The sequence below is a fragment of the Paenibacillus ferrarius genome (assembly GCF_002027705.1).
Classification (GTDB): Bacteria; Bacillota; Bacilli; order Paenibacillales; family NBRC-103111; genus Paenibacillus_E; species Paenibacillus_E ferrarius.
Window position 1 is genome coordinate 288,356 of the sequence record NZ_MBTG01000023.1, and the last position, 57,671, is coordinate 346,026.

Annotated in this window: 48 protein-coding genes, 1 pseudogene and 1 riboswitch (2 of these 50 running past the window's edge); of the genes and pseudogenes, 16 read left to right on the forward strand and 33 right to left on the reverse strand. The window is 43.6% G+C overall.

Annotation, left to right across the window (positions count from 1 at the left end; genetic code table 11):
- The 4 genes from BC351_RS23905 to BC351_RS23920 form a co-directional block, all read left to right on the forward strand.
- Positions 1-88: the 3' end of an MFS transporter gene (locus BC351_RS23905; RefSeq protein WP_079415675.1), read on the forward strand. Its footprint begins 1,106 nt before the window's first position; 88 of the gene's 1,194 nt are visible here — the last part of the coding sequence; the start codon falls outside the window, past its left edge; its stop codon occupies positions 86-88.
- A 281-nt stretch (positions 89-369) separates the two neighbouring features.
- Positions 370-3,489: a hybrid sensor histidine kinase/response regulator gene (locus BC351_RS23910; protein WP_244209164.1), complete on the forward strand. Its 3,120-nt coding sequence runs from the start codon at positions 370-372 to the stop codon at positions 3,487-3,489.
- Between the two features lie 177 nt (positions 3,490-3,666).
- A complete protein-coding gene (locus BC351_RS23915) occupies positions 3,667-4,650 on the forward strand; it encodes an iron-hydroxamate ABC transporter substrate-binding protein (protein ID WP_079415679.1) in 984 nt (327 codons plus the stop codon).
- Between the two features lie 175 nt (positions 4,651-4,825).
- Positions 4,826-5,713, forward strand: a complete 888-nt coding sequence (locus BC351_RS23920; protein ID WP_079415682.1) for a hypothetical protein — start codon at positions 4,826-4,828, stop codon at positions 5,711-5,713.
- A 137-nt stretch (positions 5,714-5,850) separates the two neighbouring features.
- Here the strand turns inward: BC351_RS23920 and BC351_RS23925 are convergent, their stop codons facing one another.
- The 5 genes from BC351_RS23925 to BC351_RS23945 all read right to left on the reverse strand — a co-directional run bounded on the left by BC351_RS23925 (position 5,851) and on the right by BC351_RS23945 (position 11,525).
- On the reverse strand, positions 5,851-6,282 hold the full coding sequence (locus tag BC351_RS23925) for a hypothetical protein (RefSeq protein WP_079415686.1): 432 nt from the start codon (positions 6,280-6,282) through the stop codon (positions 5,851-5,853).
- Between the two features lie 210 nt (positions 6,283-6,492).
- Entirely contained in the window at positions 6,493-9,063 is a 2,571-nt protein-coding gene (locus BC351_RS23930; protein ID WP_079415688.1) for an ABC transporter permease, read from the reverse strand.
- Positions 9,060-9,743, reverse strand: a complete 684-nt coding sequence (locus tag BC351_RS23935; protein WP_079415692.1) for an ABC transporter ATP-binding protein — start codon at positions 9,741-9,743, stop codon at positions 9,060-9,062. Before BC351_RS23935 ends, BC351_RS23930 begins: the two co-directional genes overlap by 4 nt.
- 95 nt (positions 9,744-9,838) lie before the next feature.
- On the reverse strand, positions 9,839-10,840 hold the full coding sequence (locus BC351_RS23940) for a sensor histidine kinase (protein ID WP_079415695.1): 1,002 nt from the start codon (positions 10,838-10,840) through the stop codon (positions 9,839-9,841).
- A gap of 1 nt (position 10,841) precedes the next feature.
- Positions 10,842-11,525 carry a response regulator transcription factor gene (locus BC351_RS23945; protein ID WP_079415699.1) on the reverse strand — a complete coding sequence of 228 codons (684 nt, stop codon included), beginning with the start codon at positions 11,523-11,525 and terminating at the stop codon, positions 10,842-10,844.
- Between the two features lie 209 nt (positions 11,526-11,734).
- Here BC351_RS23945 and BC351_RS23950 point away from each other — a divergent pair, with 209 nt between their 5' ends.
- Together BC351_RS23950 and BC351_RS23955 are read left to right on the forward strand one after the other, a co-directional pair.
- Positions 11,735-12,559, forward strand: coding sequence for a MerR family transcriptional regulator (locus tag BC351_RS23950; protein ID WP_079415703.1), 825 nt, complete (start codon positions 11,735-11,737; stop codon positions 12,557-12,559).
- Between the two features lie 70 nt (positions 12,560-12,629).
- Complete coding sequence (locus BC351_RS23955) at positions 12,630-13,652, forward strand: serine hydrolase domain-containing protein (protein WP_079415705.1); 1,023 nt, start codon at positions 12,630-12,632, stop codon at positions 13,650-13,652.
- 100 nt (positions 13,653-13,752) lie between these two features.
- Here the strand turns inward: BC351_RS23955 and BC351_RS23960 are convergent, their stop codons facing one another.
- The 7 genes from BC351_RS23960 to adh all read right to left on the reverse strand — a co-directional run bounded on the left by BC351_RS23960 (position 13,753) and on the right by adh (position 21,171).
- Positions 13,753-14,904, reverse strand: coding sequence for a hypothetical protein (locus BC351_RS23960; protein WP_079415707.1), 1,152 nt, complete (start codon positions 14,902-14,904; stop codon positions 13,753-13,755).
- A gap of 15 nt (positions 14,905-14,919) precedes the next feature.
- A complete protein-coding gene (locus BC351_RS23965; protein ID WP_079415709.1) occupies positions 14,920-15,546 on the reverse strand; it encodes a hypothetical protein in 627 nt (208 codons plus the stop codon).
- A gap of 10 nt (positions 15,547-15,556) precedes the next feature.
- Positions 15,557-16,369 carry a hypothetical protein gene (locus tag BC351_RS23970; RefSeq protein WP_079415711.1) on the reverse strand — a complete coding sequence of 271 codons (813 nt, stop codon included), beginning with the start codon at positions 16,367-16,369 and terminating at the stop codon, positions 15,557-15,559.
- Between the two features lie 13 nt (positions 16,370-16,382).
- Positions 16,383-17,540: an SPFH domain-containing protein gene (locus tag BC351_RS23975; RefSeq protein ID WP_079415713.1), complete on the reverse strand. Its 1,158-nt coding sequence runs from the start codon at positions 17,538-17,540 to the stop codon at positions 16,383-16,385.
- 294 nt (positions 17,541-17,834) lie between these two features.
- Positions 17,835-19,127 carry an RNA polymerase factor sigma-54 gene (gene rpoN, locus BC351_RS23980; RefSeq protein WP_158082209.1) on the reverse strand — a complete coding sequence of 431 codons (1,293 nt, stop codon included), beginning with the start codon at positions 19,125-19,127 and terminating at the stop codon, positions 17,835-17,837.
- Between the two features lie 142 nt (positions 19,128-19,269).
- Positions 19,270-19,635 (reverse strand): DUF779 domain-containing protein, encoded by a 366-nt coding sequence (locus BC351_RS23985; RefSeq protein ID WP_079415717.1) that lies wholly within the window; start codon positions 19,633-19,635, stop codon positions 19,270-19,272.
- Positions 19,636-19,650: 15 nt separating this feature from the next.
- Complete coding sequence (gene adh, locus BC351_RS23990) at positions 19,651-21,171, reverse strand: aldehyde dehydrogenase (RefSeq protein ID WP_079415719.1); 1,521 nt, start codon at positions 21,169-21,171, stop codon at positions 19,651-19,653.
- Between the two features lie 227 nt (positions 21,172-21,398).
- On the opposite strand from adh, the gene BC351_RS23995 reads away from it, so the two are divergent.
- Positions 21,399-23,159 carry a sigma-54-dependent Fis family transcriptional regulator gene (locus BC351_RS23995; protein ID WP_244209158.1) on the forward strand — a complete coding sequence of 587 codons (1,761 nt, stop codon included), beginning with the start codon at positions 21,399-21,401 and terminating at the stop codon, positions 23,157-23,159.
- A 98-nt stretch (positions 23,160-23,257) separates the two neighbouring features.
- On the opposite strand, the gene BC351_RS24000 is transcribed toward BC351_RS23995, so the two are convergent.
- From BC351_RS24000 to BC351_RS24025, 6 genes are all read right to left on the reverse strand, one after another.
- Positions 23,258-23,719 carry a phage tail protein gene (locus tag BC351_RS24000; RefSeq protein ID WP_079415721.1) on the reverse strand — a complete coding sequence of 154 codons (462 nt, stop codon included), beginning with the start codon at positions 23,717-23,719 and terminating at the stop codon, positions 23,258-23,260.
- Positions 23,720-23,783: 64 nt separating this feature from the next.
- Positions 23,784-25,208, reverse strand: a complete 1,425-nt coding sequence (locus tag BC351_RS24005) for a glycosyltransferase family 2 protein (RefSeq protein ID WP_079415723.1) — start codon at positions 25,206-25,208, stop codon at positions 23,784-23,786.
- A gap of 34 nt (positions 25,209-25,242) precedes the next feature.
- On the reverse strand, positions 25,243-26,292 hold the full coding sequence (locus tag BC351_RS24010; protein WP_079415725.1) for a HEAT repeat domain-containing protein: 1,050 nt from the start codon (positions 26,290-26,292) through the stop codon (positions 25,243-25,245).
- Positions 26,293-26,328: 36 nt separating this feature from the next.
- On the reverse strand, positions 26,329-29,379 hold the full coding sequence (locus BC351_RS24015) for a hypothetical protein (RefSeq protein ID WP_079415727.1): 3,051 nt from the start codon (positions 29,377-29,379) through the stop codon (positions 26,329-26,331).
- Between the two features lie 10 nt (positions 29,380-29,389).
- On the reverse strand, positions 29,390-31,579 hold the full coding sequence (locus BC351_RS24020; RefSeq protein ID WP_244209159.1) for a family 2 glycosyl transferase: 2,190 nt from the start codon (positions 31,577-31,579) through the stop codon (positions 29,390-29,392).
- Between the two features lie 128 nt (positions 31,580-31,707).
- Entirely contained in the window at positions 31,708-32,604 is an 897-nt protein-coding gene (locus BC351_RS24025) for a hypothetical protein (RefSeq protein WP_079415731.1), read from the reverse strand.
- Between the two features lie 146 nt (positions 32,605-32,750).
- Positions 32,751-32,836, reverse strand: a riboswitch (cyclic di-GMP riboswitch).
- Positions 32,837-33,234: 398 nt separating this feature from the next.
- Here BC351_RS24025 and BC351_RS24030 point away from each other — a divergent pair.
- Entirely contained in the window at positions 33,235-35,244 is a 2,010-nt protein-coding gene (locus tag BC351_RS24030) for a serine hydrolase domain-containing protein (protein WP_079415733.1), read from the forward strand.
- Between the two features lie 173 nt (positions 35,245-35,417).
- Here BC351_RS24030 and BC351_RS24035 read toward each other — a convergent pair whose 3' ends face one another.
- Positions 35,418-37,208, reverse strand: a complete 1,791-nt coding sequence (locus tag BC351_RS24035) for a helix-turn-helix transcriptional regulator (protein ID WP_079415911.1) — start codon at positions 37,206-37,208, stop codon at positions 35,418-35,420.
- A 575-nt stretch (positions 37,209-37,783) separates the two neighbouring features.
- Here BC351_RS24035 and BC351_RS24040 point away from each other — a divergent pair.
- Positions 37,784-38,674, forward strand: a complete 891-nt coding sequence (locus BC351_RS24040; RefSeq protein ID WP_079415735.1) for a hypothetical protein — start codon at positions 37,784-37,786, stop codon at positions 38,672-38,674.
- 449 nt (positions 38,675-39,123) lie between these two features.
- On the opposite strand, the gene BC351_RS24045 is transcribed toward BC351_RS24040, so the two are convergent.
- The 8 genes from BC351_RS24045 to BC351_RS41740 form a co-directional block, all read right to left on the reverse strand.
- On the reverse strand, positions 39,124-39,708 hold the full coding sequence (locus BC351_RS24045) for a TetR/AcrR family transcriptional regulator (RefSeq protein WP_079415737.1): 585 nt from the start codon (positions 39,706-39,708) through the stop codon (positions 39,124-39,126).
- 64 nt (positions 39,709-39,772) lie between these two features.
- Entirely contained in the window at positions 39,773-40,201 is a 429-nt protein-coding gene (locus tag BC351_RS24050; protein ID WP_079415739.1) for a VOC family protein, read from the reverse strand.
- Positions 40,202-40,393: 192 nt separating this feature from the next.
- A complete protein-coding gene (locus tag BC351_RS24055) occupies positions 40,394-40,759 on the reverse strand; it encodes a cupin domain-containing protein (protein WP_079415913.1) in 366 nt (121 codons plus the stop codon).
- Positions 40,760-40,822: 63 nt separating this feature from the next.
- The gene (locus tag BC351_RS24060; RefSeq protein ID WP_079415741.1) at positions 40,823-41,806 is read right to left on the reverse strand and encodes an ABC transporter substrate-binding protein; all 984 of its coding nucleotides are present in this window, start codon (positions 41,804-41,806) and stop codon (positions 40,823-40,825) included.
- 85 nt (positions 41,807-41,891) lie between these two features.
- Positions 41,892-42,722, reverse strand: coding sequence for a helix-turn-helix transcriptional regulator (locus BC351_RS24065; RefSeq protein WP_079415743.1), 831 nt, complete (start codon positions 42,720-42,722; stop codon positions 41,892-41,894).
- Positions 42,723-43,277: 555 nt separating this feature from the next.
- Positions 43,278-44,951, reverse strand: a complete 1,674-nt coding sequence (locus tag BC351_RS24075; RefSeq protein ID WP_079415747.1) for a DUF6138 family protein — start codon at positions 44,949-44,951, stop codon at positions 43,278-43,280.
- Between the two features lie 239 nt (positions 44,952-45,190).
- Positions 45,191-46,930, reverse strand: a complete 1,740-nt coding sequence (locus tag BC351_RS24080; RefSeq protein ID WP_079415749.1) for an ABC-F family ATP-binding cassette domain-containing protein — start codon at positions 46,928-46,930, stop codon at positions 45,191-45,193.
- A gap of 391 nt (positions 46,931-47,321) precedes the next feature.
- The gene (locus BC351_RS41740) at positions 47,322-47,681 is read right to left on the reverse strand and encodes a TetR-like C-terminal domain-containing protein (protein ID WP_144028507.1); all 360 of its coding nucleotides are present in this window, start codon (positions 47,679-47,681) and stop codon (positions 47,322-47,324) included.
- 421 nt (positions 47,682-48,102) lie between these two features.
- On the opposite strand from BC351_RS41740, the gene BC351_RS24090 reads away from it, so the two are divergent.
- Positions 48,103-48,948: an SDR family oxidoreductase gene (locus tag BC351_RS24090; RefSeq protein ID WP_079415753.1), complete on the forward strand. Its 846-nt coding sequence runs from the start codon at positions 48,103-48,105 to the stop codon at positions 48,946-48,948.
- Between the two features lie 329 nt (positions 48,949-49,277).
- On the opposite strand, the gene BC351_RS24095 is transcribed toward BC351_RS24090, so the two are convergent.
- From BC351_RS24095 to BC351_RS24105, 3 genes and pseudogenes are all read right to left on the reverse strand, one after another.
- Positions 49,278-50,024 (reverse strand): SDR family NAD(P)-dependent oxidoreductase, encoded by a 747-nt coding sequence (locus BC351_RS24095; RefSeq protein WP_079415755.1) that lies wholly within the window; start codon positions 50,022-50,024, stop codon positions 49,278-49,280.
- 68 nt (positions 50,025-50,092) lie between these two features.
- Positions 50,093-50,749, reverse strand: coding sequence for a TetR/AcrR family transcriptional regulator (locus tag BC351_RS24100; protein ID WP_079415756.1), 657 nt, complete (start codon positions 50,747-50,749; stop codon positions 50,093-50,095).
- Positions 50,750-50,910: 161 nt separating this feature from the next.
- Positions 50,911-51,225, reverse strand: a pseudogene (locus BC351_RS24105) (LysR family transcriptional regulator); the annotation flags it as partial.
- Between the two features lie 221 nt (positions 51,226-51,446).
- On the opposite strand from BC351_RS24105, the gene BC351_RS24110 reads away from it, so the two are divergent.
- The 3 genes from BC351_RS24110 (at position 51,447) to BC351_RS42405 (ending at position 52,613) form a co-directional block, all read left to right on the forward strand.
- Entirely contained in the window at positions 51,447-51,686 is a 240-nt protein-coding gene (locus BC351_RS24110; protein ID WP_079415760.1) for a hypothetical protein, read from the forward strand.
- 177 nt (positions 51,687-51,863) lie between these two features.
- Complete coding sequence (locus BC351_RS24115) at positions 51,864-52,454, forward strand: hypothetical protein (protein WP_079415762.1); 591 nt, start codon at positions 51,864-51,866, stop codon at positions 52,452-52,454.
- Positions 52,455-52,613: a hypothetical protein gene (locus BC351_RS42405; RefSeq protein WP_158082210.1), complete on the forward strand. Its 159-nt coding sequence runs from the start codon at positions 52,455-52,457 to the stop codon at positions 52,611-52,613.
- 396 nt (positions 52,614-53,009) lie between these two features.
- Here the strand turns inward: BC351_RS42405 and BC351_RS24125 are convergent, their stop codons facing one another.
- Positions 53,010-53,558, reverse strand: coding sequence for a pyridoxamine 5'-phosphate oxidase family protein (locus tag BC351_RS24125; RefSeq protein WP_079415766.1), 549 nt, complete (start codon positions 53,556-53,558; stop codon positions 53,010-53,012).
- A 221-nt stretch (positions 53,559-53,779) separates the two neighbouring features.
- Here BC351_RS24125 and pdxR point away from each other — a divergent pair, with 221 nt between their 5' ends.
- The gene (gene pdxR / locus BC351_RS24130) at positions 53,780-55,216 is read left to right on the forward strand and encodes a MocR-like pyridoxine biosynthesis transcription factor PdxR (protein WP_079415768.1); all 1,437 of its coding nucleotides are present in this window, start codon (positions 53,780-53,782) and stop codon (positions 55,214-55,216) included.
- A 174-nt stretch (positions 55,217-55,390) separates the two neighbouring features.
- On the opposite strand, the gene BC351_RS24135 is transcribed toward pdxR, so the two are convergent.
- Together BC351_RS24135 and BC351_RS24140 are read right to left on the reverse strand one after the other, a co-directional pair.
- Complete coding sequence (locus BC351_RS24135) at positions 55,391-55,636, reverse strand: alkylphosphonate utilization protein (RefSeq protein WP_079415770.1); 246 nt, start codon at positions 55,634-55,636, stop codon at positions 55,391-55,393.
- A 37-nt stretch (positions 55,637-55,673) separates the two neighbouring features.
- On the reverse strand, positions 55,674-56,312 hold the full coding sequence (locus tag BC351_RS24140) for a hypothetical protein (RefSeq protein ID WP_079415772.1): 639 nt from the start codon (positions 56,310-56,312) through the stop codon (positions 55,674-55,676).
- Positions 56,313-56,494: 182 nt separating this feature from the next.
- Between BC351_RS24140 and BC351_RS24145 the strand changes: the two genes are divergently transcribed.
- Both BC351_RS24145 and BC351_RS24150 read left to right on the forward strand, forming a co-directional pair.
- Positions 56,495-56,830, forward strand: a complete 336-nt coding sequence (locus tag BC351_RS24145; protein WP_079415774.1) for an ArsR/SmtB family transcription factor — start codon at positions 56,495-56,497, stop codon at positions 56,828-56,830.
- A gap of 171 nt (positions 56,831-57,001) precedes the next feature.
- On the forward strand, positions 57,002-57,671 hold the beginning of the coding sequence (locus BC351_RS24150; protein ID WP_079415776.1) for a SulP family inorganic anion transporter. 1,064 nt of this gene lie beyond the right edge of the window; 670 of the gene's 1,734 nt are visible here — the first part of the coding sequence; its start codon is at positions 57,002-57,004; its stop codon lies off the right edge, out of view.

Below are 57,671 nucleotides of genomic sequence, written 5' to 3' on the forward strand. Positions count from 1 at the left end.
GGCGCTCTCGCTAGGAATGTTCCTCTTCGGAGGCGTCTTGGGGAAAGAAACAACACGTAAACCCGAACAATCCGTATCCTCTTCCTAAGCGCAGAAGGCAAAAAAAGCAGTCCGCAACGGCCATACGCCAACAGTGGACTGCTTTTATTCTTCTTCCTTTGCCTTACTTTACTTTCCTTTTGCTTGCTTGTTGGCGTGCTTGTTGTCCTACTCTTTTCCCTTCTATTCGCCCTCCTTTGCCCGCTCCTCCGCCTGCGCATCTACCTTCTCTCCACCTGTCTCATTGCCTTTTTTTCGCGAAAACAGTGTTACGCTCTGCAAATCCCTGAATAAAGGAATAACACTACTTATGTCGAATTTTCGTGTATGATGATGCGAATAAAAAATAAAACCACCCTAACCCATATAGCCACAATTCTAGTATTTCTAAGTGTTCTCCTTGGCCTGCGAATGGCATGGTCGGAACTGTTTACGACAGCGGACCAGCCAGTTGTTGTCAATGGCGTGCTCGACATGCGCGGCATAGACTTGGACCATTCCCCTCCGATCGCGTTGAATGGCGATTGGCAATTCTACCCTGCGAAATTTCTATCTCATGAAGACGTACAATCAGTTGTTGACACCCCCCAGCGCGTTAAAGTTCCGGGAGACTGGAGACAGGCCCTAACGAACAGCTCGGGTTCCTCGTATGGATACGGAACGTATAGGCTGCGTATTCTAATCGATCCCCCGAAGCAGCCCGTTGGCTTCTGGTTCCAAAGTATAGAGGCTTCATCTGAAGTCGAAATTAACGGAACTTTCTTAGGCGGTCTCGGTAAGCTTGCCACGAATGCGGAGGAATACATCCCTTATAATGCTTCCTACACAGCCTCCTACTCGGTGGAAGGAACAACCGAGATCGAATTGCTGATCCGTGCAGCCAACTTTGACGAACCTTTTAAAGGCGGGATTACGCGCTCCATTCGTTTCAGCTCTCAAGCCGCGATTGACTATGTACGCTGGTATTCCATCGGCTTTCAAATGGTCACGTTTGTTGTTTTGCTGCTTCACAGTTTATATGCTTGCATTCTCTATGTATTCAATCCTAAAGAACGGGTTTTACTCATTACCGGTCTGTTAACCCTGTCTGTCGGAATTGCCGTGATGGCGGGTCATGATAACATACTCATGCTATGGCTGCCAATCAACTATACATGGGCGATGAAGATCAAACTCTTTTTTCTCCTGTGGCAAAATTTATTTATCCTTCTTCTTTTCAGAAGATTTTCTTTGGCCCCATCCGGGAATAAATGGCTGAAAGCATACACCGCGGCTCTTATCTGCCTGTCGGGAATCCTGCTGGCCGCACCCGCTTCATGGGTGAATGGAATGGTCGATCTAAACATATTTATTGTCTTTTATATATTTCCATTCGCTTGGTTTATTTATATCGTAGGAACGATGATCTTCAAAAAACAGACCGATCAAGATATTTTCTTCTTACTTCTAACCGCCGTTGGCATAATATCCAACTTAATCTGGAGTATCGCAGAGTCGATTACAGACATAACTACCGTTTATTATCCTATTGATATTATTGCCGCTATCACCGGATTTTCCGCGTATTGGTTCAAGAAATACTTCCGGCATTCCAGGGAAAACACCCAGTTGAACGAACAATTAAAAAAAGCCGATAAGCTGAAGGACCAATTTCTCGCCAATACGTCGCATGAACTGAGAACGCCGCTGCATGGCATTATGAATATCGCACAGACTGTTGTGACCAAAGAGAAAGAGAAGTTGAATGAGAGCAGCCTTAAAGATATGGAACTGCTTATAACAATAAGCCGCCGTATGTCGCATATGCTTGGGGATCTTCTTGACGCCGCACGGCTTCAGGAACACCGCATTGTGCTGCAGCAGGAGCCCTTGCAGATTCAGTCGATCGTTCCTGGCTTAATCAGCATGTTGAAATTTATGGTAGAAGGCAAGCCCATCCAACTGAATACGGATATCATGGAATCGATGCCGCAGGTCATGGCCGATGAGAAAAGACTCGTACAAATTCTATACAACCTCTTGCATAACGCCCTCAAATTCACGGAAACAGGAACAATCACCGTTTCCGCTGAGGTTCAGGAGGGACGTGCCCTCATCCAGATTTCGGATACTGGGGTTGGCATGAGTAAGAAAACACAAGCTCGAGTGTTTCTCCCTTATGAGCAAGGTGCAAGCGATGGACAAGGCATCGGGCTTGGCTTAAGCATATGCAAGCAGTTGGTAGAACTGCATGGTGGTGCGCTCACCGTTCGCTCCGAGCTGAATAAAGGCTCCGTATTCAGCTTTGATCTGCCGTTAGCTGCAGTGTCGAATCTTTCATTGTCGCAGCACCCTCTTCCTAGCAGCCACACCTTGGATGGAACAGCTGATGCGCTTGCTGGATTGATTTCTCAGGGCACCGCTATGGGCGAATTGGCAGCCTCCGTGCTGATCCCACCGCTTTTGAATGACAAGCAGATGAATATTCTTGCCGTTGATGACGACCCCGTCAATCTGAATGTGCTCGTTGGCATCCTTTCTTCGGAACCATATACCATCACGACTGCTCATTCAGCTCGCGAAGTGTTGGAATTGCTCGGTACACAGCAATGGGACCTACTAATTGCCGATGTCATGATGCCACACATGTCTGGCTACGAATTGACACAGCGAGTAAGGGAGCATTACTCCGTATCGGAGCTTCCGGTTTTGCTGCTTACCGCGCGTAGCCAGCCTGCTGACGTCTACACCGGATTCGCAGCGGGAGCCAACGATTATGTGACCAAGCCTGTAGACGCCCTTGAACTGAAATACCGAATTCGGGCGTTGACCACGCTGAAGCAATCTATCAATGAACGCTTACGTATGGAAGCCGCCTATCTTCAAGCACAAATTCATCCGCATTTTCTGTTTAATACGCTGAATTCAATTATGGCACTCAGTGATATAAACACGGAGAAAATGCGAGATCTAGGCGTTGCTTTTGCAGCTTATTTACGAATTAGCTTTGATTTCCTGAATACAGGAGAACTCGTTGAACTATCCCATGAGCTGGAGCTTGCCAAAGCCTATTTGTATATCGAAAAAGAGCGGTTTGAGGACAGATTGTCTATCGTATGGGAGGTTGAAACGAACGTCAACTTGCTTCTCCCCCCGCTTTCCATCCAACCGCTGATTGAAAATGCTGTCAAACACGGCCTCCTTAGTCAAAATAAAGGCGGTACCGTTCATATTCGGATTACCCGTCAGGACAACTTCACGCTGATTGAAGTGAAGGATAATGGCAAGGGTATGGAGCAGGACAAGGTCATTCAGCTATTGAGCCCAACCATGAAGGGCAAGAGTGGGATTGGTCTCTCCAATACGAACCGGCGATTGATACAATTGTATGGACAAGGCTTATTTATTTTCAGCAAGCCCAATGAAGGAACAACCGTTTCGTTCGTCATCCCTGATAAGAGAATGAAGTAGACTATTACTGATATGAGATGGTTCCTAAATTCATTAGGAGCCGTCTTTTTCGTGGTGTTATAGGTTGACAGCTATTCACCCCCCCCTTTATAATGAGCAATGGTATGATTATGATAATCATTATCAATATAGGCTTATCAATAATTATTAGCACTAGATCATAAAGGGGAGTCATCTATGAAAAAACTATTCATTCCGTTAACCTTAGCTTCTGTCCTTCTACTTAGCGCATGCGGTGCCAACTCTGCGAACACTACTAACAATACAAGCAGCTCATCTTCGGCCGCGCCTTCAAATTCGGCGTCTCCATCGGCCTCCACCACACCAGCTTCGAAATCCAGCACCTTGATTTACCAGTCTGAGGAAGGACCCGTTGAGGTTCCGAGCAATCCCCATCGTGTCGTTGTCATTACTAGATTTCTAACAGGCAATGTGATGGCGCTTGGCGTGCCGGTAGTCGGCGTGGATGAAATGTCCAAGACCAATCCGAAATTTGAAGAAAAGCTGAAAAACGTTCAGGCCATTACAGACGAAAGTGTTGAGAAGATTATCGAGCTGCAGCCGGATCTCATTATCGGTCTCTCCGACATTAAGAACATTGACAAATTCAAGAAGATCGCCCCTACAGTCACATATACTTATGGAAAAGTGGATTACTTAACACAGCAGCTGGAGATCGGCAAATTGCTGAATAAAGAGAAAGAAGCGAAAGCTTGGGTTGACGATTTTAAAACGCGGGTTAAAACGGCTGGAGAAAAGATCAAGGCGAAGATCGGGGAAAATGCCACCGTTTCAGTCATTGAAACATTCAATAAGCAGCTCTATGTTTATGGCGACAACTTCGGCCGCGGCACCGAAATCCTCTATCAAGGAGGCTTCGGGCTTGCTAAACCGGAGAAGGTCCAAACAGCGACGCAGAAAGAAGGCTACTTTGCCGTATCGTCAGAAGTTCTGAAGGATTACTTTGGCGACTACGTCATTTTCAGCAAAAATGCAGATGAAGACAATTCGTTCCAGAATACTGAAACGTACAAAAACATTCCAGCAGTCAAAAATCAACGTGTCTATGAAGCCAACGCAAAGGCTTTCTACTTCAACGATCCGCTTAGCATGGAGTATCAGTTGGAATTCTTCATTCAGAGCTTTCTTGGCAAACAATAGGTAATCGATTCAAATTTCGAAAACAGAGCATGGCATTCATTTGGCCTTGCTCTGTTTTTTATTTAAGGGTACCTATAAACCTAAAAATATTGTCATATTTTGAAAGGTATTGTAAGATGTAACTTACAATCATGCCAAAACAATGATCCCAAGCGGACAAAGGAGAGAGTAATACATGAGAAAAAGCATACAACGAACATCCGTTATCTTAGCACTAGTTCTGCTCGTTGCCGTATTCGCATCCTTTACAGCTTTCGCAGCAAATGAAAAACGTTTCGATTTGAAAAATGGTAATTATGTAACGATTTCAAACGTTGTTGAAACGAAAAAAACAAAAGACGTAGGTTATGGCGATACTTTGTACGTCGTGACTGCACCCGTAACCATTACCTTCCATGGCGAGATTACGGAAGAGGCATCCATTGCTAAATGGGTTGACGATGAAAGCCTGGACTATGTGAACATCAAGGATAACAAAGCTGAGCTCACCGAAGCTGTTAGATATGGCGTTTTCCCTGTGTTCAAGAATGAGGCCCGCGAAGATAATGCCGCTATTCTTCTTCAAGTTGTGGCTGGCACTGCGGAAACTACAAAACCGGTTACCAACCCTCCTATTGAAACAACGGCCCAATCTTTGCTTGTAGCTCCAACAGCAGCCAAAGTTTTGGTCAATGGCAAAAGCGTATCCTTTGAAGCCTACAACATTAACGACAACAACTATTTCAAATTGCGGGACCTGGCTTTTGCTGTCAATGGTACCGAAAAGAACTTTGAAGTGAGCTGGGACGCTGCCAAGAACGCAATCGCTCTCCTTTCCCAAAAAGCCTATACGCCAGAAGGTACTGAATTGGCTGTTTCTGGACAGCAAACCAGCAAAACCGTAACGGAAACAAAAGCCAACGTTACACTCGACGGCAAAGATATCAAATTTATTGCCTACAACATCGATGGCAACAACTACTTTAAGCTGAGAGATGTGGCTCAATTGATGAATATCGGCGTTACATGGGATGCGAAAGCTGGTTCAATCGGCATCGACACCAAAGCCGCTTATACAGAATAAGCCTTCCTAGAGGCAATTCATAAACAAAAGCAGATCTGTCCGCGTATCCGGCAGATCTGCTTTTTTGCAGAGATTTTATCCATGACGAGTAGACGTATGTCGATATCCTTGTTCGATAATTCACGATTTAAGGATATTCACTTTACTTCATGTTTTAAACCTTGCTTTGAAAAATACTCTGAAAGTTCTTGTGAAGTTTTAAAAATAACTTTTAATTCCTCAGAAAAATCCTTACCTTTTGATGGATCTAATTCTGCTATTGTATTCATAAAGTATATGTCCATCAAACTCAATCGCATCAATTTCAGACTATCAGCCATTACTTGCTCTTCCAAGGATGCATCAACATTTCCTTCATATGAACTAATAAATTTGATCATTTCCTTTTCTTTTTCAGTTGGCATATAGACTTCTTTTACCTTAGCGCCCTTAAGTATCTTGGTTGCTACGTCATCCATCAAAACATAATATTCGAAGCCTTTTTTAACATTAGCAGGAGCATTATTACCACAAGCAGTTGTACCGAGCAAAATAACAAAACTAAGAATGATTACCAATGCATTTTTCAAAATAGTTAGCACCTCTCTATTTCTTATCAAAATCTATAGAAGACTACTCTATTATACCTATGTTGTTTCCAATTTTATGTCGAAATTTAGGGTATTATGTTCTTGTTTTATAAAGAAAACATTATATTATGTCGAAAGCTATATTTAAAAAAAGCAAATACGACCCAAATTTGACTTAGGGCCGTATGGCAATATCATGCTGAAGAGAACCTATAGATTCTCCTGTTTCAAAGCATCAATAATATTTGCTTTCTTTACTTTGGCGCTCGCGTATAACATGGATAAGCTTACGATAACAAATACAGCAGCAATCACATACAGAATGCTAGTCCAAGACACTATGAAGCCGTACGAGAAACTATGCATGAAGGATTGGTAGATCAACACCATGATCACTCCGCTGATTGGAAGCCCGTAGGCTAGGGCCTTGATTCCATAAAAAATGCTTTCATAGTTCATCATTTTGTTAAAGCTTTTGGGCGTCATCCCTACCGATCTGAGCATCGCGAACTCTCGTTTGCGAAGGGCAATACTCGTCGTAATCGTATTGAGAATATTCGCCATCGAAACCGCCGTAATCAATGCGACAAAACCATAAACAAATACGGATAATAATAGAATCTTTTGCTCAGAGCGCCGTCTATCTTGAAATAAGTTCATTACAGACAGATTATTCTTCATTTCTTCGATATCCTGCTGTGTTTTCAAAGGATCTTTACTATTCAAATAGAGTCCTGAATACGCTTTGGCATCCTTGCTCCTTTTCATTAACTGATCCAAGACCGGTTCGGAAACAACTAAATTAACTTGAAAGGTGCTTTGAATAATCCCCATTGGGAATTGATCTGTTACCGCGGCTACCTCCAGCTTGTTGATCGTTTCCTTCTCATTGAGATCTGTGGAGACAAGATCCAGCATTTCCCCTGCTCGGCCATTGATCCCTTTCGTTTCGATAAACTTGCCCTTTTCATCTTTATAGGTCATGACATCAATCAATATGGCGGCTGGACGATCGAGATTCGTTAGCTTCGTATAATCGATACCAACTTTTTTGGCGTAGTCTTTCAGCTTCTCTTCACTTAAGGCATTTACGCCTATATAGTATTTATACAGACCATTATTATGAGGCAAATAGGTTTGCACACTTTTAGGAATGGCACCCTCTTTAACCCAGGTGAAAATACCAAACGATTGTTTGATCAGGTTGTACTCCGTAATGCCCTCCAACGAAACAATAGAGGTCAACAATCGCTCGTCAATCGTTGACTCTTCGCCCCCCTTGTGAACCCCGACATCATAATTGTAGCCCTTTTGTGAAAGATCAAGGGATCTCTGTAGGTTGGAAGTGAAAAAAGACACGGATAGAAACAGCACAATACTAATAACAAGTGAAAAGACAGTGGCATAATATCTGCGCTTGTTTCTCTTTAAATTTTTCAAGCCAAACTCGGCTTCAATGCCGAATACAAGTTGGATCAGCTTCGATGTTTTTACCGTTTTACCCGTAAGCTTAATATCCATGGTTTGCCGAATCGCGTCGATGGCAGAAATTTTAGATGCTTTTTGGGCTGGCAGATAGGTTGAGACAAAAATAGTCACAATCGAGACCACACAGGTCGTGAGCAGCGACAACGGTGTAACAACCAACGTTAACTTTTGGGTGACGTCTAGCGCATCTTCGAGTATCGAGTTAATGAAGCGGAAGGTAATGCCGATTCCAATCATCCCGCAAATGAGGCCTAAGGGAATGCTAATGACGCCAATCACCGCTCCCTCGAAAAATACCGAATTCCTCTTCTGTCTCCTCGTTGCCCCTACACTTGATAGCATCCCTAGATAACGGGATCGTTCCGAAACAGAAATCGCAAAAGCATTGTAGATTAAAGAGATGGAGCCAATGACAATAACCAGTACAACAATGAGGAATAGTGAGCTATAGGTTTTGCTTAAGCCACCGCCCATTACACCATAATAACGCAATAAAGAATCATTCGTTTTAAACGAGCTGATGTTATTTTTATTGGACAAGTCGTTGGCATGGTCAAATACTGTGCTATCGACTTTCTTCACAACTACGCTCGCATCAATCGTTTTGTTTGTACCCAACATATTGTCGTCTACATACGTAAAGGCCGTATAACCTGGCGCCCATGTCTGCTCCCACGCAGGACGTTTAATATAACCTACAACCGTATACGTTTCAGTTGTTGTATGAATTAAAGTTTCCGTGCTAGCGCCGTTATTGTTTCTTAATGGATCATTTTGATAAAGCTCTGTATCGCTAGGATCAGCAGAATTAGAGCGCTGACCGACATCGAGGGTTAACCGATCGCCAATCTGGTAGGCGACTTTGGCATTCGTAGCAACAGCTTCCGAAAGAACGATTTCATTCGCTTGTTGCGGCAAGCGCCCTTGGCTCAATGCAATAGGAAAGTTTGTAAAGCCTTGGGCATTAAACGCTTTGATGTACAAATAAGGCTTGTTGGCATTCTGACTTCCTGGCAGCAGAGCAAAGCCACGTTCTTTGGATGTAATGAATTGTTTGGTTGCCGCATCCTGCTTGATCGCTTCGAGCTGATCTTTGTTGACGTCTTTGTAAATGACGTGCCATTCTCCCGTGTATTCAATCGTTTGCTTTTGCATCAATACCAAATACGAGGAGCCAAGCGTTATCACAGCCGTCACCATAGCTACGGAAATAATGACCCCGATCACGGTCACGAGCGTTTGTTTCTTGTTTTTCATCAAATGTCTGAGCGTTAGCTTATGGATGATGTTCATGGTCGAATGACCTCATCTTTGGCAATCTTGCCATCTTCAATGGCGATAATTCGGTCAGCTTGCAACGCAATGCGTTCATCATGCGTAATCATAATCAGCGTCTGATGAAAGCCTTTGTTGAACATCTTCAATAAATCAATGATTTCGCCGCCATTTTTACTGTCCAAATTACCTGTGGGTTCGTCTGCCAATAGGATAGCGGGTTGATTCATCAGTGCTCTTCCAATCGAAACCCGCTGCTGTTGGCCGCCGGAAAGTTGGTTGGGCAAATGATTCAACCGGTCTTGCAAACTTAGCATCCTCACAATATGCTCAAATTGCTTTGGATCCACCTTATGCTCATCGAGCAAGAGCGGCAGCTGTATATTTTCTTCAACCGTGAGAATCGGCAGAAGATTGTAGAACTGATAAATCAAACCGATTTGTCTCCGTCTAAAAATGGCCAGCTGCGTCTCATTCAAGCTGTACATGTCCGTCCTATCCACAAACACTTTGCCGCTTGTTGGTCGATCTACACCGCCCAGCATATGCAAAAGCGTTGATTTCCCCGAACCCGACGGGCCGATGATGGCGACGAACTCCCCCTTTTCCACTGAAAAGGATATATCGTCAAGCGCTTTTACCGCCGTGTCACCTTTGCCATACACTTTAGACAGATGTTCAATTCTTAGAATTTCCATGTTGAAACCTCCATAAGTTTGTCGATGGATGTAGTATATCTGCCTGAAGTGACTTTACAGTGACTTGAAAGTGACAGTCTAGTCACTTGACGCTGTTAGACGATTCGCTTATAGAATCGAATCCGAAATTGTGATCCCTTATCGACCTCACTCTGAACGTCTATATCGCCATTTTGCTTGGTAATAATGCTGTGAGCCAATGAGAGACCAATACCGCTGCTGCCCTCGCCAGCCCCCTTGCCTTTATAAAAACGTTTAAAAATCGAAGGTATCTCTTCCTTGGAGATGCCTTTACCATTATCTTGGATACTAATCTCTGTAAATAGCGGGTTTTCTGAAAAGGAAATCGCGATGGTTCCGCCCACTTGCGTATGTTCCACACCGTTTTTCAGAACATTGATGATAGCTTCCGTTGTCCAATTGAGATCACCTAGAAAAGAGACGTTGTCTTCACCTGTTATTGAAATCGTTTGCTCCTTGATGTCTATCGGAATTAGAACGGGTTGCAACGCTTTCTCAATAAGCTTGGCCACCCTGACTTGATCTTTCTTGAATTGTACGGTGCCTGCATCGATCTTCGAAAGCTTTAAAAGGGAAGAAACAAGCCAATCCAGCCGTTCGAGTTGGATGCGAATGTTGCGCGTGAACTCCGCTCTCTTAGTTCCTGGCAATTGGGGGTCGTCTAACAGGTCCGCCATGACCATCATGGAGGTTAGCGGCGCTTTGAGCTGATGAGAGATGTCCGAAATGGCATCTGTGAGATGAACTTTGTCTTTATGCAAAAGGGCGCTTTGCTCCGACAGCATGACGGTTACTTTATATATCGTATTTTTCAAAATACTGATTTCGCCTTCACGATTATCGCGGACATCCAGGGAATAGTCGCCTCCGCTAATTCGCCTTAAATAGCCAGACAGTTTCTCAATCTCGTGATATCTCACTCTCGTAAATAGGAGGCTGCATCCAATGAGAGAAATGGAAGTGATTAGAACGAGGACCACGGCAGCTAGGGATACAAAAGCCGCGGCTATCAGCATAATCAGACTTATCGTAGACATCGACAAGAGTACGAGGCGGATCTCGTGATTACGCAGCATGCTACTCACCCACCTTATAGCCTAAACCGCGTACGGTTTTAATGAACGTTGGATCTTTGGGATCATCTTCTAGCTTTTCCCTCAACCTTTTGATGTAAACCGTTAACGTATTGTCATTGACGAAATCCCCGGCAACATCCCAAATTTGTTCTAAAAGCTGATTTCTGGAAAGAATCTGCCCGATGTGGTTAACGAAAATCAGCAGCAAGCGGTACTCCAATGCCGTCACTGGGATTTCATCCCCATGTTTATATACCTTGCCTTCTAATGTATTAATGCGAATATGATCTAATTCAATGATTGCTTTGGCTTGCGGCTGCTTCTGATATCTTCGCAAAACAGTCTTAATTCGTGAGAGCAGCTCGCGAATGCGAAAAGGCTTGGTAATATAGTCGTCGGCTCCCATATCAAGCCCCATCACGACATTGACTTCATCATCCACGGCCGTCAGGAAAATAACAGGAATGTCGCTTTGCCCTTTCACCATTTTACACAACTCATACCCGCTTCCATCCGGCAGTGATAAATCGAACAGGCATAAGGCAAACTGATCCAACTGCTCGGCTATCACCTTTTTCGCAGATGCAACGTCATGGCACAGAACCGTGGAAAACTGGTCTTGCTGCAACGAATACTCGAGTCCAGACGCGATGGTCTTATCATCTTCCACCAATAAAATGTTCATTGGGTCCTCATCCTAATTTAATATTTTTGAAAAATGACTTGTGACTTATGATTGTATCATATTAAAAAGGTTGCGGATTAGCAAAGAAGCAGGCTTTCGGCAATTGTTTTTGGCAGTAGACTTTACCCTTAGGGCAAGGTGTACAGTAAAGTTGAACAACGTATTGATGCTTAAGGGATTTAGACAAATATGATAATGGAGGCGGCCTTTTGCTATCGATTGGAGAATTCTCGAAGATATGCGAGGTATCTACAAAAACACTGCGATATTATGATGAAATCGGATTAATCCATCCAGATGAGATTAACCCTGAGAACGGTTATAGGTATTATTCCATCAAGCAACTAAAAAGAATGCTTCTTATCAACCGTTTGAAATCTTATCATTTTCCTCTCGATGAAATCAAAACGATTCTCGAATTGGAAGATAATCCATCCGAAGAGAAGCTTTATTCCGCCCTTAATCGCAAGAGAAAGGAGATACAAGATCGACGTAACGCTTTTGAATATACCCTGCAACAAATGAGTGCTGATATTTTAAATTTAGAAAAGGGCATCTCCATGATGTCATACCTTGACAGCATTGAAGTACAACTTGTTGAAACCCAGCCCATGACTATCCTTTATACGCGCCAGATGATGAGCAGCGAGGACTATGTGGAAGGATATGGCAAGTATTTTGGCAGGCTATATGCAAAGATTGCTACTGACAAGCTCACCTTGCTTGGTACGCCAATGACCATTTATCACAGCCCTGAGTACAATCCTAACGGCAATGATACAGAGTTCGCCATCCCGATAGAAGAAGCTGTAAAAGGAACGAGAGATATGTCTGGAGAGCTCTGCGCGATGTCTGTTATAAAGGGGGCCTATCCCGAATTGACATCGGTATATGCGAAGCTGAGGGAATGGGTAGAGAATGAAGGATATGCATTGGTGAAATCACCCTATGAAGTATATCTAACTGATCCCAATCAAGCCACCGTTCCTGAGGATATTGTGACCGAGGTGTATTTTCCTGTAAAGAAAAAATAACAGCAAGACCCGACATTTTACTTAGCGCTCGCTAAAAAAAAACAAAACCGGCTTTTAGGAGGTATCCTTCATGCAAAGAAACTACTGGCCAACTAGAGAGTGGCAAGCCGCAGACCCGGCAACCTTGAGAATGGACCCTGACATGCTTTCGAAGCTTGATCCTATAATTCAATCCGAGTACAGCAATATCAACGGTATCGTTGTTGTGCGAAATGGCTATGTGGCTTACGAAAAATATTATAATAGGTATGGCCCGGATGATACGCACCATGTAACATCTGTAACGAAAAGTATACTATCCGCCCTCATTGGTATAGCCATAGATGCAAGATATATTGAATGTGTAGACCAGAAGGTGCTGGATTTTTTCCCCGAATATGTTCCGGGTGCCGTTGAAAAGCAGAAACGAGAAATCACCATACGCCATCTTCTCACGATGACAGCTCCCTATTCATTTGCGGACTGGCACGAACCGCTGGACAAGATGTGTATGCAGCCTGACTGGGTCAAATATACGCTGGATATGCTGGGTCAAAAAGGGATTATCGGAACGTTTAAATACTCCACTGCGGGGGCGCACCTGCTTTCAGCCATTCTCACTCGCAGCACAGGAACAAGTGCCCGTGAGTTCGCCAACGAACACTTATTTAAACCCCTCGGCATGAAAGAAATCCCGGATTATGAAATGAAGTCATTTGGGTTTGAAGATTTATTCGGAAACCATGTGAAAGGATGGGTTAAAGACCCCAACAACAACTCCACAGGGGGATGGGGACTTACGCTAACCCCCCGTGATATGGCCCGTTTTGGTTTTCTATATTTAAACCGTGGCATTTGGGACAATCATCCGATTATTTCCAGCACGTGGATCGATCAATCTACAGCTATGACTCCCAATAAATACGGTTATCTATGGTGGTTACGCGAAGAGGACGGCATGCATGCATACTCTGCCTTTGGCGATGGCGGCAATGTCATTTGTTGCTTTCCAGACAAAGACCTAGTCGTGGCAATTGCATCAGAATTCATGATGAATGCTCGGGATAGGTGGACTTTGATGAAGGAACATATGATTTCGGCTGTGATAGACTAAAGTTATTGCTGTCAAGAATCCGCATTATACAAAAACGCCTTTCCTCAAAAGCAAGAAGGGCGTTTTTGTTATATATTCTATGCACTTGCGGATACACTCATCACATGCTGCTTTCTCGAATCTTTCGATTTACAGCTCTTTCTATAATCAGCTTCACTTTTTTGAAATTTTCTACGTCTTTTTCGGTTTCCGTCATTTCTTTTTTAAACTCGTAGTTGATACTGCTTAGATTTTTAATCATTTTCACGGCATCTTCAAACTGATCATAAGATAAAGGAGTATTTATATATTGACTGGTCTTACGGCGTGCCTCTATAAGTTGATTATGCTGCATGCTGCTCTTATTTATTGTGTTCCAAGTAATCGATTGAATAAAATAGTTGACTTGTGGTCTAAGATTGCTAGATGGAACATGCATGACATCACTTTCACTTCCATCATTATTGCTCGTTGTAATCGTATAAAAGTTTAGACAATTATAGTTGTTATGTCTTTCTTCCGAACTTTTAATCTTCGAATAAAGAATTCTTGATGTTGAGTAGTTGCTGATTTCATCACTCAGCAGATCCAAGTTCCCATTCATTTCATACAGTTCATTATCTGTCATGTAAATATACTGAACCTGAAAAGAAGCATATACCTCATGATCACCAAATTTCTTCGAGGTGTTCTTTGCATTGGGTGATGAAATGAAATGCAGCGCAACAAGCTCCGACTCGTCAACCCCTAGCTGTGTCCTGCAAAATTTCACGCCATGGTAGTGCATGGCCTGCTCCACTGTGTTGGAAGCCTGCTCATACGAAAGTTCTAACGCGTTGTATTCACCCAATTCCGCTTCGTGCATCGCAAGATCGGACTGATAGGCAGTCAGCTTCTGTTCATGCTCTTGTATGAATTTCTTCGTCAGCTTCCCATTTAAACGGGTAAAAAAAGCATCCACTTTTTTCTTCCATACAAAATAGGCAACCAGCATCAGAAAGACGACGCTCCAAAGAATGATAGAAACCACATCGGAAATACTGCTAGTGATCTTGAATCCCCAGATGACGACACTCATCGCAAAAGCCAGACTCATCCAACATCTCACCGGCTTCTTCGCTAAATTATCAAAGAAGCGGTTCCTCTTAACCGCAGGTTCCTTCTGGTTGAAGACAGGAACATTCGTTGTCAAACTATTCTTAAGATAGGAAAGCTTGTCCGTTATAGACAGATCGTCGAATGAAACATCGGCTAAATGTTTTAATGTACTCATAGAATCTCCTTTCGTCTAAATGGCTAACACAGAATCAAAGTAACTTCTATCGCTTTCATCTAACTTCACAATTTTTAAAATCTGATGTATCTCTTCCACGTCAAGTTGAAAATTGTTCGCTTTCTCAAGAAGCAGCTTGCTGCTGCCACCCTGATGCATATTGAAAAGGTAGTACTCATAATAGTCTCGCTTAATTACGGCTTGCATAATGTAATACAAACCTGTTCCACTGGATAAGACTTGAGCACTGTTTAAATAAGATTCTACCTTACGGACTTTATCGATATGGAGTACACGCGGTTTTTTTCCTTCCAACATAGCAAGAGCCATGTAATAGAAGACATTGGGATCTGTACAGTCATTTTCGGCCAGCTTTTTAAGAATATCGAATGAAAACTCATAATTCTGCGCATCGATATGACACATGGCCAGGGAGATCGCAATAGGAATATTGCCTTTGTTATCCTCTAATTTCTCCTTATAGGAGGTGATGTAATTGTGCTTTGTTTGACTATCCATCTTCGCCAAAGCAGCCAAATTCTTGGGGATATAGGCGGTGCCACAAAATTCACAAACCTGATTAATGTCTATCGGCAGGTTTGCCCCACAATTGGGACAAGTATTTACAATAATCTTCGCCATAGGGTACCTCCTACTGAATTCTAACTCTATCCATTGTTAAAATTTCGTCTAAGATGCGAGAAGTTTTTTGGTAGATTTCATTAACGTGCTCTTGTTCCATGTGCTTTTGACTTTGTAACGCTTTGAGGCGGTCTCTCAACTCGTTGCAGGAAAGAATAACATCCCATTCTACCTCTGGCTTATCGCTTCGTCCAAATACACCCAGCGCCCTTGATTTTATAGTTAATTTATCATACAAAACCTTAGTTTTGCTGAAATCAAGGCTCTGATACTCTCCAGCCAATTGGTTATAAGATAAAATGATATGGGATAACGTTGCCGCAACATCTCGGGTATTAGCCTTTTGCAACTCTTCATTTTCCAATTCGTTTGTTGAATGATCGGCTGCGTAAAGTATCGATGCGTAAGTTATAACATACAAGGCGACACCCAACAACGCTAATACACTATACGAGCCGCTTATTTTTAATTGGGTCGTTTCTATAGCTGCGGGTAACTTGCGCACAAAATGATCCAGAGCATCACTCAAAGCGAATCTTGCATATATCCCTATTAACGTCAATTCAATAGCAGCAAACAACTGCGTTGTTGTTACAAGCGCTAGCTTATAAGGGAACCGTATGGATGAGGTGCTTCTCGCTATAAAAGCTTGATAGAAACCAAATACTTCGGCTGCACCTATGAAAATAACAATGAGCATTATGAGGTAGGTAGCAAACGAATTTAACGCCAATCCTACGACAACAATAAGGAAAAACACGAGTAATAATACGCAGGCTGCAACAACACTTGCCAGTATCTTAAAATACCTATCCTTACTCAATTCCAACCACTCCTTATACTAAAGATGTGCCGCATTCAGGGCAAAACCTCGAGCCGGCCGTCAGTTCGTGATTACAACTTGGGCAGGAAATGATCCCGATTGCAGTTCCACATTCTGAACAAAATTTAGCATTTTCCTTGTTCTCCGCGTTACATTTATAGCATGGCTTGGTCGATTGCATTTTTTGTCCGCAATCCGCGCAAAATTTGGCATCGGGTGAGTTAGCCGAATTGCAATGTTTGCAAGGAACACTTGTCTCTGCTGGTGATGGTGGCACAGGCTGTCTTATCGTATTATTCGATATATTCGAAATTGCGCCTCCGAGCTGGCCCATCATGCCAAAACCTAAGCCCATTCCGATACCCGCATTAGCCATTCCCGAGGTACCCTCATTTTTAGAGAAATTACCCATAATCTCAAATTGTTTTTGCGTGGCATATCTAGCATCACCAAGAATATCAAACTCGGCTTTACGCTGGAGAATGCCATTAATAACTTCCATATCTTCATCTGGGAAATTAATAGAGTTGACAAAAAAGTTAACTAATTCTATCCCGAACGTTAAGAAACCATCCTTCATATCATCCATACATAGCTGTGCGATTTCTCTTTGTTTGGCACGGATATCCAAAACCGATACTTTTTTATCAATGATGTATTGCGCTAGAATCGTATCTACGCTATTAAGGACGATACCTTTGAAATTCGGCAGCAAATTTTGCACCGTGATGGTCGTCCCACCCTTTTGCGTGCCTATAATTTGGGTTAGAAATATACTATAGTCATTCACTCTCATGGTGTACTGTCCATTAGCTCTTGCATTAATTCTTACATGGTAAACCGGATCTACGATCTGAATCGGCGACTCCGTTCCCCACTTTAAATTCATATTCAACGTTGTGTTAATATAATAAATTTCCGCGGTAAAAGGAGTTGCATTACCAAATGGCAAATTGACCAGTTGGTTTAGCAGCGGGATGTTTCCCGTTGACAAGGTATGGGTACCAGGCCCAAATAAATCCAGCGCTCTTCCCTCTTTGACGAATATAGCAAGCTGGCCTTCACCGACGACAAGCTGCGCTCCCATGGTTAAATCTTCACTAGGATATTTGTAAACCAACCAATTCCCGTCCGCAGCTCCATCATACTTAATTCTATCAATTAGTGCCAAGCTAACCACCCCAATAATCAGCAAAATTTAACAAAAAGCAACAAATTTATACTATCATAATAACTACTAAAGTACCAGATTATAACATTAGATAGTCCGAATAAAATGAGACTCAGGACGCTTTAGAACATAGCCCTGTTGTGTATCGATCGGGTTTAGAACTTCAACCTAAAGAAGATGTGATGCAGGGTTAAACACCTACGTCACATCTTCTTCGATATTGTGTATACATTTTGAGTAGTGGCAGCCCGACGCCTAATTAAGGCACCCTATTGACGCTCATCAAACTCGCGACTAATGATTTCTTCTCCTCCTAGAGGGCTGCAAATTCATTTGCTCTCTATACTTGGTCACCGTTCTACGCGAGATCAGTAACCCGTCGCTTGTCAGAAGGGATGCGATTTGTTGATCGGATAACGGCGAAGCCGGCTTCTCTGATGAGATGCATTCCCGAATTCGCTCCTTGATGTAGATCGCCGAAACCGTTGTTCCGTCAGCCTGTTTAATAGAGGACGAGAAGAAATGCTTCAGCTCAAAAAGCCCCCACGGCGTTCGAATATACTTATGGTTAACCGTGCGGCTAATTGTTGATTCATGCACGCCAAGCGTTTCGGCAACCTGCTTCATGGACATCGGCCGAATAGAAGAGGAGCCTTTCTCGCAAAACCCCGCCTGCAGCTGAAAAATAGCGCCAGCCACCTTCAGCAGCGTCACCTTTCTTCGCTCAATACTATCGATCAGCCCTTTCGCCGCTAGCCAGTTTCTCTTCAAATAACGGTGGACATCCCTGGAGGCTATCTGCTCCATCATACCAAAGTAGGAACCACTCAATGTAATGGCTGGCAGATAACCACTCTCAATGAACACTTCGTACTTCCCTTCAACCTGCTTAAGCTGAAGATCAGGCATGATATAAGACGTCTTCCCCCTACTATATAAAGCCCCTGGCTTGGGATTCAGCGAGCTTATTTTCTGTATGGCTGCTTTAATTTCCGCAAGGTCTGTTTCGTACTTCTCTGCTAGCTGTCGGAACCTTCCTTCTGCAATGCTAAGCAAATCATGTTGGACTAGGCTGCAAACTAAGGGATCTCCCTCCAGCTCCTGCCGCAATTGAAGAATGAGGCACTCCGCTAATGTCGAGGCCCCCACACCATACGGCTCTAAGCTTTGTACGACACCGACGGCCTCACGCACCTGACTTAAAGAAGCACCCATAAACGCAGAGATTTCTTCTATGGAATGGAGGAGATATCCCTTATCGTCCAGATTGCCGATGATCCATTTGCACAGGGCTAGGACAGCACGGTCAAGCTTCATATAGGTGAGCTGCTCGAGCAATACCGATTCTAAAGTTGCCTCGCTTGAAAGATCAACATTAAGCCACCAGTCTTGTTCAGAGCTGCTTGCACGACGCATTGCGGGGATATCCTTAGCGGGTTGAAGTTCGATAAAAGGATTATCCATCGCTTGCTGCTTAATAAATTCATTCAAATCCAAGGAGGACATATGCAGGATTTCCATAGACTGCCGCATCTGGGGCGTAAGCAGCAGCTTTTGTTCCTGCTCAGCGGATAATAAGATTTCCATAGGCATTCTCCTCCTTGGTTTTTGATTGCAAACGCTTAACACTATTATATTCACTAGTTTCTGACAGAAGCTATAAGAAAATAAACCCTGCTCCCTTCGCCATGGAAGGAAGCAGGGAAACTTGATCTTGCAAATACAAAGCTTATAGACCCAGCACACGCCGCTCCTCATCCGTGAACATCCTCGAGCGAGTCAGAAAACGCTGGCCTTCCGGCCCTTCAAGCGAGAACATCCCGCCTCTGCCGGGTACGACATCGATGATGAGCTGCGTATTCCGCCAATATTCGTATTGGGCCTTGCTCATGTAGAAGGGTGCATCGCCTATGTCCCCTAGCCATACGTCGCTGTCGCCGATCAGAAACTCCCCTTGCGCGTAACACATCGGAGAGCTGCCATCGCAGCAGCCCCCAGATTGATGGAACATGACGGGGCCATGCTTCGTCTTTACCTTTTCGATTAGCGCTAGCGCGGTATCGGTAGCAATAACCTTGCTCACTTCCGTCGTCATCGTATGGCTCTCCCCTTAGAAGAAGCCAAGGGCATCAGGACTGTAGCTGACGAGCAGATTTTTCGTTTGCTGGTAATGCGAGAGCATCATCTTGTGATTCTCGCGGCCAATACCTGAGGTCTTATAGCCGCCGAAGGCAGCATGAGCAGGATAAGCATGGTAGCAGTTGGTCCATACGCGACCCGCTTGAATGCCTCGACCCATCCGGTAGGCCGTGTTCATATCGCGCGTCCATACGCCGGATCCAAGCCCATAGAGCGTGTCATTAGCGATCGCCAACGCCTCCTCCTGATCCTTGAACGTCGTGACGGAGAGGACCGGTCCGAATATCTCCTCCTGGAAGATTCTCATTTTGTTGTGACCCTTCAGAACGGTTGGCTGAATATAGTAACCTTCGGATAGATCACCTTCAACCGCTGCCCGTTTACCGCCGATTAGGCATTCCGCGCCTTCCTGCCCGCCAATATCGATATAGCTCATAATTTTCTCAACCTGCTCGGTGGAAGCCTGAGCCCCAATCATCGTTTCCGTATCGAGAGGGTTGCCCTGTTTGATCGCCGAGACGCGCTTTAAGGCTCTTTCCATAAATTGATCATAGATCGATTCCTGAATCAACGCGCGAGACGGGCTGGTACAGACTTCTCCTTGATTCAGGGCGAACATTGCAAAGCCTTCGAGCGCTTTATTGAAGAAGGCGTCATCGCGCGCAACCACATCCTCGAAGAAAATATTCGGTGACTTTCCACCCAGCTCCAAAGTGACCGGTATTAGGTTCTGCGAAGCATACTGCATAATTAGACGGCCTGTCGTTGTTTCGCCGGTAAAGGCAATCTTCGAAACCCGGGTACTCGAGGCAAGCGGTTTGCCGGCTTCAAGTCCGAAGCCGTTGACGATATTGAGTACCCCCGGGGGCAGCAAATCTTGAATAAGCTCTATCAGCACCAGAATGGATGCCGGCGTCTGCTCAGCGGGCTTCAGGACGATTGCATTCCCGGCCGCAAGAGCCGGAGCAAGCTTCCATGTCGCCATCAGCAGCGGGAAGTTCCATGGTATAATCTGACCGACGACGCCCAGCGGCTCATGGAAATGATATGCTACCATATGATCATCCAATTGGCTGAGCGAGCCTTCCTGGGCGCGAATGCTTCCTGCAAAATAGCGGAAGTGATCGATCGCCAGCGGCAGGTCGGCTGCGAGCGTTTCCCGAACGGGCTTGCCGTTATCCCAGGTTTCGGCCACCGCCAGCATTTCCAAATTAGCTTCCATGCGATCGGCAATTTTGTTCAGAATGACAGCACGCTCCGCAACAGACGTACGGCCCCATGCGTCCTTCGCAGCATGCGCCGCGTCTAGGGCAAGCTCGATATCCTCGGATGTAGATCGTGGAACCTCGCAGAAAATGCGGTTATTAACAGGAGACGGATTCTCGAAGTATTCACCCTTAACAGGTGCGACCCACTGTCCTCCGATAAAGTTTTCGTAGCGTTTTTTGAATGTAATCTTTGATCCGTTTTGTCCAGGTTGTGCATAAATCATAAAGCTCAGCCTCCTTAAAATGGATTACATTAAATTAATAAGCAAGAATCGTGCCAACTTATTAAATGCCGTTATAGCAGGCTGAATTGGAAGCGCTTTATTAAAATTGTCCCATTCTGATACAATAAAAGTGTTCCATTTCGGAACATTCTATTTCCACTTCTCCACTAATATAAGCGACTATGGTATGATCGGGTTAGGATACCGTTTACAGTGGAGGTGATCTTTTGCTACCCATAGAAAATAACTTTCTATCTGAAGCAGCGTCATTATCTTGGAAGCGCTGTCACGAACTTGGTTTAATGCCAAATGACCCTGTTGATGATGACATCTTAACAGGAAGCCACATACACACGTTATTAAGACAGAACGAGCAAATCATACATTACACAGAGCAAATATTCGAGCAAATGAACGTCGGCATCAAGCAATCCGGCCAGATGGCGCTGCTTATCGATTCGGCAGGGACCATCATTCACACAGTCGGCGATGTTGATTTCTCTCGCCGTGCGTTAGCGGTTCAACTGCAGGTAGGAGCCAATTGGGCTGAGAGAAGAAAGGGAACGAATGCCATTGGCGTCGCCCTCGCAGACAAAAAGCCTGTACGCGTACATGCCGAAGAGCATTATTTCAGCTCTAATCGCTTCTTGACCTGCGCCTCGGCCCCCATCTTCAATTCCACCGGCGAGTTGATCGGCGTCATCAATATTAGCGGCAAAAAGGAGCATTACCACGCGTATACGTCTACGCTTGCGTGCATGGCAGCATTTTCCCTGCAAAACAAACTTCTGCTGGAGGAATCAAAGAAAGAGCATCTCATTACCCTAAGAGAACTCGAGCATACGGCATTAAATCATCCTTTGCCGCTGCTCTCTCTCAGCCAAGATAACCGAATCCTTCGTGCCAACCATGCGGCCATCCGCATCGTCGGCAGCGACGCCATCGGCAAAGAGCTTACGAAGCTGGACGGCTTCTCGGTAGAAACAATTCATAATGAGCATCCGAAGCTATGGCAGTCCGTCTCCATTGCCAAGCAGACTGCAAACGGACAGCGTTTATACACATTTAGAGATATCGTCGGGACATGTCCCACGATCATCCAGAAGATTGAGCTTGCGAAGAAAGCGGCCATGACCGACTTCCCTGTCTTATTGCTGGGTGAAAGCGGCGTGGGGAAGGAACTGTTCGCACAATCCATTCATTCCGCGAGCCCACGTTCGGCAGAGCCGTTCATAGCACTGAATTGCAGTGCCATTCCGGACAGCCTGATCGAGAGCGAATTGTTCGGATACGCTCGCGGCGCATTCACGGGAGCGAACAAGGATGGCAATGCCGGCAAATTCGAAGCCGCGCACAAGGGCACTATTTTCTTGGATGAAATAGGAGACATGCCTCTTCGAGCTCAAGCTGCTTTATTAAGAGTGCTCCAGGAAAGTACGATTACACCAGTTGGAAGCTCGAAGAGCAAGACGATTGATGCGAGAGTCGTTGCGGCAACGAATAAGGACTTGACCGCAGAGGTGAAGGCTGGCCGATTCCGCGCCGATCTGTATTACCGGCTGAAGGGCATACACCTTACGCTGCCGGCATTACGGGAGAGAAGCGATATTCTCGCCTTAGCCGTTCATTTCCTCCAGAAGCAGCCTTTCCCATGTCCATTCCTGACGGAAAAAGCACAGCATAAGCTGTTAGCTTACAGCTGGCCGGGCAATATAAGAGAGCTTAACGGCGTTCTTATGCAAGCGGTCTTCCTAGCTGGAGAACAGGCGATTGACGCTGAGCATCTATCGCTAGAAGAACCCGAAGAAGCCGTGCAACCAAAGTCCGGCGAAGATCAGCCATCCACTTTGAAAGATGCGGAAATCACCGTGATTAAGAAGGCGCTGAAAGCCTCCGAATGGAACCTCAGTAAGGCGGCCGGGCAGCTCCGGATCGGAAGAACGACTTTATATCGTAAAATCGAGGAGTACGGCATCACGTTATTTTAACGCAGCAGACAAAAAGAGGGTGTCCACAGTCATTTCTATGACTTATGGGACACCCTCTTTGATGCCGTGGATTCGTCCACTTTGCGCATCGGCTTACTTTAATATTGTCCTTTAATCACAAAAAACGAGCCCCGAATTGTTCCAGCTAGTTTAGACTTCTGCCTAGCAAACTTAAACTTGGCTTCTAGCTCCTTCGGTATCTCCATCCCCTCAGAAAGCTTAAAACCAACAGCCCGCTTCTTAGGGTCATCCACCGTATACATGACATTGATCCCAAGACCATCTTCATAAAAGACATAGGTGAATTGGATATTTTCCACTTGAAAACGCGATGTTTCTAACGGTTTGGCCGCAAACGCAATATCACGTTCTTTCAAAATTTGGTTCACATAATCAAGATTCTCCTGGCTTTCGCTAGCGGGTACAACCGTAAATTCATGTTTGTATTTGTTCATGAAGTAACGGGCTTCATTAGCGCGTAAACCAGCAAGCGCCTCTGCTACAGGTGAAGACTCTAAACCAACCGTAGATACATTTTTAAAATCAACGATATATGACATTTTCCATCTCTCCTTTTATTTCATTATTTTCTAAAAGCAGAAATTTAATCTTCTTAAACGTTCATCACATCGGGGTCCCTTTCTCACTGGATGCGAATTGTTTTCTTTTTATTGTACCCCAAGCATGCCGCCCTTTTCTAAACTTGATAATACCTTCAATACGATAAAGGATCGTAAGCTGTCGATAACCTAAATTCTCAAGGAGGGCAAAAGCGACTAATCGCATCGTATCCAGAAACGTTGTATATTTGCGGAAGGATATTTGCTCCAATAAAATACTCCCCATGGATAACGTGCTGCCCAATAAGAACGCAATGATAAAATAGATGAGGAAACTATTAAACTCTAATAACCCAAACAAGTACGCTAGTGGTATGAAAATATATCCAAGAAACTCAATAATAGGACCGATCAATTCAAAAAACCAATAGTAGGGCAATGTCACCATACCAATGGTACCATATTTCGGGTTAAGCATCATCGATTTATAACTAAGCAGATTATCAAATAAGCCAATTTGCCATCTTCTCCGCTGGACTCTTAGATCCTTAAGTGATTCCGGTGCCTGTGTCCAACAAATCGGATCAGCCAAAAACTTAATTTTATATTTTCGCTTTTCGTCTCTCATTTTCTTGTGAAGTCGCATGATAATATCCATATCTTCACCAATCGTATTCGCTTTATACCCGCCGCATTCAATGACGATCTTCTTATTAAAAGCCCCGAAAGCTCCCGAAATGATAAGAACGGAGTTCATTTTACTCAGACTTGTGCGTCCCGTTAGAAATGCGCGTAAATATTCTACAATTTGAAAAGCGGCAACTTTACTTTTGGGAAGATTCATCTTGACTAATTTCCCGTTCTGAATCGTCGAACCGTTGGCAATTCTGACAATGCCGCCCACTGCAATGGTTTCGGGATTTTCAACAAACAACATCGTCAGCTTGATCAGTGCATCATTTTCCAAAATGGAGTCCGCATCAATACACGCGAAAGTCGGATATGTCGATAGATTAATACCCGCATTCAGGGCGTCGGCTTTCCCCCCATTTTCTTTATCCACGAGGATTAATCGCTCGTAATTCGCATTCCGATAAATACCTACGATTTCATTGGTCTGTAAGCTTTTCTTGACCGGCTGATTCACTTTCTTCAAGTCGAACTCTGCGATGATCTTATCCCGCGTTGCATCTTTAGAGCCGTCATTCACGATAATAATTTCATATTCATAGTAATTTAAGGCTAGCAATGATTTTATATTATCCACGATGGTCGCTTCTTCGTTATACGCAGGAACAATAATGGAGATCGGAATCATGTTCTTAGAGTCCACATACCTTTTGTAATCAGACGACTTCATCTTCTTTAAGTAACCAAATATATCAACAACAGAAACGATCATCTGACCATTGTAAAAGAGATTGATTGCAATGGTATAAAGCATGCAAAATTCACTAAAATAAAGAATGAACTTCCAAAAAACATACATATCTTATGCCGCCCTTCCTATAATTCGGTGGTTCCTACGACGACAATGCCAACACGCCCATAACGGCCTCACGTGCAAAACGATCCTTATTGTTCATGATCTGGTTTGCATATTCCTTTCCTCCAGGAATCAACACAAGAGAATTGGCTGCATTGTGTCTTACCCACCATTCCGAATCACTAATTTTTTCTCCTAGAGCGGTAAAACTCCGACTTGTGCCTAGCTTCTCCAGACCCTTAGCGGCCGCTGCTCTGACCTCCCATTCTGAATCTTCAAGCATGGCGATCACATACGCTTCATACAAAGGATTTGTCAGCTCAGATAACGCCCGAATACAAGCAATCTTTAAATTTGTATTCGTACTGTTCAAATATTTCACATAGTACTCGCCCAAATCCTCTAATTGGTAATCCGCGGATGCTTTAATTAAAATCCCTTTTAAGTAATCATCGCTGGATTCAATAGTAGCCTTGAATAACTCATCCTTGGGCCCTTTGAAATCAGCTATGATTTCAATAACCGCGCGGAATGATAAATGTATGTTTTGGGAATTCGCATTTAAAATATGCGTTAGTCTTTGTAAATCGCCAAGTTTGGCAAGAGCAAGTAAGACATGATAAATAACATCATTATCTTTGCTGTTGATAAGCTTATAAATGTGCATTTCCACATCATGTACCCTTAGGTCTCCCAAATGCCGACAAGCTAATGCCTGTACATGTGTTCGTTTGGACAAAAGTCGTTTGATCAGAAATGATTTCGTTCCCGCTGATTCATATAACTTAAGTAATTGTTCATGGTTACTCTCGATAAATGGTTCGCCATTCTGAATGATGAGATTTATTAACATTTCGTTTTTTAATACGCTGTGCTTCACATAGGCATGTAACTTTCGAGCGACATCCTGCTGCTCCTCTTTCTCTAAACGAAAATAGGAGGAGAGCATTTCTTCCAACGACCCCTTTATTTTAGCGACAGCTTTCATATGAATATACGAATACACCCACATGACAACAATCGCTATAAAAAAACTTGAAATTAACCCAATCGAAACCCAGAGTAAGTAAAGCGCTTGATTCGTCATGTCCGCTCACCTTCTTTCCTAATTATTTCATGTATTCTAGTTAGCAAACTCTTCTCTGATCATGTCATAACTCATTTTGGTGCGAGATACAGGTTGAGGTACATCCCAAGTGTTCCACATGAACGTCCTGTAGCCCGGTGAGGTCACGCTTTCTGGGAAATGATAGTCCACTTTTTGCGTTGCTTTATCCATGATCACCAAGGAGGCTACGATGCCATCGGTCATTCTCACAGAAAGTGCCTCTTTCAAGCTCTCTGCTGCACCCTTGTGCTTCTCATCGCTTAATACAAGCAAGCTTGATGGATCGGAGAAGTTGAGTCTTGTCCATGGAATCCTAACATTCAACGTGTTTCCTTCCACATAGAATTGACTCAGACTATTCTCAAACCGACCTGGGATTAATTTCGAACCATCCATTTTTTCGAAAATCCCCGTCGTAGAAACGGAAGAGAAATAAGATCCTTTGCTTGTATTGTAAGTAGGGATGACCAATAAATCGGCCTTATTCTGGCTGTCGATGTTAATATTGAACTCCGTTCCAGACCAGTTCTCCTCACCCTCAGGGGATATCATGTACTCCCCATTTTTTCTATCTATCGTATCCAGATAGATCATGATACTTTTTTGATCAAACGCCGGTAAGGTATGAAAATCAGCTTTCATATAGAAATACGACTCATCTGCGTTAAAAGCTAACGTATTCAACGGGTCTGAACCACGCAAAGTCATCGCATAGTCTTTAGGGATTTTGGACTCCAGGGCCATAACGCCATAATTCTGCTCAGGGTCGACCACATTGTGCCACAAAGACCCTCGGTTATAAGGAATCATCAACGGGGATGTGAACTTGCTGCTTGCCCCCCATTCATCGGCCCATTCATATAGAAGCCCGCCCATCGCTCCGCTATCTTTAATCATCGCTATTAAAGAAACAATCCCCGAGCCTTGCTGAACTTCCGTTGAATCCGCGCTTGTCGGAAGACCAAACTCGCTGATTAATACCGGATATTTATTTTGGGTCTTCATGAAATTGTTCAAGTATGCTTTGAAGCCTGCAAATGAAGGCTTGGCTTCATCTGCTTCACCACTCCTGAAAACGGGTTGGTCAGGAAACATATTATAGGCTCCGAAAAACCCGCTAGTCACCTTGTTGGTTGTATCCAAATGATTAATCGTAACGGCCGATGCCTTGGAATTCCCATCTGCAGCATTGTACATGTCTTGGTATACGCGATCAAGTTCCGGAATGCTGACAATTCCTGCAGGATGCTGCATGTTGTAGCTTTGTTGTTCGTATTCGTATACTTTATTACTTAATGAAGCTAACCACGATTCCGTTGGTGTTGCACTGGTGCCAGCAGAGACATATTCACCCGTATAGCGATAGGATGGATTACCTGCATCCGTTGCAGCCACACGGTCCGGCCTCAAATCTGGCGTTACCAAATATCCAAGCACATACCCCGAAACGTCATTGATATATACATCGGAGCTCTTTCCATCCACACTTTCAATCGCCGCATTGCCATGAATGGCATTAATCGTATCCTCTGCCGACTTCTCAACGGCTGCATGATACGCTTTATCTAGAAAATTCCCCTCGGGAGGTTCTTGATTAACGGCTATATTTTGGAAGACATACAGCCTGTTATCCGGATGATTATCATTATAAATATCTAGTGCACGGTAAAAAACAGATGGCATGCGTGTGTACACTCTAATCGCATTGGCGTTCATGTTTGCTATTTTTTCAAACCAATCTGTGTAAAAGGCTGGGTCATCTGGAAAAGTACCTTGCGGGTATCCCGGCACTGTTCGACCGATGTCCACCCCTTTGACATACAGCTTCTTCCATTGACCGTTTTGATAGACAGCAAACTGCTTGCCATCAATCTTGGACGAGAGCTGAGAGCCATCGCTAGTAACCTCCATCGCCGGCTTGAACGATATTCCATGTTCTAACGGCTTTATATCCTTGAACAGCTTGGACATCAGAGGTACGTAAAAACGCCAGTAGAAGTAGGAGAGATCCCCCTCACTATTCACACTAAAATACCGATATAACGTGGTTGCACCAAAAAACCTATTAATCTTGTCAGGTCCTCGATAATCGGTAAAATCACCAGCAAAATAAAACGAATGTTTATTATTTGAATGTTTAGCAATGATCGCGGGAAGCTTATGATCAAGTCCAAATGGGTTTAATTGATTTTTTCCCTCTTCGGTAAGATTCAAGTCGTACCAGGCAATGACCGAATCCTCATCTACTGGCTTAACAATTTCAAACCAATTATAATAATCAACAGCTTCCGTTCCATAGGTTTGGGCATTCTGCTCTGTCATGTAGATCTGAAGAGAGTTTCCTGTAAACCCAATATCGCGTTGCAAAACCACAATTCTATTGTTTCCTGCGATGACAATTCCCGCTCCTGTAAGGCTCCATTTCTTACCGTACTGTTGTTCATACGTCGCTCGCATCCAATTGGGAACATCAGCAGTTGAAGACAAGTCTGAGAAAAATTTGCCTGCTAATCCTGTAAAATTAACACCGAAAATCTCTCCCAGTTCCTTCGATACGCTTGTTTTTGTCGGGTCCCCGGCAATATTATATTCGCCAATAACCGTCGTACCCTTGGCATAACTTGTTGCAACGAGAGCAACTTCCTCTTTGGTCATACCTGAAACGCCTTCGGGCTCCACACCATTGATTTTGGAATTGCCTGTCCCATAGGTATCCGAGAGATAGATTACATCCGGCACGTAAGTTAATTTCTGAAGCGGTTTGTTCACTAATTTCCCATTATTAAGAAAGTTGCCATAATAGTCAGTACGCACTTCGTATTTTTTATTTGTCTCTGGATTTTTTATCCCAAGATACGCCATAAGCCAATACAAACCGCGCTGCTTGCTGTAGTCTAGTTGTTTCTCTCCGCCGGAGACATTCGTTACAAGCGGAAATGTTTTGTTGAGCACGACGACATCCAGATTTTTATTAGGCATCAACATCCACCATATAAAGGGGGTTCCTACGCTAACCAATAGGAATAGCAACACCCAATAGCGAACTTTCATCGTTTTTATCTTCATGATTTATTCCTCATTTATCGGCAGTCAATTCTTGAAACCCTTTTTGTAAAATATAGTAGGAAGGCTTTAAACGTTCATGAAACGTAGGAATATCCCATTCCTTCCAGTTATACTCCTTCATCGCTAGATCTTGAGAGCCCTTGGTCGTGCCATTTTCAAGTTTTTCAATGCCAATTTGGAAACCGTTCACTTTAAGTGGTGATATTTTGCCGTTAGCATACATATCATTGATGACGAATTTCTTGGATGGGTCCATCACATTGAGCAACTGCCAAGGTATTCTTATCTCTAGATGTCCATTTTCGTAATAAAAATCATTTAAAGAATTATAGGAAGGACTGTCCGGATTGGCTATGCCATATCGAAGCATCCCTGTCTCATATCCAGTAAAAGGGATAACCGTGTTCTCTGGTGGAATGACCACCTTTTTATTCAGCGCAAGTCGTATAGGATTAAATAAGCCTGAATTTTTCTTGTGGAACATCTCATTTTTTTCAATAAGATCCGTCTGGAACGCATAGCGGAAATAATAATTATCGTAATAGGCATCGACGAGAAGGTGAGAGTCGTCAGGTCCGTGAATTTTCAGGACAAAATCCGCTTCCTTGCTAAACGTCGTATCATATTTAGAGATGCGTGTGTTCCCCTGTCCAGGAATGATATCAATGGGAAGCAGCAAGGTATCTTTGTTAAAGTCATAATTCTCAGAATCAACTCTGATATACACATAGGCTTCGTCACTCTTCACATATAGCTTCGTGTCATCGTTAATGACGAGAGGAGAATCATTCGTCCAATCATCCACCTTGCCGTCCACATAACTGATATTTTTGGTGCTTCCTGGATCAAAGGCTAAGAGGCCGAAATGCTGCTCATTCGTCTGGGGATTCGACCAATACGGACGAGAATCAGGCATATCCAGATCGTTGTTGTTCCACGTTCTTTTGAACCACTCATCCTGCCACGAAAATACGATGCCTCCTGCAAGATTAGCCGTGTTTATATCGTTGATCATATGCACCAACATATCACCTTGCGTCTTTTCGTCGATAAACCCTTGATTAAACCCGGTTATTCTATTTTCGTGCGCCTTCCCTCTAGAGGCCGGTATGCCGAACTCTGACACAACAATAGGCATCGAATGAACCTTTTTGATATCTTCTAAATAAGCTAAATAAGGATCTGGCTTGCCATCCGGACCTTTGAACTGAATATAATCTTTTTGAAAACTAAAAGAATCGGGGTAGTACGGATACACGTGATACGAAACGAACATACCTGCTTTGTACGTATCATGCGATTTCACATGCTCGACATTAACTTCTACAAGATCTTCATTTTTATATGGTTCATTCGGATGCTTAAGCGGATCGGTGGTTACCCAGTTTGAGAATGCAACCGGCCTTTGCATATGATAGTTCGTCATTTCGTGCTCGACGATTTGATCTCCCATTTGGGCTAAAAATGCCTCGAAAGGCGAAGCGCCTGATGTATATAGAAACTTGCCCTCATATCCACTGCGGTTCGGGTTATTCTCATTCGTGCCTACGACAAAAGAAGGGTCCCACTCTATGCCTAGAATCCATCCAATCACATATTTCGACACATCTGTCGTATAGGTGCCATCCGCATATCCTTTCTTAACAGGCAAATAGGCATTCCCATGTATAATATCAACAATTTCTTTGCCACTCGCAATGACATCATTCAGAATCTTGTCATTGTTTCCAAAAGCATCATCAATCGTCATGATATCATTCTCATTCACCCAAACGCCGTGAATCACATAAATGGGCTGTTTTCCTTCTTTCTCCATCTTGTGATTAAAATCACTTAAAGCGTTGTAAAATTGCGGACGCTGTGTGGTGTAAACCCGGATTGTGTTTGCATTCATTTGAGAAATATAGGTGAACCACCTCATATACTCATCATACGTAATCGCAACTTCTCCAGGAAAAGCACCCGGCTTTCCAGCGCCTAGATTGACACCCTTAATAAACATTTTATTCCATTTTTTCCCATCAAAGACATAAAAAAAATCTTTGTCCGTTTTGCTCATATACCGAACATCGCCTTCATTCAAGGAAACGGCGCCTTCATTCATTTGGTTATGTAAAAAGAAAAACTGATAAGCCAATGCAGATCCTAATATTACAATTATCGACAAAATTCCAAGTAATACCCTTGTTTTCAGCGTCATATCCACAACCTCCTTCGTCATTTTATAGGTAATTAGGCCTAAATGTCAACAGCTTTATCCCCTTCACATTATTTTCATAAAACAGAAAAGTAACCCTAACCTTTAAGGTTAGGGTTACGGCGAATGTCTTATTTCATCTTCATCCAACTATCATAATGATGAATCGCTATGCCATGAAAAGCAGGATTGGCTTTGTAATTTTGATAAACATGTTCGAGCTGCTGATCCATATACGCTTTGCCTTCTTCATAGAAGGTTACATATTGATATTCATCCGCAAGACGTCCGGTTTCAACTGCTATCGTACCCTTAACGTTGTACTTCTCAAATAATTTCATTTCCGCGGCAGAAATCCCCATGATTCCGTCTGTTCCTGATGCTGAATCTCGGTATGCCATGATGCTAATAAATTCAACATACTTACAAAGCCACTCTGCGATATTTCCACTCCCATATTTGGTATTGTACTGCACACCGTAAAACCAAAAGGGGATGTCTATTCCAAATTCCAATTCAAGTTGATTGGCTTGGTTTCTAAATGTCATCATCATGGATTGGTATTCTTCCAAAAATTTATTCGTATTATCCTCATACTGTTCATGCTCGTATGGCTCAACATCTAAATGTATACCCCTAAATTTTTCATTTGATGGCGCAAACTCTTGATAGTTAATCAACCATTTAAGAAAATTCTGCTGGAGTGTTACTCCATTATTGGCCACCCATCCAGGCGCACCATCAAGTGCATGTACACTAATTCCGTTTGCAGTCGCCTTGCTAATAAACTCCTTATAATACTTCTGTTCGAGTGTAGTATCTATCTGAAGCAACAGCACCTTGATGTTATTATTGACCAAATTATTAATAATACTGTCCTGATCAGAAACAATCTCGGAAGTATCCCATAACCATGTTGATAGGTTCGTAGAATTTTGGAATGCGAATTTCGAGTCCGCTGCTGCCATTCCAGGGAAAGCGAGGAATATTAAGAAAACTCCACATACTATATGAATGAACTTTTTCATTTCTCCCGCCCCCTTTTTTCATGGCTTCGTTGATATGGGACTAAAATTCTCGACAAAAAAAACACAATCCGGTTACACACCGAACTGTGTTTGAAATAACTTCATAAAAACAAAAGTTGCAAAGTTTGTCTTTATTACAGTTTTCGTTCGGTAACTGGCTGCCATAGGTATTCACCCTTAGGCCCTGTAGTTTTGCGTCGCTGCCTTTGCGGCAGGTTTGCTATTATCGCGAAGCTGAAAGCTCTTATGAAATAATATTGAAATGGATTGATTGCGAAGTAAAAGCGTACATGCCTCCACAATACTTTTATCAAATAGTAAACTATATCCCTCCAAAAGTCCACTAATTGAAAACCACGGTGGACAATATTGCCTGAACCCAGTTTATCCCTTTATTTTTCTCGACCAGACAAGAACATGGCGGGAAGAAAGGATACAGCCGCAAATCCCACCGACCACGATCACCCAGTTTTCGCCATAAACCTAGTGCCGGAATTGTCACATGACGCTTTCAAAGTGGCTGGATGTCATGGATGACGAAATGTAACTTGTTGGTGTGATAACTCCTTTGCCATACTGGGCTCAGCCGATTGTTAAGAGGCAAATCTAATGGTTAAGGAGATATCATTTATGAAGAAATGGATTCGAAAGAAACGCGCAGTTCTGCTATTAACTGTTCTGGTATTAACTAGTACAATCATTAACGCTTGTACAGGATCAGGGAGCGCACCCGATACCCCGCAGGCTCCCACGTCAGTTGCATCTAAGGAGGCCAGCCTGGAGGGGCCCCGGGATGCCAAGGAACTGGAAGCCTTTGCAGATGGCATTTTTGCAGACGCGATGAAAAAGTATACTACAGTTGGTTCTAATTTTGCGGTCGTATCGAATGGGAAAGTACTGCTAAGCAAGGGGTACGGTTATGCTGACAGGGAAAATAAAATTCCGGTAGACAGCAGCACCGTTTTCCAAATCGGTTCTGTGACGAAGCAGTTCACGGCTCTGGCAGCTATGCAACTGGTCGATAAGGGAAAGATTGATTTGCATCACGATATCCAGGAATACCTGGGGGGAATGAAGGTACCGAATACAACAGGAAAAAAACTGACGATGTACGATTTGCTTACGTATACCAGCGGCTTTGACAAACCGGATATCCTCTCTGGATCGACACCGGAATATGTGAATCAATTCTTCCCAATGAAGGAGTCTCTGGAAGCGAATATGCCGACTGTTGTCAGACCTCCGGGGGAAGCGTACACCTACGATAATTTTGGGTTCACACTGGCGGGGTACGCGGTAGGGGAAGTGACAGGCATGTCATTCGCCCAGTATATGGAGGAAAATATTTTCAAGCCGTTAGGCATGAATTCGACGAATGTGCGGTTTAAACCCGAACTGCTCAAGAGAATGGCTGCCCATTATGGACCAAAAGGCGAGCTGATCCCCTTGGAGGGATTCAAACCAACCGATCGGCCTAGCGGCGGCATGGTATCAACCGCAGATGACATGGTGAAGTACCTTATGATGCATCTGAACAAAGGCACGTATGGAGGCAAAGAAATCTTAAGTCCCAAGAGCATCGAGCAAATGCACACCTACCAGGTGTTCCCTGACAAAGAGTTCCCTGTCACAACCATCGGATTCGAAGGCTACTTCAAAGAGAAGATGAATGGTCAACATGTGGTTCTCAAAGGGGGAAATGTGACCGGTCATTCTTCCTTGATTGTTCTTCTGCCGGAGAAAAATACAGCGTTCTACATGTCCTACAACAACGACTCCATGATGAGTCTCGACGTTTATGAGGCATTTATGAATCATTATTATCCGAAAAAAGATGAGGCTCCACAGCCATCCTACTCTCCAATCAGTGAGCAGCAGGCCAAGGACTACACAGGGTTGTACCAAAACACGCGTCTTGGATCCATGAGGACCCGCGTTTCCTATTCAGACGGAAAATTGGTTATGGAGACAGGAGATCTGGGCAAGAGTACGTTGAAAATGATCCACCCTTTACTCTTTGAGGATGAATCCGGCAATAAAGTAGCCTTTCAAAAAAATGGGGCAGGCCAAATCACCTATTTCTATTACATGACGCTTCCGCACTACGTGGGTTATGCACAAAAAGTAAATGTGGATGCGCCATTCACTGATGTACCGGCGGACAGCAAGTATACGTCTTATATTCACAATCTCCATGCTTTAAAGATCATGGACGGAAAGTCGGCTACCCTCTTCGATCCGGAAGGAACGTTAACTCAGGGTGAGTTCTCGGAGTTGCTACTGCACGCCCATGGCTGGGAATCCATGCCTTATACGATTGAACCCAACAAGAAGCAGATGTTGTCCGGATTGCCTAATTATCAGCCTGATTCTCCTGTTACCAGACAAATGGCGGCAGTCATGATCCAGAACCTGAGACAAGCTCAGCCTGGAGCCAAGGTTACATTGCGTGGCGAAACGGATGCTTGGGCAGTTGAAGCCATCACAACTCTTGTATCCCAGGGCATCATGGACCCGGATACCAAGATCAATTCGGACGGCTCCATCGACTTCCGTTCCAAGCAGCTGCTAAAGCGGCAGGAAGCAAGTGCCTTATTGGATCTGGCATTTGATTACTACACATTGCCAATCCGTAAATAACTGAAACCATAATTCTGGTAATATCCCCTTTAAGTAGATACTCAAAAAAACCTTATGGCACCATAAGGAACGAGTGTAACTTGGAGGGGATTTTTTTATGGCTAAAAAAGGACAGACATTTCATCAATATACAAAGGAGTTTAAGTTAGCTGCCGTTCAGGCATACATGCAGGTTATTCCAGAAGCCCGGCCTCCCTGGCTTTTTGCACCGCTTCCTCCCGGTTCCGGACCCCCAGCTTCACATAAGCCGATGACGCATAGTTTCGAACTGTACCCTCGGATAAATACAATTTGGAAGCAATGCTTTTATATCGCAGCCCTTTGGACATGAACTGTAAAATTTCAAGCTCCCGCGGCGTTAACTCATTGGTGGATGACGCTTTGATTGACGAAGGGTCATCCCCGCTATTGTCCGCTTCCAGCTGGGCAAACAATTTGTGGGATATGCCCTGATCGATCAGCGTGCCCCCGCGGTAGACGGTACGTATCGTTTCGGCCAGTTCTAATGGCTGCATGGACTTCAACAAGTATCCGTCCGCCCCACTTCGCATCGCCTCCAGAGCCTGTCTGGTATCCTCGAACGTGGTGAGAATCAGAATGCGGATGTGGGGCCACGTTTCTTTTATCGTACGGGATGCGGAGATTCCATCCACATTCGGCATTTCCAAATCCATAAGCACCAGCTGTGGCTGAAACTGCCTGCACAGCTCGATCGCTTGCTCGCCATCCTCTGCCGTCCCGACAACCTGCAAATCCTGCTGCTCCTCCAGCAGAGTCCGCAGGCTCTCACGGATATAGGGCTGGTCATCGACGACCAACAGGCGGATGGCTTCATCCTTAAGCTCCGTTTGTCTAGGTAGCGTACATGTAACGAGAGTACCTTCTCCCGGCTCCGTATAGATGGCAATATGGCCTTGTAAATTCATCGCACGCTCCTTCATGGCGCTCAAGCCGAAGCCCTCCCTCCCATGCTCCATCCCGCGGCCGTTATCTTGAATTTCCAGTCTCGTCTGCTGGGGCTCGAATTGCACGGAAACCTTAATCTCTGTCGAGTGTCCATGACGCACGGCATTCGTCAACGACTCTTGCAAGCAGCGATAAAGCGCTGTCTTCGCTTGCTTCGTTACAGGGTATTCTTCCCCGTAGGCTTGGAAACGGACCGTCACCTTGGCATGCTCCTGAAACTCCTCCGCCAGCTTCCTCAAAGACTGTAGCAGCGGGAGCGCCTCTCGCGGCGATTCGATTTGATGCACGTAGCCTCTGACCTCCTCCATATTTTGGCGGGCCAGGTTCAATAGGGAATCGAGCCTTTCCGTTCTTGTTTCCGTTGACAGTTCAGGGCGCAACGTTTCCAATCCCATAATGAGCGAAGTGTAGCCATTACCGACAGTATCATGAAGCTCTTTGGACAGCCGATTCCGCTCTTCGGCAAGCGTGATGCGCTCGATTTGGGACAGGTACTGCTCCAGCACCGCATTCTGCTCACGGATAATTTCACCTTGACGATGATTGAGCGCGAGTAAATGGAATGAGAATCCGAAGACATACGCCATCCCGATGTGAACGGCCATGACCCAGTATTCACTCTGCTCTGTAAACAGCTTAATTATGGCGGGCAGGAGCAATATGGATACAGGCCCTGACCAGAGATAGGCCCTTTTCGCGCTGTGGGCAGCAATTAAAAAGGCATATAGTAGGAATGAGAAGTAGGCTTGCGGAAAAAATGAAGCCAGATACAAGCACAACCCGCCCGAAATCACGATTTCCGTAAGCAGGTAGTATTTATAATCGAGATGCAAGCAAAGCCATGGAACGGAAAAAGCAATCAGCTGCCACAGCACAAGGACCACAATCGGCAGCGTGAAATATTCTTGCAGCTCTATGGTCGTAAACACAAGAGAAATGCTGCATATCAGACGGATTATGAACATGAGCCAGTCGTACCAGTACCATTGCTTGACCATATCGAACAAAAACATCCACCCCTAAGACCTTCAGTATGACATTACGTAACTAGTATTGAGTAAACTGCTATAGAGTAAACTACCATCCGGAGCCGAAAGTAAGCAGCAGGAAATAGCCGTTTTAACAAAGCCAACGACGGTTCTGGCCATCAAAGAGCCCACATCCTTTGCAAGTAGCAGACGTATTGTACGGATCTTGATGTCAGATCCGCCAGTGCCATAATGTCATGTGACACAAAATGAACGGTGTTATCCGCAGCAATGAGCGGGACGATACTATCAGCGAATAATGCGAAAGGAATTGCTGCTGCGCGGTGATCTGCTTGTTCCTTTCAACTATCGTACCTGTTAGTTGCTCACGCCATGTTGGAATTCATGTGACTTTGGGAGTATTTACAGCGGACAATCTTATAGTGGTAAAATATAGATATGAAATATTAGGGGGTGAAGTTGTGTATGGCTGAGTACAAAAGGAAGAAACTTCTCCATTTTATAGTTGATCGTCCCGACCGCGTCGCGGGGAATTCCCCTCCGCCGCTCAGGGTGCGAGTATCTTTCTCGGGAGGGCGATGCCAATGAGGGATGCTGCGGAGGGTCAACAGAAGCACGGGCAGCAAGAACATATCGAGACGCTGCCGCTGTTCTCCACCACGGATAAGAACGGACGGATGACTATGCTCCCGCCGGGACGTCGCGTCGGACGCGCGGCTCCGCTGATGCCGTGGCTGCTTACAGCCGCTGCACTGTGGGCGCTGACAGGCTCCGTGCCGTTCGGCGCACTGCTCGGCATGGCGCCGACACCGGCGATCAACATGCTCCTCGGTCATCCGGTCACAGTGGGCGTCGCCGTTTTGCTGCTGTTCGTCGCGATCGTTATGACCGGTGCATTGTACTCGCGATCGAATGATCAGTTCGGACAGACCAGGGTGTCCGGCCTGTTCGCGACGCTATCGGTAACAGGAGGGCTCGCAGCAGTCGCGGGAGTCCTCCTGCTGTGGACGCTGACAAGCAACCCGTCGCGCCCCTTTGACCTCGAGGCCATAGCGACATCGCCGACGATCCCGCTTGAGCTCGGCGCCGTCGTCGGAGCTAGCTTCGCCCTCTGGGCCGCCATCGCGCTCCTGCGGTTGCCCGGCTCTATCGCCCACGCCAAGCGGCGTCAGATGGATATCGAGCGACTCCGCGTGGAGGGTTCGTCATACACCGGGACGTTGACCGCCGTGAATTTTACTAACAGTTGGCTCTTTAATCTCCCGATGTTCACGGTTGAGGTAAATTATATCGTTGACGGTGCTCCACGTGTCGTACCAGCACACATGCGCACCAGCGCCGAGCGCGTTCCCGTCGTCGGGTCGCGAATGATCGTGCTGGCCGACAATCGCGGAACCACCCACGTGGAGCTGGACCTGGCGAGTGGAGCGGCATTCGAGCCAGACGTGGGTAAGTACACCCCGTCGGACGGTTAATTTTACGGCCCTGATGCAACATGGCTATAAGGAGTTCAAGGCAACACGGAGCTAAAGCTTCGCTTCACCATTTTTAACGCAGGACAAATTGGGCGCTCGCTCAGTATTCCTATGCGCAGCAAGTAGCAATAGAGGCATTGGGAGATCATCCGTGACGAAAAGAAGAACGCCTCTGATGGACGTTCACGGGCATAACTAGGACTATGTCTAACCTAAGCAAGAGGCCCAAAGCTAGTCAGATATCGGTAGGCCCTTTATTCGCTACTAAAGAAGAGCACTACTCTCCCTCTATTAGGGAGAGTAGTGTGGTATCCAGCAACATAGTCCGACTTAATTAAAGGAAATCCTGCATAATCCGTTTTACAACGGTAAAATCCGCTTGCTTCCTCTCTGTTTTCATTTCGTTGCACCGCCGCTGTATAGAAACATCGCTTCAGGTAAGTGAATCGTCATTGTTTTAATCCTTCCAAGAATACTGCAAGTACCTTCATCGTCTCATCCAGAACATTAGGCTGCAAAGACTCGTTGGCAAGCCAGAGCGCCGTCTCATTCAAACCGCCCGAAATAAAATGGGTCATTGCATCAAGGGGAACCATCCGAAAGTATCCATGGTCCTGCATGATTCCAAGCTGCTCCCTTAATAAGCGCATGGAATGGTTCTTATCCATCTCTCTCCATACTTCCCAGCCAAGAATCGCAGGGCCGTCGATCAGCATGATACGTCTATTTCGCTCTTCAACAGCAGCCATAATGAATGCGCGGCAACCCAGGTAGAGCTGCTGCCATAGATCTTCACTTGCCGATGCCTCCTGCTCCACCCTTTCGGCAACCTCCCGTTGGACATCTTCAAGTACAATTCTAAACAATTCCTTCTTGCTGCGAAAATGATGATAGACCGCTCCCCGGGTCAGATTCGCCTCATGAACGATCGATTCCAATGCCGTATCAGCATAACCATAATCGGTAAAATGGGTTCTGGCGACATCGATCAGCTTACGGATTGTTTCCGCAGTCGCAGCTTTGTTTCTTCTCATAATCGACTAGTTCTCCTCCAAAATAGTTCTCCAAAGGTACATGCACTCCCATGCAAGTATTCCCTTATTCCCATATCTCTTCGGAATATTGGGTACTAAAATCATTTGAAGGTGGGATGACAGTAATGATATCGATCAATACCCCGTTGGGATCGGAGGTAATGAAATGCCGCTGTCCAAAATCCTCGCTCCGGATATCGAGCTCCAGCGGTAGCTTAGCTCCCCTAATGAGACGTTCGTATTCTGCATCAACATCGTCCACTTCGAAGTTAAGAATCAGCCCTCTTACTTTTGTCCGGTATGCGTCGGGAATGGTCGGATGAGAGGCGTCAAGAATAGCCAATTCGTACGGTATGTCATTGCCGGGCATTTTCAAGCTGATATACCAGTCCGCCTCAAACATCTTCTTGAATCCAAAATGATCCTTGTAAAATGCTGCCGTGGGAATAACTTGATCTGTTAAAATGACGGGATAACAACTGGATACTTTCATAATAAAACCCCTCTCGGTTATGATAGTACCCAGTTTAACATACATACTGTATGTATGTAAAGTAGCCTCGGTCTAACTGCTTTGCTAGCCCCGTCCTCCAGCCATCCCGAATACGGTTTACCTTTTCATCAATCACATGAATTGGCACAAGGAATCATGTTCTCATACATTAGTTCGTACTTGTAACACTTACTAGACCAAAGTATCATTGGATGCTGTTAATTCGGACTCAGTACCCCCAGTGTTTACTGCGCCTCTAGGCTCCACCAACATGATATGGCATTCCTTTTCGGCGGAAGGCTTCATCTCGATTCCCTTTGGGACAATAAACATCTCACCCTTGGAAATTTTAACCTGACCATCTCGAAAATCAATGATCATTTCCCCTTCGAGCGTCATAAATACCTTATCGGTATCTTGATGACTGTGCCATTCAAACTCCCCAGCAATCTTAATGAGTTTAAATTGATAGTCATTCAATTCACCAATGACATTCGGAGACCAAAGATCGTTAATTTTAGATAGCTTCTCATTTAGTTTAATAGCTTGGTAATGGATATTAATCACTCCTCATTTTTTTGAACTTCATTATTTGATTTCGATGGAATTTTTCTCGACTTTTTAGAGCTTACGCAAGGCGGATGTTATATTTTGCAAAGCATATTCGATGGCTAATGGGCCACCTGTAATAGCGGAATTATCCATTAAATAGACATTGCCTTTCTTTACGGCATTCATAGCATTCCATACATTACTTTGTTTTAAGTCATTCATTAATTTTTGCTTTTGTGTAATGTCACCTATAAGAAAAATATGATCTGCTTGAACAGTTGACATTCCTTCAAACGAAAAAAATTCATTATTAGTACCTGTATATGCATCATCCGGTGTAAGCCCTAGTCCCTTTTCTTTATCAAACGCAAGTGTATAGACAGGATTTCCTTCACCTAGAACATTAAAAGTTTTTCCATCCCAAGACAATATAAGTGCTACTGACTCTCCTTCAATCGACTTTAATGCTTTACGCCCAGTTGCAATTTCTTTCATCATTTTATCAATTACTTTTTCCGCTTCGTCTTCTTTTCCAATAATCTCGGCTACTGTACGGAGTCCATATTGCCAATTTTCATAGATCTCCTTTGTTTTCAACGTAATGACTGGCGCAACTTTTTCTAGTGAATCATACAATTTTTCATGATATTCTGTTGCCAAAATATAATCAGGCTCAATAGATAGAATTTTTTCAATATCGGGAGACACTTTATCTCCTAATTCTTCAGCTGAATCCATCTTTCCTTTTAAATAAGATAAAGAAGAGAGATACTCTTTTTCAGTAGAAGCAGCAGGTGGCTCACCTAATGCAACTAATATTTCAGGATAAAAATACCATAGCGAGGCTACTTTTTCTGGTTTTTTCTTGATAACAATTTCTTTACCTAAGGCATCCTTAAATGTTCTTGGCCAATCAGTTGCATCCACATGAACTGCTGATGTAGATGCGCCTTCTGTCGTTGATCCTTTATTTTTAGCAGGTGTTTCATTACAACCTGCTAGTATGCATGCTAATAATAGCATTGAGATTAGCAGGCCTTTAATTTTTTGCATAGGAAATTCCTCCACATAATGTTTTCTTTGATTTCCCATTAGTATAGTAAAGTAATTTTCAGATTAGAATGGATGCCTGTTGAAATTAGCATGGATTATTGATGAACGTATCTCGATATTCAGTAGGAGAAATACCAAATTGTTTCTTGAACACTCTACTAAAATAAAAGGGATCAGCAATTCCAACAGTTTGCGCAATTTGTTGTACAGGCGCATCACTTGTGAATAGCATTTCTTGCGCCATATTTATACGATATTTTAATAAGTATTCTGCTGGACCCATACCTGCATGTCTTCTAAATACGTAAGAAAGTCGATTTCGATTAATGTTATTTTGTTCTGCAAGCGACGCTATTGTAAGGCTTTGATAAAAGTATTCATGAATATAATTAGATACCCGTTCGAATAAAATATGTGTTGTTTCACAGCTATCTTCCCTATTAACAACACATAATAAGGTCTCATTCAGTACTTCGCGAAACAGCATTTCAGTCTGAAACATCGAAATTCCCCCACGCTGATTATACACATGCCAAAGACGCATAATTAATTCGATAAGACGAGGAGATTGCCCTGTTGATAATTCAAAATGCTGATGAGAAAAGCTTGACTCTTCTAGTTCTGAATTACATATCCGGTATTGAACAAGAATATATTCCCAGTTAGTTATACCAAACATTTTTTGATCTAGTTTCATTTTTGCACCCCCATGCACAACTTTTCCTGGCGAAAAGATATAAGGCGTGCCATTAAATTGAAATTGTATCTTCCCTGTAAGTGGAAACACAAATCCAGGAAAAGAATCTGTATAATCAGCGTAAGGGACACCTGGATTTCTAGCATATCGATATACTCCTTCTACTTGAAAAGGAGTGTGTGCAAAATGCTCTGCTAACTGATTAACGTCGATTTTCACATTGCATACCTCATTTCAATAGTAGTTTGTTCGGTAATCCTGAGATCGATCTTTTAAGGTCAGTATCCCCACCCTCGTCATGCAGCCATAAATCAATCTAGTAGACGCCTTAATCCGAATCTCTTTTTTAACTGGGCTATGTAAACTCGGAATCAATCAAAAGTCTGCCGTTGGGATACAGAAAGGTGGGCAAGAGGACTCTCGTCTATTTTTAGATTAATGATAACGATTATCATTGTCAACATATATGAACAATTAAAAAGCCGCACCCGGAAAATGTACTTATGGATGATCTGCTGCAAGAACTTTCAGGCGTAAAGGGAGGGATAACAAAATGGCGGTTAGTGAACTGGGAAAATGCTCAACGATATGTCTCGAAGTGCAACTCACGGGGCCTGACTTTCGCTAGCTTCGACGTTGTTGTTTCTTCACTATTTCTAGCCAATAAAATTTTCGTCATTTGTGGTATGGTTCACAGGGTTATCGGCGAATAATGCTAAAGGAGCATGCCGCGGCATGCTCCTTCTTGATTTTCTTATGGATTTTTATGTACCGTCAGGCTTTACCCGTCGCCTTTAACAGACGAAGCAGCAGCTCCTTGCGCGGTTCCTGCGCTTTGCGAGCCAACACTGCCAGCTTCTCCGCCTTGCCCCAGATTGGATACAGCACCCGCTCGGCCTCGTAATCCGTCAGGGCTTCTACGTGCTGTACCAACAACGACAGCTTGTCTTCGCTTTCCAGCTCCTGCTGAATCTTCAGCTTTAGCGAACCGTGGGAGCGCCGCAGGCAGGCGACCAAGGCGGGAGTCGAACGTTCCGTTACGCCATGGGTTTCGGCAAAAACGGCAGTGTACTTGTCCTGCACCAGCTGATGCTCATCGTCCACAAGGGCCATGTACTCTTCGACCAACGGAAAATAGCGCTCGGCCGAAAGTCCCAGCCCGAATACGGCATAACTGCCTGGCATTACGCTTTTTTCGCCTTCCGTATCCTCGTACCATTCAAACTCTTTCATTGCCTCACGAGCGTATTCCTCCAATAACGGATGCAGCTCAGAATACGCCAGTGCATTCGCAAAAAAACGGTGCGTATCCGACTTGACAAGCCCCTTAACGGGCAATTCCTCTCTCACGCTGGATTTTAGCTTAATTTTGTAGCTTTTCGGGAATCCCTTTCGGAGCAGGGAGAGAATAAACGAAATCGCCCGTTCGTACGCCCCGGCTTCTTCCTTGCAAATATCGATCGTAATGATGGAAAAAACATCGTTAGCCTTGCATTCGACCGACTCATGCCGCACATGAACGTCTTCTGGCGAGAAGCTGTCGCTGCCCTCCTTCAGCATGCGCCCGGCCTTGCCGCTGCCAAGTTGCTTCGCCAGCTCCAGAAAAGTCAGGCCCTTGAATTTGCTGTAGTTGGGCTCGTAACGAAGAATCATCACCGCGCCGTACAACAGTAAGTCGACAGGCTGATTCGGCTCATCTTTGTTCTCCAGAGCAGCATCCGGCTTGATTTTATAATCATTGATCCTATATTCAGAACGAGCGAAATCGTAGTAACGTCGCAGGAATACATTATCAGCCCAGCCGGTCAAGGCCTGGATGATATATCTTCGATGATCCGCCAGCGCTTGCGTCTGTTCTTTGTTCAGCTCCTGAATCCGGTCAAATAAAGCAGTCATCCTTGCCACTTCCGGTTCGTGAAACAAATATGGGTCCAGCAGATGACGCGTCAAAAAGAAGGTTTCCAGTGGCTTTGTCGGGTAAGAGCCCTTCTCTAATTTTTTCTCGATATAAGACTGAATTCGTTCCAAAAGCTGCCGCTTTTTCTCTTCATATACGATTTCCAGTACCGTTAATTTCACGGGCCCGTCTGTCGTTGCAAAGGTTCCTTGCAGGGTAAACCGGTAGTCGATCAACGGCGACGTCTCCAGCTTGTCCAGCTTCTCTTTAACGATTTCCGCAAGCAGGGGATGAACCTCATGCAAGACCTGCTCCCGCGTAAATGGTGAAGCCTTTATCGACTTGCTGCCTGCAGCATTCCGTCCAAAATTCAAACTGTCAACGCGGGTCCTGCCCGGCCGATAATCCAGCATAATTCCGTTAAATATACCCATTTGCAGCGTGGTTCGCTTGACCGCTCCCTCCACGTCCTTCCGATTTTCCTGTTCGTCAAACCATTCATGAATCGCCGTTTTCATCTCTTCCAGCGCTTCTTCCTGCAACGTGTTCATCGTCTCCCGCCTTTCCGCGTGTTTCATCAGCTGATCTCGCCATGCCCGTCAACATATCTATTTTACAATACGGATTAATGTTCGCATGATCCTATTATTTTACATGTCAGCAAGTTCCAGAACAATGAGTCTAACGTCCGGTTGCGGAAAGGAAAAACCGGATTCAGACGTATACACGTCCAAATCCGGTTGTATGGCGAAATCCTGTGGGGTCTTCATTTCAATCAGAGGCTTTTAATTTAAAGCAACTTAATAAGCTCTTCTAGCTCATCAACCAATACTTTTGCAAGTTCAAAATTAGTATCTTTTAAAGCCAATTCTATTTTCATTTCAACCGATTTTTTATTTTGTTCAGTTTCTAAATAGTCTCTATCAAAATGACTAGCATAAATCATCTGTCTAAATTTCCGCATACTCATTTTTCTAATCGTCTTATCGTCAATGATTAATACATAATCCATACCATTTACAACAGAATAGAAATCATGAGAAATCATGAGAATCGCACCTTTATAGTCTTCAATGGCTTTCTCCAGTGCTATTTGTGTATAGGTGTCTAAATGGCTTGTCGGTTCATCAAGAAGCAATACGTTTGCTTTACTCGCAGAAACTTTAGCCAATTGAAGTATATTTTTTTCTCCACCAGATAAAGATTCTATCTTTTGATTAACGATTTCTCCTTCAAAGCCATAGTTTGAAATATACGATCTAATCTCATCATAAGTTTTAAACCCAGCATCGATGAATTCTTCTAGTATTGTATTAGAATCCTTTAGCACTTCGCCTTGATTCTGAGATAAATAAGCCACTTTAACATCAGCATTTATTTCAATTGAATCATGATTATTTTTAAAGATATCTCGGAGTAAAGTCGTTTTCCCTGTACCGTTTGAACCAATAATAGCTACTTTATCGGTAGATTTTATCTCAAAATTTACATTGTCTAAAAGCAACTCATCAAAGGCAACACGATAATTATTAACATTTACAACAATGGTATCTTCAATCTCATTTTCAATACCGAAACTGATAGTCGGCTGCTTAATATCAACAAATGGCGCTTTAATTCTACGCGCTTCCAATCTCTCTTGAAACCTAACTCTAGCTTTTAACGCTCTACCTCTAGAGGCTTCTGAATTATAAGTTGCGATAGCTCTAAGATTATCAATAATGTTATCGTATCTCTCAATTTCTTCTTGTTCAGCAACTGCGATTTCTTGCAACTCAATTTTTGTCTGAAGTAATGAGAAATTATACTCAATATACCGCCCATCAAACTCTTGGATCTCCATGTTTTCAAGGTGAATAATTTTGTTGAAACAATGATTCAATAGATATCGGTTGTGCGTAACAACTAGCAGTATGCCTTTGTGAGAATTAATAAGGTTTTTAAGCGCATTTAGGTTTTCAAAGTCTAAAAATACATCTGGTTCGTCCATAATCATTAAGTCTGGATTACTAAGCATTTCCTTCATCACTTGAATAAGTTTGAATTCCCCACCACTCAGATCGGATACCCTAAGATCTTTTAGCTTCATGAGGTTTGCTAGATTTAGTTTCTTATTAATGTTGCTTTCAAAATCAGCCCCACCAATTGAATCAAATGTGTCTAAAGCTAATTGATACTTTTCTAATAACGCATCCATATCCGATGATGTTTCCATTTCCGTACAAATAGATGTTATTTCATTTTGTATCTTAATAAATTCTTCCCCTATATATTCAAAAACTGTTGTTTCTTTCGTTTTGTCGAATTGTGGGAATTGGCTTACATGCCTAATTTTGCAAGTCGAATCTATTTCTAACTTGCCTTCGAACAAATATCTTTCTGGATCCATCAGTATATCTATCAATGTACTTTTCCCACTGCCGCTTGTTCCTATAAAAGCACAATGTTGTGCCTCTTCAAGCGTAAATGAAATGTTTGTATATAGTTCTTTTTGCGGAAATGAGAAGGATAAGTTATCAACTTTTATCATAGTATTACCTTTCTTTATAACTAAAATAGCGACTATTATGAGATGTATTGCAAAACGTAGATTTTGAGCTTACCGTTGTAAGAGTAACACTGTTTACAATCAACTACAATCCCATTGTATCCCATCCCTTGGGGATCAAAGTTCCATGCTACCTCAACTGTCCTCATAAAAGCGCCGGAATGTACCTTATTCATTTATCTGGCTCCTTGATCAAATAATGATAAGGCGAGAATACCTCCTGAGGAATTGCCAACGGAATAGGTCGGGGTGCTTCTGGCTGTTGCATTTCATTCCATTTTTTGCATACTTGACTCGAGTTGTATAATAAAAACTTGTTGTTACTTATGATAGGGTTCACCATAACACTCTATCGGCGAAATTTCGTCCGATATTATATTTTCAAGCTTCTTTCCTCGCTTATTCTTGTTGCATTTTGAGTTAAAGAAGAAATGACTTGAGCAACTACATGAGGATTAGTCTCCTCTCCTGATTCAAGCCATTGATTAATAACTCCCGTTGTTCCATAGACCATGTATGCAAAAATAAAGCTTCTTTTGGATTCATTCAATTGATCATTTATCTCTTTATGGCGAAAGAACTGCTCTTTAAACTCGAGTAAAATTTCAGTCAAGAAACTGCCTTCTTTATGTTCAGCTATAATAATCCGATAAATCGATCTTCGATCATAAATCAAGTTCAATAGCTGAACAACAGCTTCACTTTCCGAGCACGACTGTTGACGTTTACTCATTGTTTCTCTAATTTCCTGGATGAACTCTTGTCTCAATGTATCAAATAGGTCGAAAGAATCCTCATAATGTAAATAAAAAGAACCTCTGTTAATATCAGCTTGTTTGCATATTTCGGTGACCGTTATCTGTGATAGCTTCTTATACTCAAGCAGTCCCAAAAAGGAGTCTTTGATACACTTTTTTGTAAATAAAGCTCGTCTATTATTTTTAATTCCTACGATTGTAAGCACCTCGCCTTTAATAACTATACATTTAGAAGCGCGTTGTTTAGTTAATATCAAACTACTATTTAATTGATTATTGTCAATCTAATCTCCACATGACTATACTAAAACTATGACATTAATACAACACATGTTCAGTTAATGACTTGATCTAGCAGTCGATTCGAAATTAACAAGAAGAAAGGAATTCGCCTATATGAAAGAAACGATTAGTTTAATTACGGGGGCCAATTCAGGAATTGGATACGCTACCGCAGAGGGATTGGCTAGGCAGGGGCATCACGTTATTATGGTAAGTCGCAATAAACAACGGGGAAAAGCAGCGCAACAAAACATTATTACCAACACTAAAAATTCAAAAGTGGATTTACTAGTTGCAGATCTATCGTCCCAGAAGAGTATAAGACAATTGGCGCAACAAGTTAACGAGCGTTACGACAAGCTTGATGTGCTAATCAATAACGCAGGAGGATTATTCAGCAGTTACACAGAAAATTCGGATGGCTTCGAGCAGACGTTTGCCGTCAATTATCTTGCGCCCTTTTTACTGACACACCTCTTAATGGATAAGGTGAGAGCTTCAGAAAAGAGAAGAATTATTAATGTTGCTTCAATTATGCAGGCTAAACAGTTTGATTTGGAAGATGCAGCTCAGCCTAACTCGGCTAAGTATACTAGTATGAATGCCTATAAGGTATCCAAAACAGCTGTTCTAATGATGACCTATTATATGGCTGAGCATCTATCAGGAAGTGGAGTTACTGTTAACACTCTACATCCCGGTAGCATTTACACTCCACAATCCGCAAGAATAGTACCTACATTTTTAAGACCTCTATTGAAGTTATTTATGCAATCACCTGAACAAGGCGCAAGCACTTCTCTCTATTTAGCTTCATCAGATGAGGTAAGTAATGTATCTGGCAAGTTCTTCAAATCCAAGAAAATGGCACAGACGGTGCCCTTTTCCTACGATTCAGCAAAACAAAAAGCACTTTACGATAAAAGTATAATTTGGACTGGAGTTAACCCTTCTGATTGATGCAGTATACGGGACATCGCGATTTTTTGAGGACAGTTCATTATAACGAAGGTGCCAAGCACATGTAGAGAGAAAATGATCGCAGCGTTCATCCTCCGCTTTACCACTATTTGTGATACGGTTCACCGTAACGGAGCCATCGGCGAAAAATGCGAAAAGGAGCATGCCGCGGTGCGTATTGCCCAACCATTTAATACCCAATCAAGAGGCCTGACATGCCTACAATAGTAATGCACAAAGGCCACCGAAGAAAATCGGCGGCCTGATTGCCAGTATTTTAACTATCGTTTGCCTAGATCAGCCTCCGGTGCTCTTGGTCGATAACTTGGTTAAACAGCCGTATATCCGCCATCCACCAACAAACTTGCTCCTGTAATGAATGAAGCATCGCCGCTTGCCAAAAATAGAACCGCTTTCGCTACTTCTTCAGTTGTACCCAATCTTCCTATTGGATGTTGTGACTGCAAATACCGTAGCATTTCTTCCGGTATTCCGCTGATTAGAGATGTCTCAATATAACCAGGACAAACCGTATTCACACGAATTCCTTTGGCAGCATACGCCGCAGCCGATGATCTTGTCAGCATATGAACGCCTCCTTTAGCTGAAGCATAAGCCGATACACGGGCTTTCCCAACAAAACTATGGACAGACCCGCAATTAACAATTGCCCCGCCATCGCCCTGGACCAGCATTTGCTTGATCGCATGTTTGTTGCAAAGGAACACACCGGATAAATTCACTTGAATTATTTTCTGCCAAACCTCATAGTCAACCTGGTCGGTTGGCCCATCGCTCGCCACCCCTGCATTAGCAAAAAGCACATCCAACCTGCCATAACGGCGAACTGTGGTTTCCACCATTTGCATGACCGATTCTTCATTTGTCACATCCGTTTGAATAAAGAAACTATCCATCCCCCTCCCATTAAGTGCTCGGGATATTCCCTTGCCCTTATCAGAATAATCGGCAATGACTACCTTGGCCCCTTCACCTGCAAACAATCGCGCTGTTGCCTCCCCAATCCCTCCTGCACCACCAGTTACAATAACAACTTTGTCCTGAAATCTCTTCATATTCAAGCTCCTCTCGAATAAATCTAACTAGTTATTTATATTTAAGGGATATAAAAAGCCTTCCCCTTCTACAACAAGGACGGCTCCATCAATCCATAAACAACGATAAGAACTAACTGTTCTTTATATTGTTCCAGTGATATATTGGATAGCATATTATCAGGCATTTCGCTAAGCCGACGATAGGATTGTACAAATGGAATGACAAGATTCATCAATACAATCGGCACCATAATCGGATTAATCTCCTTACGTATCAATCCGTTTGCTTTTGCAGATTCACCAAGTTGGCGAAACAGGATGATATCATCAGGCGAATATGCAATGGATTTCCACACTCTCCACTCCTCCGCGGCTTCCCATAAATAGATTTTTAAATATCTCGGATGATCCAATAAAAACTGAAACGAGTTCCGTATGACGGCTTCCAGCATCAAGCGGAATTTTAATGGATCCGAGGTCGTTGCCGAGTCTGCTAAAGAGCCCCCCAACAAGCTTTCAAAAACGGTATTGCCCAACTGATCGGCCCGTTTAATCACACCTGTATAGAGCCCTAACTTGTCCTGAAAATATTGGTATATAAGGCTTTTATTATATCCTGACAAGCTCGCTATTGCATCAACACGCGTAGCAGAATACCCATGCTCCGCAAACATCTCTTCTGCAGCGTCAAGAATCAATTCTTTTGTTCTCGCTGCATCGTACGTCTTTCTCTTCTTTTGCATGCTTATGTACAACCCCAATTATTTTTAACTAACTAGTTAGATTATGTGTTATTACCATTCATTTGTCAAGTATTACAGCTCTTTCGAATTAAACTGAAGCGATACGTTGATTCGGACGAACAAATGGTTCAACAGATGTTCTTCTGCCGAAAAGAACCGCTTCAACTTGAATTGATCCCCGCCATTTTAAAGTTTTTTTCAGCCAATGCTTGCTTAAGAAATTGATACAGATTATAACTCGCCAATTGGAGCGGATAGGCCGACTCCTTGCACAAGACCCCGAAGGTCATATGGACAAGACTTCCGCTGATTTTTCTTACGTGTGTCCCCTGCGTATCGGTATCGATTCCGATTTGGGAAACAAGGGCGATCCCAAAACCATTCTCAACATAATACTTCAGCGCTGTTATGCTTCCGATCTCCATCGTTTCCAGCGCAACATTTCCCTTTTCTTGCATAACCATCTCCAGCCTCCTGCGATAAGGACACGTTGCTTAACCGGCACGTTATCATAATCGCCAAATCGCATCTCGTCAAGAGATAATGTGCGAATGAGCGACATAGCGGGGATCCCCCCTTATGCTTTCTAAATAGGAACGAATTTCAGAGTATGCAAGGCAATATCGCTTTTTCCAATTCATCCGGTGTCACGTAAAATATTCTTCAGATCGATGAGGAATAAGGAAAGGAGATCTGCATGAACAGCGTGGACAAAATCAGATTCTTGCTCTTAAACGGCGAATCGCCCGAGGCAACTTGTTACGGGTATATGGAGCTGAATCGGGATGGCAATATGATCGCGCTCTACAATAGTTGCGGCGAGGAAATCGACATGTTTGGCGGACATGAATTTGTTAGGATACGGGCTCTTGGCAAATTCGATGATGAAGACCGCGATAATTTTTACTCCTTGTTAGAAAGTGATGGTGTAGGATAACCTGCACGACAGGTGAAGATTCGGTGTCAAGGCCAGCTTAACGATACGGGGTGAGCATGATGAGCAAGAAGCAAGAACGACTCAAGGATGGAACGAACAAATTCATGCCCGGCAAGGTAGCAGCACTAATGAAATGGAATAACAAGCCGTGGATGAGATATTGATGACGATACCACTGTGAAGAAATTGGTGGCGTGGTGTAATAATAACGGCTTCCCGATCAGCGTTCCTACCATGTACTCTTACATCAAGCAGCGCCGGGAAGCGATTGTAAACGGGCTCACGTTGGAACTTCTACACGCGAAGGAAGACCCGTTCAAGAAGGCATTGGAAGATTCATTGCGGGATAAGGCAAGAGAAAAGGGCAATACAAAGTATAAGGAGAACCGCGCCGGAGAACGTGCCAAGATAAAGGCCACGCTGGCGAAGGAACTGGCGGATCAAGAAAGCCCAAAACGCATCCGACACGATATGGAATTACTGGACGCGTTGAGCAAGATGGAAGTGATCAGTCCAGTCACCGCAATCAAGGCGATTGAGATGAAGCACAAGCTTTCCAATGGATCGGCTAGCGGTTATACGCACTATGGGCTGGAGGAAATCAAGCTCAGAGAAGCAGGGCACGAACAGGCCATGACCACAGCTATCCTTGAGTTCATCCCGATAGAGCAGAATGATGCTGATCCAGCCATGGAGGATGTGACGCGGGCTTACTACGAATCGTTGGGGCTTGGCGAGGCATACCGGCAGATGGAGGCCATGAATTGATTGAGCATGCCAATGGACCAATACAATTTCAAAAACGGTGGTGAAGATAAGATGGAACAGATTTATGTGAGTCAGACGGTAAAGCGAATACAGAAGCGGCTGAGCCATAGTGATAACGGAGCGGCTTTCAAGCATCTTCCTGGTTCTCGAACTAATTGACATGACTATTCCCCCTGTACCGACTTTACTGATCGATGTGTATAAATATCCCAATGTCTTACATATATAATATTTTGACCTACTACCAAGATCTCTTTTTCTAGGGGCATTTCAGGCCGGAGCGCACGACGAGGAGATAGAATATTGGCTGACACGAGATTTTTTTCGCCGTCACTTATGATACGGTTCAGCTTAACGGGTCTATCGGCGAAAAATATGCCACGGTGCATAGTTGCTGGACTTCTTAGCTCATTAAATCAAACAAATTTCAATCCTAGGATCAGATCAAGCTTTCGTAAACATGCACGGAAGGCCGCCGAAGTAATCGGCGGCTTGGTTGTATGCCATTCAACTATCGTTCCCGTTACTAGCGCAAGTCGTAACGGTATTTTATCGTTAAATCTCTCGTTCGACATTCATGACCGTTCTATACATTTTTTCTGCTTCAATAGGACTTTCTTTTGCCGTAACATGGTGCGGAATAACCCGGCATACTTGAACCGGTCCGCCGAATACAGCCGACCTATACTTGTCCACATGCTGCTTCGACAAGGGGCGGTTATAATAGCCGGGTACGTATTTATTGATCATTTCCTGGAGTACATGGGTGGCTTCGTCCAAATCTGTGATTGGCTCCGCTTGACCAAATATCATTACGCTCATATAAGCCGTATCCGTTTTGGCAGGTACCGGATCCGTGATAATTCCGTATTCCTCACATACCGTAAAACATACCTCTGGATTTTCACTCATGACATGATTACGTCTTCCATCTCCAGCCCCGTGAAAATAGAGCTTCCCTTCAGTCCACACATAATTAAGCGGCACAACATAGGGTAGTTTCCCATCAACTAACCCAAGATACCCAATTCTCACTTGGTGAAGGAAACTATCAATTTTCTCTTGATCCCGGCATTCCCTGATCTTGTAACGAATCGAATCCATTTCAAAAATCTCTCCTTTCACTCATAAAATATTCATCCCAATCCAATTAGTCTTAACTCCGATACTCTTCTAGAGTGCAGCAACGACCAGGTTGCAAATACCAGCGTTCTTACGGTAGTATATCAACGAATGGATTGTGTTAAAACATCCAAACATCACGATTATGAACAATCCATAATGAATACTTTATGATTAGAGCTTCGGATTTGGAGGTGTGTGCGATGATGAAAGTAATTCGTGATGATAAGAGACCAATCTGGCAGCAATTGCTTGATCAAGCGATTCATAATATTACTAGAGGAATCTGGGCGCCAGGAGAATTGCTGATTCCTTCCCGCGAACTTGCTCAAATAATAGGTGTCTCTCGCTCAACTATACAGATCGTCTATGAGGAATTGCTAAGTCGAGGCTATACGGTTACATCTCGCAGAGGAGGAACTCGAGTTAGTAATTGGAAGCAAGTCACTGTCACTGAGTCAACGAAGGAAATAACAGCAGGTGGCCCCATTCCCCCCTCACTTCCCTTGTTGAACTCGGCTGTCGATCAATTACATGACTGGTTCAGAGGCAAAGAAGATCGAGAAGTGGATATTGATTTTAGTCCCCATGAACCCTATTTGGATGGACAATTTCAAAAGAACTGGCGACAATCGCTTCTCCACGCATCCGCTGCAATGGATTTATCAAACTGGGCTTACGGTAATCCTTGTGGTTTCACACCATTACGTGAGCAAATTCAGCGTTATTTATCACTTGAACGAGGCATCCATATCCAAACCAATCAGATTCTGTTGACCTCAGGAGCTCAGCATAGCATTGACTTAATCGCACAATCGCTTTTATCTGATGGGGACACTGTCTCTGTAGAAGATCCCGGTTTTCCAGCTGCCTGGATGGCGATGAAATATCGGCGTATGAATGTTGTGCCCGTTCCCGTTGATGAGTATGGTCTTGTGGTTGAGCGTATTCACCCACAATCCAAACTGATCTTTGTGACCCCTTCGCACCAGTGCGCAGTCGGGGTCGTTATGTCGGAGCCGCGCAGGCAACAATTGCTACATAAGGCCGCTCAAGAACAATTTTGGATCATTGAGGACGATTATGATAGTGAATTTCGATATCGTGGGGAGCCGCTTCCAACGCTGATTAGCCAGGCATCTAATAATACCTTGTACCTCATGAGTTTTTCTAAAATGATTGCTCCAGGCATTCGTATTTCGGCTATCGTTGGATCTGTAGAGGCAATTGCTCAACTAGCCAGGGTACAGGAGCTGACTTACCGTCATCTTCCGATTATGGATCAGCTAACACTAACCCACTTCATCAAGAATGGGCATTTTATGCGCCATATGAGAAGAGTCAGAAATGTCTACCGACGAAGACACGAAGCCATGACAAAGGCTATTATGGCTAGCGGTTTAGGGGAGCGTTTCACACTAAGTGGAGTAGAAACGGGATTGCATATGTTACTTGAAGCTGAAGAGTCATATGACGAAGAAACCGTGACAAAGTTAGCCCTTCAAAAGGGAATACGTGTATACCCTCTTGGACCTTATTGTTTGGAAAGCAAACGAAAGGGATGGGTGTTGGGGTTTGCAAAAGTAGATGAAGTATCGATTGAGCAGGGGATTCATCGTCTTGCGGAGTTGGTCTTATAGAGTCATCTTCACAAGAAGCAGTTTCTTGGATAAGTAAACATGTCCTTTGCCCGTTAACTGAGTGGGTGCCCTTCGTAGCTTGGGATAATATGCGAGCTTGGTAACACACTGGGGTTCATCGATTTCAGTGACTACTAGCTTGCCAATCTAGATAACGCACCACAGCCATCTTACCTATACTTTTTTTACAAATTCGAATTTTAATTTCATCGCTCCAAAACCATCAATCTTGCAATCAATATCATGATCGCCATCGCTTAATACATTCCCATTAGAATCTTTGATAATCTTATTATCTTCACTCTTCTCAGTTTCCGATTCTTGCGACCACTCATGACTACATTCCGGGCAAATAAATATTCCTCCGTCTTCGTACGTATACTCCGAGTTACATTGAGGACAATTTGGAAAATCCGCCATCATTCATTCTCTTCTTTTCCTATACTGTCAAAAATCGTTAAGTGTGCGAGTTATTCAGATGATGATATTCACGCAGTTCTTTTTGGAAACGATGAAAAGGACTAGATAAAACTTTAATATTTCTTTCGATTTTAATTCGTTTTTTAGGATCATTCTTGCAATGGTTCAATCGGTCAATGTTTTTATCTATCTTCTCCCGGAGCGTTAGGATGAATCCTATCGCTATATGTTTTGTTGCTAACTCATGTAGATCGGTTGCTAAGGCTTCACTAAGATTTCGAATATTCTGCATGTGTAACGGCTTCTCCACGAAAAAAAACTCCGGCGTGAAATCTTCACGATAATCTTGCCCTGGCACTTGTCTCCAAAAATCTTCCCAATCCTTCAGGCTTCCTGTTGCATAAAATAGATATTTTAGAAATCCGCATAACCATGCAGTACAACTGGTATTGCGTTTTTTACATCCAATTCCATTGGTAAGATGGAGACAACCATTACAACAGGAGCCCCCATTCATGATACAGACCTTGCAAATCAAATCGGATCCAACCTCATTCAAAGCATCAACGCCAATCTTGATAACCGTCTGTCTGCTCATATTTTTTATTTTAGAGGTCGATTCGTAAATGGACTGCGAATTGGGCTGTGATTGCTCATTTGGATTAAAGCTTGGCATTCGCCCTCCACCCTTCAATAAAAAATCAAATATTCAAAAGTTTGAATGTAAGGAGTATTATAATGCAGATACATTCAAATAACAATTGATGCACCGGCTTATTCCTTTATCCACGAAGTATGATTTGAAATGTGCTATTATATTCATATATTCAAAAGTTCAGGTGTTAAGGAGCATGTGCTATGAATCAGCATCAAAATATTCATCAGTTTAAAGCCGACTTTTTTAAAGCATTAGCTCATCCCATGAGAATTCGAATACTTGAGGTTCTAAGCGAAGGCGATAGAAACGTTAACGAATTACAAAGCATCTTAGGTTCGGAAGGTTCAGCCGTTTCTCAGCAGCTGTCAGTACTGCGAAATAAGAATGTAGTGAGCGGCATAAAAGATGGGACATCGGTGATTTATTCACTACGAGATCCGCTGATTAAGGAATTGTTGGCTGTCGCAAAGCAGATTTTTGACAATCATCTCGTCGACGCTATTTCACTGCTTGAGGTCATTCGAAATGAGCAATAAACAATAAACAAGGGCATCCATGAGCAATTTCAAGGAGCACCTTGTTTATTTTCTTTTACCATGCATTTTCGGGGAAAACACTCGAATTTTAACGTTTGACTTTGTCAGCACTCGGGGGTACATTTTTTATATATTCAAATAATCAAATATATGAGAATAGAAGGTGCGTAGATGAAATGGACGGGAAGATATAAAGGATATCATGCATCTGCCTTTCGTAAGGATCTCATTTCAGGGCTTATAGTTGGCATTATCGCCATTCCATTAGGGATGGCATTTGCTATTGCCTCTGGGGTCAAGCCCGAGTATGGCATCTATACAACCATCATTGCCGGTATATTAATCTCTTTGCTCGGAGGCTCCAGATTTCAAATTGGTGGTCCGACCGGTGCCTTTATCCCCATTCTTTTCGCAATCGTCTTACAGTATGGGTACGAAAATTTATTAATTGCCGGGTTTTTAGCAGGTATCATTCTTGTTTTCATGGGAGTATTTAAGCTTGGCGCATTGATTAAATTTTTCCCTCGTCCCGTAACGATCGGATTTACGGCCGGGATCGCCGTCATCATCTTCAGCGGTCAAATCGCTAATTTTTTAGGGCTTAGTGATATTAAGAAACACGAAAATTTTCTTCCAAACATGAAAGAAATTGTGGTACATCTGGCAACCATTAATATCTACAGTGTCTTTACGGCTGCAATTTGTTTAGCAGCAGTCCTACTTTCGCCGAAATTTTTACCTAAGATTCCCGGTTCATTAGTGGGGCTTGTCTCATCAAGTGTTATAGCAGCATTGTTCTTCAAAGGACATGTAGCAACGATTGGTTCTTCATTCGGAGCGA

Excerpts from the sequence above, each read along its gene's own strand:
- rpoN (WP_158082209.1), bottom strand. The coding sequence starts at position 19,127 with ATGGAAATCTTATTATCCGCTGAGCAGGAACAAAAGCTGCTGCTTACG.
- BC351_RS23960 (WP_079415707.1), bottom strand. The coding sequence starts at position 14,904 with ATGAGTACATTAAAACATTTAGCCGATGTTTCATTCGACGATCTGTCT.
- BC351_RS24000 (WP_079415721.1), bottom strand. The coding sequence starts at position 23,719 with ATGTCATATATCGTTGATTTTAAAAATGTATCTACGGTTGGTTTAGAG.
- BC351_RS24110 (WP_079415760.1), top strand. The coding sequence starts at position 51,447 with ATGAACAGCGTGGACAAAATCAGATTCTTGCTCTTAAACGGCGAATCG.
- BC351_RS23940 (WP_079415695.1), bottom strand. The coding sequence starts at position 10,840 with ATGCTGCGTAATCACGAGATCCGCCTCGTACTCTTGTCGATGTCTACG.
- BC351_RS23945 (WP_079415699.1), bottom strand. The coding sequence starts at position 11,525 with ATGAACATTTTATTGGTGGAAGATGATAAGACCATCGCGTCTGGACTC.
- BC351_RS24050 (WP_079415739.1), bottom strand. The coding sequence starts at position 40,201 with ATGAAAGTATCCAGTTGTTATCCCGTCATTTTAACAGATCAAGTTATT.
- BC351_RS23965 (WP_079415709.1), bottom strand. The coding sequence starts at position 15,546 with ATGGCGAAGATTATTGTAAATACTTGTCCCAATTGTGGGGCAAACCTG.
- BC351_RS23915 (WP_079415679.1), top strand. The coding sequence starts at position 3,667 with ATGAAAAAACTATTCATTCCGTTAACCTTAGCTTCTGTCCTTCTACTT.
- BC351_RS24080 (WP_079415749.1), bottom strand. The coding sequence starts at position 46,930 with ATGATAAAAGTTGATAACTTATCCTTCTCATTTCCGCAAAAAGAACTA.
- BC351_RS24125 (WP_079415766.1), bottom strand. The coding sequence starts at position 53,558 with ATGGATTCGATTCGTTACAAGATCAGGGAATGCCGGGATCAAGAGAAA.
- BC351_RS23935 (WP_079415692.1), bottom strand. The coding sequence starts at position 9,743 with ATGGAAATTCTAAGAATTGAACATCTGTCTAAAGTGTATGGCAAAGGT.
- BC351_RS23910 (WP_244209164.1), top strand. The coding sequence starts at position 370 with ATGATGCGAATAAAAAATAAAACCACCCTAACCCATATAGCCACAATT.
- BC351_RS24020 (WP_244209159.1), bottom strand. The coding sequence starts at position 31,579 with ATGACGCTGAAAACAAGGGTATTACTTGGAATTTTGTCGATAATTGTA.
- BC351_RS24100 (WP_079415756.1), bottom strand. The coding sequence starts at position 50,749 with ATGCAAAAGAAGAGAAAGACGTACGATGCAGCGAGAACAAAAGAATTG.
- BC351_RS24030 (WP_079415733.1), top strand. The coding sequence starts at position 33,235 with ATGAAGAAATGGATTCGAAAGAAACGCGCAGTTCTGCTATTAACTGTT.
- BC351_RS23985 (WP_079415717.1), bottom strand. The coding sequence starts at position 19,635 with ATGACGACGGAAGTGAGCAAGGTTATTGCTACCGATACCGCGCTAGCG.
- BC351_RS24095 (WP_079415755.1), bottom strand. The coding sequence starts at position 50,024 with ATGAAGAGATTTCAGGACAAAGTTGTTATTGTAACTGGTGGTGCAGGA.
- BC351_RS24010 (WP_079415725.1), bottom strand. The coding sequence starts at position 26,292 with ATGACGAATCAAGCGCTTTACTTACTCTGGGTTTCGATTGGGTTAATT.
- BC351_RS24045 (WP_079415737.1), bottom strand. The coding sequence starts at position 39,708 with ATGAGAAGAAACAAAGCTGCGACTGCGGAAACAATCCGTAAGCTGATC.
- BC351_RS24025 (WP_079415731.1), bottom strand. The coding sequence starts at position 32,604 with ATGAAAAAGTTCATTCATATAGTATGTGGAGTTTTCTTAATATTCCTC.
- BC351_RS24060 (WP_079415741.1), bottom strand. The coding sequence starts at position 41,806 with ATGCAAAAAATTAAAGGCCTGCTAATCTCAATGCTATTATTAGCATGC.
- pdxR (WP_079415768.1), top strand. The coding sequence starts at position 53,780 with ATGATGAAAGTAATTCGTGATGATAAGAGACCAATCTGGCAGCAATTG.
- BC351_RS24075 (WP_079415747.1), bottom strand. The coding sequence starts at position 44,951 with ATGAACACGTTGCAGGAAGAAGCGCTGGAAGAGATGAAAACGGCGATT.
- BC351_RS24140 (WP_079415772.1), bottom strand. The coding sequence starts at position 56,312 with ATGCCAAGCTTTAATCCAAATGAGCAATCACAGCCCAATTCGCAGTCC.
- BC351_RS24015 (WP_079415727.1), bottom strand. The coding sequence starts at position 29,379 with ATGAAGATAAAAACGATGAAAGTTCGCTATTGGGTGTTGCTATTCCTA.
- BC351_RS24135 (WP_079415770.1), bottom strand. The coding sequence starts at position 55,636 with ATGGCGGATTTTCCAAATTGTCCTCAATGTAACTCGGAGTATACGTAC.
- BC351_RS41740 (WP_144028507.1), bottom strand. The coding sequence starts at position 47,681 with ATGAGTAAACGTCAACAGTCGTGCTCGGAAAGTGAAGCTGTTGTTCAG.
- BC351_RS24090 (WP_079415753.1), top strand. The coding sequence starts at position 48,103 with ATGAAAGAAACGATTAGTTTAATTACGGGGGCCAATTCAGGAATTGGA.
- BC351_RS23920 (WP_079415682.1), top strand. The coding sequence starts at position 4,826 with ATGAGAAAAAGCATACAACGAACATCCGTTATCTTAGCACTAGTTCTG.
- BC351_RS23930 (WP_079415688.1), bottom strand. The coding sequence starts at position 9,063 with ATGAACATCATCCATAAGCTAACGCTCAGACATTTGATGAAAAACAAG.
- BC351_RS24145 (WP_079415774.1), top strand. The coding sequence starts at position 56,495 with ATGAATCAGCATCAAAATATTCATCAGTTTAAAGCCGACTTTTTTAAA.
- adh (WP_079415719.1), bottom strand. The coding sequence starts at position 21,171 with ATGATTTATGCACAACCTGGACAAAACGGATCAAAGATTACATTCAAA.
- BC351_RS24035 (WP_079415911.1), bottom strand. The coding sequence starts at position 37,208 with ATGGTCAAGCAATGGTACTGGTACGACTGGCTCATGTTCATAATCCGT.
- BC351_RS24040 (WP_079415735.1), top strand. The coding sequence starts at position 37,784 with ATGAGGGATGCTGCGGAGGGTCAACAGAAGCACGGGCAGCAAGAACAT.
- BC351_RS23955 (WP_079415705.1), top strand. The coding sequence starts at position 12,630 with ATGCAAAGAAACTACTGGCCAACTAGAGAGTGGCAAGCCGCAGACCCG.
- BC351_RS24005 (WP_079415723.1), bottom strand. The coding sequence starts at position 25,208 with ATGTATGTTTTTTGGAAGTTCATTCTTTATTTTAGTGAATTTTGCATG.